Source organism: Streptomyces sp. NPDC026673 (assembly GCF_040638135.1).
Taxonomy (GTDB): domain Bacteria; phylum Actinomycetota; class Actinomycetes; order Streptomycetales; family Streptomycetaceae; genus Actinacidiphila.
In genome coordinates this window covers 1-57,541 of record NZ_JBEZXR010000027.1, presented here as the reverse complement: position 1 = coordinate 57,541, position 57,541 = coordinate 1, and the positions used below count along the sequence as shown (strand labels likewise).

The following is a 57,541-nucleotide window of genomic DNA, read 5'->3' as shown; positions in this document are numbered from 1 at the left end:
GAACCGCTCCGCCCCGAACACGTGAAACCGCGGCTGCTCGGCCACTGGGGCACCTCGCCCGGTCTGAACCTCGTGCACACCCACCTCAACCGGGTGATCAAGGCCCGCGGGCAGCGGGCGCTGGCCGTCTGGGGCCCGGGACACGGCGGCCCCGCCGTCCTGGCGAACTCGTGGCTGGAGGGCACGTACTCGCGGACCTACCCGGACGTCCCCCGCGACGCCACCGGCATGGCCCGGCTGTTCCGGCAGTTCTCCTTCCCCGGGGGCGTGCCGAGCCATGTCGCCCCGGAGACCCCCGGCTCCATCCACGAGGGCGGGGAGCTGGGCTACTCCCTCTCCCACGCCTACGGGGCCGCCTTCGACCACCCCGAACTCGTCGTCACCTGCGTCATCGGCGACGGCGAGGCCGAGACCGGGCCGCTCGCCGCGTCCTGGCACTCCAACAAGTTCCTCGACCCCGTCCACGACGGTGCCGTCCTGCCCGTGCTCCACCTCAACGGCTACAAGATCGCCAATCCGACGGTGCTCGCCCGCATCCCCGAGAGCGAGCTCGACGAACTGCTGCGGGGCTACGGGCACGAGCCGCTGCACGTCACCGGGGACGACCCGATGGCGGTGCACGCCGCGATGGCCGAGGCGATGGACACCGCCCTCGACCGCATCGCGGGAATCCAGGCCGCCGCGCGGGAGGGAGGGGACCGCGGGCGTCCCCGCTGGCCTGTGATCGTGCTGCGTACGCCCAAGGGGTGGACCGGTCCGGCCGAGGTCGACGGCCTGCCCGTGGAGGGCACCTGGCGCGCCCACCAGGTGCCCCTGGCCGCCGTCCGGGACAACCCCGAGCACCTGCGGCAACTCGAGGAGTGGATGCGCTCGTACCGGCCGCAGGAGCTCTTCGACGAGGACGGCGCCCCCGGCGCGCAGGTGCTGGCCTGCGTGCCCGAGGGCGACCTGCGGCTCGGCGCCACCCCGTACGCCAACGGCGGGCTGCTGCTGCGCGACCTGCCCGTGCCGCCCCTGGAGCGGTACGGGGTCGAGGTCGACAAGCCCGGCGTGACCCTCCACGAGCCCACCCGGATCCTCGGCGGCCTGCTGGAGCGCGTGATGGCGGACACCGCCGACCGCCGCGACTTCCGCCTCGTCGGCCCCGACGAGACCGCCTCCAACCGGCTCCAGGCCGTCTACGAGGCGTCAGGCAAGGCCTGGCAGGCCCAGGTCCTCCCGGTCGACGAGAACCTCGACCGGCACGGCCGCGTCATGGAGATCCTGTCCGAGCACACCTGCCAGGGCTGGCTCGAGGGCTACCTCCTGACCGGCAGGCACGGACTGTTCTCCTGCTACGAGGCCTTCGTCCACATCGTCGACTCCATGGTCAACCAGCACATCAAGTGGCTGCGCACCACCCGCGCGCTGCCCTGGCGCCGGCCCATCGCCTCCCTCAACTACCTCCTCACCTCGCACGTGTGGCGGCAGGACCACAACGGCTTCTCCCACCAGGACCCCGGCTTCATCGACCACATCCTCAACAAGGCACCCGAGGTCGTCCGGGTCTACCTGCCGCCGGACGCCAACACCCTGCTGTCCACCGCCGAGCACGTGCTCCACAGCCGCGACTACGTCAACGTCGTCGTCGCCGGCAAGCAGCCCTGCTTCGACTGGCTCGACCTCGACGCCGCCCGCGCCCACTGCGCCCGCGGCGCCGGCGTCTGGCAGTGGGCGGGCACCGAGGACGGCGCCCGCGAACCCGATGTCGTCCTCGCCTGCGCGGGCGACGTACCGACCCAGGAGGTGCTGGCCGCCGCCTCGCTGATCCGCCGTCACCTGCCGGAGCTGGCCGTGCGGGTGGTCAACGTCGTCGACCTGGCCCGGCTGCTGCCGAACGACGAGCACCCGCACGGCATGGCCGACCCCGCGTACGACGCGCTCTTCACCCGCGACAAGCCCGTCGTCTTCGCCTACCACGGCTATCCGTGGCTGATCCACCGTCTCGCCTACCGCCGTGCCGGGCACGCCAACCTGCATGTGCGCGGCTACAAGGAGATCGGCACCACGACCACCCCCTTCGACATGGTCGTCCGCAACGACCTCGACCGCTACCGGCTGGTCATGGACGTCATCGACCGCGTCCCGGGGCTCGCCGTGCGCGCGGCGCCGGTGCGGCAGTTGATGGAGGACACCCGGCTACGCCACCACGCCTGGATCCGCGAGCACGGAACGGACCTGCCCGAGGTCGTCGACTGGACCTGGCCGGGGCGGTGACGGGCCGGCCCGCCGGCCCCGACCCGTGGAGGCGTGCCGCCCGCGCACTCACGCGGGCGGCGCGTCCTGCTCCGCCTCCCCGAACCGCGCCAGTGCCAGCGCCCCCGCGATCGACAGCGCGAAGCCGAGCACGGCCAGCGGGGCCCGGTCGTGCCGGGTCGAGTCCCCGAGCCACACCACCCCGAAGGCGGCGGGCCACAGCGACTCGGTGATCACCATGGCCGCCGTCGCGGCGGTCACCGAGCCCGCCTGGAGGGCCCCGACGAGGAAGACGAAACCGGTGAGCCCCGAGATCACCACGGCGTACGTCGCCGGATCGGAGAGCAGCTCGCCTACCTCGAAGCCGATCAGCATCCGCACCGCCACCGCCACGGCACCGAAGCTCAGTCCGGCCACGGCACCGAGCACGGCCGCCCGGTTCCGCGTCACCCGGCTCTCCACGATCCGGCCGGCCACCGCCAGCGCCACCGCCGTGCCGAGGATCGCCAGCCGCAGCCGCATGTCCCCCTCCTCCCCGCCGTCCCGGCCCGCTGACACGGCCAGCACCCCGAGCCCGACGCACACCGCCCCGACGGCCGTCCACTCCGCCGCGCGCAGCCGCACCTTCAGCAGCAGGGCCGCCACCACCGCCGTGACCGCCAGCGAGGACGCCAGCGCGGCCTCGACCACGAACAGCGCCACCGAGCGCAGCGCGATCAGCTCCGCCGCGAAACCCAGCATGTCCAAACCGACGCCGACGACGAAGGGCCAGCGGCGCAGCGCCGCCAGCAGCGTTTTTGCCCCCGACCCGGCCGCCTCCGGCGTCGCCGCGGCCGCCTGCCGCGCCCCCAGAGCCTGTATCACCGTCGCCGTCCCCATCAGCACGGCGGCACACAGCGCGAAGGCGATACCCGGTCCCATGCACGGACCGTAACGGCCGGAGGCGGCCGGCCCGTGCGACCGCCACGCGTCATCCCCCACCTGCCCGCCGGCGGGCAGGTCACCCCATCGGAGGATCGGGAATGCCGCCCTTGCGGCGATATGCTCCGCGTGGGGCGATGGTCGACGACGTGCAAGGAGAAGGCAGTGGCGAAGAGTCGGCGCGCGGTGGCGGTCGTCCTGGCCCTCGCGGCAGCGGGGTTCCTGGTGTCCTGCGACGGGGGCGGCGGCGGGGCGCCGGGTGCCGATGTCACCGGCTCCGTCGTCCCCTCGGGGAAGGCGTCACCCGGCGGCGCGACCGACGGGTCCTCCCCGCGGTCCTACGAGATCTCCGGCGCGAAGGCGCTCGACGTGCGCAACGAGAACGGTTCCGTGCGGATCACCGTGGGGAGTGGGCCGATCTCGGTGACGGAGACCCTGGAGTACGGGTCGGTCAAGCCGTCCACCCGTCACCAGGTCGAGAACGGCACCTTGAAACTGGTGGGCTCCGGCTGCGGGGACAGCCGGCCGTGCCGGGTCGACTACCTCATCCGGGTGCCCGCGGAGACAACCGTCACCGTTCGGGTGGACAACGGAGGGGTCGAGGCGGAGGGCGTCACCGGCGCCGTCGACCTGCGCACGGGCAACGGCACCGTCAGCGGCACCGCGCTGGGAGCCCGCCGGGCGTCCCTGAGCAGCGAGAACGGCACGGTCGACGCGGCCTTCGACGTCGCGCCCGACGAGGTCACGACCACGGCGGAGAACGGCGCGGTCACCGTCACGGTGCCGCCCGGAACCGCCTACGACGTGCGGGCCCGGACCGGTGTCGGGATGAAGCAGGTGAGCGTGCCGACCGATCCGTCGTCGCCCCGCAGGATCACCGCGACCACCGACAACGGCATGGTCACGGTGCAGACGGGCTGACCGCCCGCCCGGGGCCGTCCCGGGGCGCCGCGGCGGACCGCCGCGCCCGGCGCCCCGGGAGCCGCGGGCGTCAGCCGCGGACGGCTCCCTCCGTCGCTCCGGCGATGAACCCGCGCGCGAAGAGCGCGAAGACCAGGACCAGCGGGGCGGAGGCGATGAGCACGGCGGCCATGACCACGCTGTAGTCGGTGGAACGGCCGACGTTGAGCTGGGCCAGGGCGACCTGGAGCGTGATGTGCTCGGGGTTGACCAGGGCGATCAGCGGCCAGACGTAGTCGTTCCAGGCGTTGACGAAGGCGTAGATCCCGAGGAACGCCAGCGCCGGCCGGATCATGGGCAGGACCACGTGCCAGTACTGGCGCAGGAAGCCGCAGCCGTCCATGCGGGCGGCGTCGAGGAGTTCGTCGGGGACGCCTCCGCTGATGTACTGGCGCAGCCAGAAGATGCCGAAGGCGTTGGCGAGGGCGGGCGGGATGAGTGCCTTGAGCGTGCCGAGCCAGCCCAGCTGCACCATGATCAGATACTGCGGGATGATCGCCAGTTGCAGCGGCAGCATCATGAAGACGAGCAGCACACCGAAGAGCCACTTGCGCCCGGGGAAGTCGAACTTGGCGAACGCGAAGGCGGCGATCGAGTCGACGAACAGCACCAGCACGGTCGAGACGCAGGCGACGACGAGCGTGTTCAGCATCGAGCCGAAGAAGTCGATGCTGTCGAGCACCTTGTGGACGTTGTCCAGCAGGTGCGGGCCGAAGGAGACCTTGGGCGGCGTGCGGTAGATGTCGCGCGTGGTGTTCGTCGCCATGACGATCGTCCAGTAGAACGGGAAGACCGAGACGAGGACGGCGGCGATCAGCAGGAGATGGGCGGTGAGCCCCTTGGGCCGGCGTGCCCGTGCGGTGCGCATCATGCCTTCCTTCCGCGTTGGACAAGGCGCCAGTTGATCGCGACCAGCACCAGGATGAGCACGAAGAACGCCCAGACGATGGCGGCGCCGTAGCCGAAGTCGTTGTTGGAGAAAGCCGATTGGTAGAAGTAGAGGAGGGTGGTCAGACCGGCCTGGCCCGGGCCGCCGAGATTGGCGTTGGCGGCGTTGCTGCCGAAGAGGACCTGTGGCTCGGTGAAGCTCTGCAGCCCGTTGACGGTGGAGATGATCACTGTGAAGAGGATGATCGGGCGCAGGATCGGGATCGTGATGCGGAAGAACGTCCGCACCGGACCGGCCCCGTCGATCCGGGCCGCCTCGTAGACCTCGCCGGGGATCGACTGCATCCCCGCCAGATAGATGATCATGTTGTAGCCGGTCCACTGCCAGGTCATCAGCAGCGCGATGACCAGCTTGATGGTCCACGGATTGCTCATCCACTGGACCTCGGGCAGGCCCACCATGTGCAGGATCGCGTTGACCAGGCCGAAGTTGTTGCTGAAGACCGCGCCGAAGAAGATGGCGATGGCGACGATCGAGGTGACGTTCGGCAGGAAGAGCGCGATGCGGTAGAAGGACTTGAAGCGCCGCACGGAGTTGAGCAGCGTGGCCAGCACCAGGGCGCCGAAGAGCGTGGGCACGGTCGACAGCACCCAGATCGCCAGGGTGTTGCGGATCGACAGCCAGAAGACCGGGTCGTCCATCAGGAAGCGGAACTGCTGCAACCCGACGAACTGCATCTCGCCGATGCCGTCCCAGCGCTGGAAGGCGAGATAGAGCGAGTAGAACACCGGCCAGAGCATGAAGACGCCGAAGACCAGGTAGAACGGCGAGATCGCCAGGTACTGCGGCCAGAAGGCCCGCAGTCCGCGCCGTCGCCCCTCCGCCGGTCGCGGCGGCCGGTGGTGCGCGGGCGCGGTACGCCGCGGACGGAAGCGCGCGCGCCCCGGCCCGCCGCGGGTGGCGTCCACCGCGACGGAGCCGGGGCCGGCGGTCGGAGGCGCCGCCATCTCAGCGCACGCCCTGCCGCTGCGCGATCTGCTTCGCCTGGCTGACGGCGTCGTTCCACGCGTCGTCCGGCTTCTTGCCCTTGGTCTCGACGTTGGTCAGCTCCGTCTTGAAGGTCGCCATGACCGCCGCGTCCGCCGGGGCCTCGTACGCCGCCGGGATCGCCTTGGCGGCCGGCCCGAAGACGTCGATGGTCTTCTGGCCGCCGAAGTACGGGTCGCCGGAGGTCATCTGCGGCATCGCGTAGGCGGCCGGGGCGGCCGGGAAGATCGCGGCGTCGGCGAAGCCGCGGGCGTCGTTGGCGGGGCTGAGCAGCCAGCTGACGATCTTGAAGGCCTGCTCGGGGTTGCGGCACTGCCGGGGCAGGGCCAGGAACGAGCCGCCGAGGTTGGACGGACCGCCCGGCATGGGGGCCACGCGCCACTTGCCCTTGGAGTCGGGCGCGGCGGAGGAGATGTCCAGGGCGTGCCAGGCGGCGCCCAGTTCGGTCGCCAGGGCGCCCTTGGCGATGGCCGCGTTCCAGCTGTTGTCGTTGATCTTGGCGTCGAGTCCGAGCTCGTACGGCCGTACCGCCAGGTCCCAGGCCGCGCGGATGTGGTCCTGGTCGCCGATGAAGCGGTTGTCCTTGTCGATGAAGCGCTGCGTGCCCTGGCCGACGGCTATGTCGAAGACCGCGCTCGCGCTGTTGATCAGGGACGCGGACGGCACCGCCTTGCGCAGTTCGCGGCCCGCCGCGAACCAGTCGTCCCAGGTCTTGATCTGCGCCGCGACCTGGTCGGGTTCGGTGGGCAGTCCGGCCTTCTCGAAGAAGTCCCGGCGGTAGAACATCGCGGTGGGGCCGATGTCGATCGGGAAGCCGATCTGCCGGCCGTCCTCGCTCCGCGCCAGATCCGTCTTCCAGCCCAGGTACTGGGAGGCGATCTCCTTGAAGCCCAGGTCGTTGAGGTCGAGGAAGCGGTTGGCGTTGGGCAGGAAGGACGCCATGTCCTCGCCCTTGATGCCGGTGATGTCGGGCACGGACTGGCCGCCGGTCAGCGTGGTGAGCAGCTTCTGCTTGAAGTCGCCGCCTATCTGCGCGGACTTCAGCGTCACCGTGGTGAAGTGCGCCTCGGCGTCCTTGACAACCTTGTCGCTCAGTCCGCCGCCCCAGTACCAGAGGGTGAGGTTCTTGCCGTTCTTGGTGCCGCCCGCCCCGGCGCCGCCGCCGCACGCGGCGGTGGCACCGGCGGCCGCGGCGGTGAGCACGGCCGCCTGCAGGAATCGTCTGCGGGAAAGGTCCACGGGGTTCTCCTACTGCTCGGGCTGATCGGGGTGGTGCGGGCCGGCGGCGGTCGTCGCGGCGGCCGGGATGTCGTGGTCGAGGAAGGCGTACGCGGAGCGCAGGTCGCCGTTCCCGGGGGTGTCGCGTACCGTCCGCCACCAGCGGGCGACGGCGGCCCGGTCCGGCGCGGCGGCGGCGCCGCCGATCCGCCGGACGGACAGCGCGGCGACGAGGTTGGCGAAGCGCAGCCGGTCGGCGAGCGGCCGGCCGGCGAGGGTGGCGGCGACCAGGCCGGCGCCGAAGACGTCGCCGGCACCGGTGGTGTCGACCGCGTCGACCCGCAGGCCGGACACCGACGCCGTCTCGCCCGTCGTGGAGTCGACCGCCAGGGCGCCCCCAGCGCCGTCGGTGACGACGGCGAGCGGCACCAGGTCGGCCAGCCGCGACAGCGCGGCCCGCGGCGAGTCGGTGCGGGTGTAGGCCATCGCCTCCTCGGCGTTGGGCATGAAGGCGTGGCAGAGCGCGAGCTGGTCCAGCACTGCCGGGCTCCAGCGCTCCGAGGGGTCCCAGCCGACGTCGGCGAAGACCAGGGTGCCCGCGGCGTGCGCGCGCCCCACCCACTCCAGCGGCTCGGCGCCGATGTGCGCGATCGCGGCCCTGCTGGGCGGCGGTTCGCCGATCATCTCGTCCGGGCTCAGCGGCGGCTCCTGGCCGTGGGTGACCAGTGCCCGGTCGCCGTCGTACGCGAGCGAGACGGTCACCGGGGTCGGCCAGTCGGCGAACCGCCGGGAGCGGGAGAGGTCGACGCCCTCGGTGACGGACAGCTCGCGCCACAGGTGCGTGCCGTGCAGGTCGTCGCCGAAGGCCGCGGACAGCGACGTGCGCAATCCCAGCCTGCTCAGCGCGACCGCGAAGTTGGCGATCCCCCCGGGGGAGGTCCCCATCCCCTTGGTCCACACCTCGGCGCCCGGGACGGGAGCCGAGGGGAGCCCGGTGAAACCCAAGTCGTAGAAGAGCAGCCCTGACAGGAAGACATCGGCTGCCTCCTCCCGGGTGCTGCCGGCGTGTGTCGACCGCGGCATTGCGACCTACCTCTCCAGGGGCACCGGCGCTGTGTGCTCGGTGCTCTGTGGTCCCCCCGGTCCAGGCCCGGACGGGGGGAGGCCCAGGCCTGAAGTAGCCAAGAGCTTGCATGCTGTGCAGTGGTTTGACAAGGGTCAATCACGAACGTGCATGACTTTGATTGACTTTGCAGAAGGTGGGGGTAGTGTTCGGGGCATGCTCCCCGACCGACGACATGAGCTGATCCTCCGCGCGCTGCGGTCGGACGGCCCCACCTCGGTGACCGCGCTGGCCGAGCAGATCGGCGCCAGCCAGGCCACGATCCGCCGCGACCTCATCCAGCTCGAGGACGAGGGCCTGCTGAAGCGGGTCTACGGCGGCGCGATCCCGCTGATCGGCGAGGACGACCCCTTCCCGGACGTCGCCGCCGTCCGCGTCGAGGCCAAGGACGCCATCGCCGCGCGCTGCGCCGAGATCATCAAGGACGGTGAGACCGTCCTGCTGGACATCGGGACCACCGCCCTGCGGGTCGCCCGCCGGCTGCGCGGCCGCTCGCTCACCGTGATCACCAGCAATCTCGCGGTCTACGAGGAACTCCAGGACGAGAAGGAGATCCAGCTCGTCCTGCTCGGCGGCGTCGTCCGGCGCGAGTACCGCTCCCTGGTCGGCTTCCTCACCGAGGACAACCTGCGCCAGGTCCGGGCCGACCGGCTGATCCTCGGCACCAGCGGCATCCGCCCCAACGGGCAGATACTGGACACGACCGCGGTGGAGGTGCCGGTCAAGCGCGCCATGATCGCCGCGAGCGACCAGGTGGTGCTCGTGGCGGACGCCGGCAAGTTCCCCGGCACCGGCATGGCCCGGGTGTGCGGGCCCGAGGACATCGACGTCGTGGTGACCAACGCCCCGGCGGACGCGACGACCCGGACCTCGCTGCGCGAGGCGGGGGTGGAGGTGGTCGAGGCATGAAGCTCACGATTCTCGGCGGCGGCGGCTTCCGCGTCCCGCTGGTCTACCGCGCGCTGCTGGAGGACCGCGCGCAGGGCCGCGTCACCCACGTCACCCTCCACGACCTGGACCCCGCCCGGCTGGACGCCATCGTCCGGGTGCTGCGGCAGCAGGCGGAGGGGTACTCCGACGCGCCCGGGGTCACCGTCACCACCGACCTGGACGAGGCCGTCACCGGTGCCGACTTCGTCTTCTCGGCGATCCGCGTCGGCGGACTTGCCGGACGCGTCGTCGACGAGCGGGTCGCCCTCGACGAAGGGGTACTCGGCCAGGAGACGGTCGGCCCGGGCGGCATCGCGTACGGGCTGCGCACCATCCCCGTCGCCGTCGACATCGCCCGCCGCATCGCCCGCCTCGCCCCCGACGCGTGGGTCATCAACTTCACCAACCCCGCCGGCATGGTCACCGAGGCCATGTCCCACCACCTCGGCGACCGCGTCATCGGCATCTGCGACTCGCCCGTTGGCCTCGGCAGGCGCGTCGCGCGAGCGCTCGGCATCGACCCGGAACGCGCCTGGTTCGACTACGCGGGCCTCAACCACCTCGGCTGGCTGCGGGCGGTCCGCGTCGACGGCGTCGACCTGCTGCCCCGGCTGCTCGCCGACGAGACCGCGCTGACCTCCTTCGAGGAGGGCAAGCTCTTCGGCGCCGACTGGCTGCGCACGATCGGCTCGGTGCCCAACGAGTACCTGAACTACTACTACTTCAACCGTGAGGCCGTCGCCGCCGCCCGCGACGCCGAGCACACCCGAGGCGCCTTCCTCCTCGACCAGCAGCAGCGCTTCTACGAGAAGATGCGCGCCCCGGGCACCGAGCCCTTCGCCGCCTGGGACGCCACCCGCCTGGAGCGCGAGACCACCTACGGCGCGGACGTCCGCGAGGCCGCGGGCGCGGGCGAACGCGACTCGTGCGACCTGGAGTCCGGCGGCTACGAGAAGGTCGCCCTCGCCCTGATGCGGGCCATCGCCCTCGACGAGCGGACGACCCTGATCCTCAACGTCCGCAACCGGCGCGCGATCGAGCCGCTGGACGCCGAGGCGGTCGTCGAGGTGCCCTGCCACGTGGACGCCAACGGCGCCCGCCCGATCGTCGGCGACCCGCTGCCCGGTCACGCCGTGGGCCTGGTCACGGCCGTCAAGGCCGTGGAACGCGACGTCATCACCGCCGCCACCACCGGCGACCGCGCCGCCGCGCTGCGCGCCTTCGCGCTGCACCCGCTCGTCGACTCCGTCGCCGTCGCCCAGCGTCTGCTCGACGGCTATCGCAAGCACGTACCCGACCTCGCCTACCTCCGGGACTGAGGGGACCAGCACCCATGCACGACGACCGCAAGCAGGTCGAGGCGCGCCTCGACCGCGTCCTGGAACAGCGCATCCGCCCGGCGGTGTACGCCGCGTCGGTGCCGCTGACGCTCACCGCGTGGCACGTGGCGGGCGAACCGGTGCCGGTGGGCGAGGCGCTGGCCGCCGCGTACGAGCCCTTCGCGACCGGCGACCGCTGGGGCACCCCCTGGTCGACCAGTTGGATACGCGCCCGGGGCACCGTCCCGGCCGAGTGGGCCGGCCGGCGCGTGGAGGCCGTCTTCGACCTCGGCTTCATCGGCGACTGGCCCGGCGGTCAGGCCGAGGCGCTGGTCCACGACGCCTCCGGCATCCCGGTCAAGGGCATCGAGCCGCGCAACCAGTACGTGCCCGTCGCGAACCCCGCGGCCGGCGGCGAACCGGTGGAACTACTGCTGGAGGCCGCCGCCAATCCCGACATCCTGGCCAAGGGCTTCCTGCCGACCCCGCTTGGCGACCGGCTCACCGCCCCCGCCGATCCGCTCTACACGATGGCCCGCGCGGACCTCGCCGTACTCGACGAGGACGTGTGGCACCTGGTCCTCGACATCGAGGTCGCGGCCGAGCTGATGCGCGAGCTGTCCACCGCCGAGCCGCGCCGCCACGAACTGCTGCGCGCCCTGGAGCGGATGCTCGACGCCCTCGACGTCGCCGACGTCGCCGGTACCGCCGCCGCGGCCCGTGCCGAACTCGCCGAAGCGCTGTCCCGGCCCGCCCACGCCAGCGCCCACACGCTGTCCGCGGTCGGCCACGCCCACATCGACAGCGCCTGGCTCTGGCCGCTGCGCGAGACCAAGCGCAAGACCGCCCGCACCTTCTCCAACGTCACCGCGCTCGCCGCCGACTACCCGGAGTTCGTCTTCGCCTGCTCGCAGGCCCAGCAGTACGCCTGGGTCAAGGAGCGCAACCCAGAGGTCTACCGCCGCATGCAGGACGCCGCGAAGGCCGGCAACTGGGTGCCGGTCGGCGGCATGTGGGTGGAGGCCGACGGGAACCTGCCCGGCGGTGAGGCCATGGCCCGCCAGCTGATCCACGGCAAGCGCTTCTTCGCCGAGGAGTTCGGCGTCGAGTGCCGGGGGGTGTGGCTGCCCGACTCCTTCGGCTACACCGGCGCCTACCCGCAGATCGCCCGGCTGGCCGGGATGGAGTGGTTCCTCACCCAGAAGATCTCGTGGAACCAGACGAACAAGATGCCGCACCACACCTTCTGGTGGGAGGGCATCGACGGCACCCGCATCTTCACGCACTTCCCGCCCGTCGACACCTACAACGCGGTGTTCTCCGGCGAGGAGATGGCCCACGCCGTGCGCAACTACGCCGACAAGGGCGGCGGCACGCGCTCCCTGGTCCCCTTCGGCCACGGCGACGGCGGGGGCGGCCCCACCCGCGAGATGATGGAGAAGGCCCGGCGCCTGCGGGACCTGGAGGGCTCGGCCAAGGTCGTCGTCCAGGACCCGGACACCTTCTTCCGCGAGGCCCGGGCGGAGTACGAGGACGCCCCGGTGTGGTCCGGCGAGCTCTACCTCGAGTTGCACCGCGCCACCTACACCAGCCAGGCCCGCACCAAGTCCGGCAACCGGCGCGGCGAGCACCTGCTGCGCGAGGCCGAACTGTGGGCCGCCACGGCCGCGCTGCGCGACCCCTCGTACCCGTACCCGTACGAGGACCTCGACCGGCTGTGGAAGACCGTCCTGCTCCACCAGTTCCACGACATCCTGCCGGGCTCGTCCATCGCCTGGGTGCACCGCGAGGCCGAGGCGACCTACGCCCGCGTCAGGGAGGAGCTGGAGACGATCATCGCGGCCGCGACCGCGGTGGTGGCGGGCGGTTCCGGCGCCGAGCCGTCCGCGCCGTGGGTGTTCAACACCGCGCCGCGGCCCCGCGCGGAGGTCGTCGCCGTGCCGGCCGGTCTGGCCGAGGGCACGGGGCAGCCGCTCGCCGACGGCCGGGTGGCCGTCTTCGCCGAGCTCCCGGCCTCCGGCGCGGGTCCGCTCACGGCGGCCGATCCCGCCGGCAAGGTGACCGTGACGGACCGCGTCCTCGACAACGGGCTGGTCCGGGTCGAACTCGACGAGGACGGGCTGCTCACCTCCGTGCTCGACCTGACGGCGGGCCGCGAGGTGCTGGCGCCCGGTGAGCGCGGCAACCTGCTGCGGCTCCACACCGACCTGCCCAACCAGTGGGACGCCTGGGACATCGACCGGCACTACCGGCGGCAGTACACCGACCTGACGGCCGTGGACGCGATCACCGTGGTCGAGGAGGGCCCGCTCGTCGGCGCGATCCGCGTCGAGCGGTCCTTCGGCGGCTCCCGCCTCGCGCAGACCGTACGGCTGCGGGCGGGCAGCCCGCGGATCGACTTCGAGACGGAGATCGACTGGCACGAGAGCGAGAAGATCCTCAAGGCGGCCTTCCCGCTGGACGTGCACGCCGACCGCAGCGCGGCCGAGATCCAGTTCGGGCACGTGTACCGGCCCACGCACACCAACACCAGCTGGGACGCGGCCCGCTTCGAGGTCTTCTGCCACCGCTGGGTGCACGTCGGCGAGCCCGGCTACGGGGTGGCCGTGCTGAACGACTCGACCTACGGCCACGATGTCGGCCGCACCTCCCGCGAGGACGGCGGCACCACCACGACGCTGCGGCTCAGCCTCGTCCGGGCGCCCCGCGTCCCCGACCCGAACGCCGACCAGGGCACGCACCGCATGACGTACTCGCTGCTGCCCGGCGCCGCCGTAGAGGACGCCGTCGCGGGCGGCTACGAGCTCAACCTGCCGCTGCGTGTCGTGCCCGGGGCCACGGGCGCCGGTCCGGCCGCGCCGCTGGTGACGCTCGACGGGACGCGGGCCGCGATCGAGGCGGTCAAGCTGGCCGACGACCGGTCCGGCGACGTGATCGTCCGGCTCTACGAGTCGCTGGGCGGCCGCGCCACCACGACCCTGCGGGCGTCGTTCCCCGTCGAACGGGTGCGGGTGACCGACCTGCTGGAACGCCCGTTGGAGGGGGAGAACGCGGAACTCGGGGCCGACGGGGGCGTCCGGGTGGCCCTGCGGCCGTTCCAGATCCTCACCCTGCGCCTGACCCCGTGCGCATAGCCGGGCGCGCCCGCCGGTACGGGCCCGGCCGCCGGCCGGACCTGTACCGGCCGGACCTGTACCGGCCGGACCTGTACCGGCCGGACGTGTACCGGCCGGACGTGTTCGGACCGGACCCGGCCGGGCGGGCCGCGCCCGCCCGGGACATCCCGGCCCCCGGGCACACCGTCCGTGCCCACCGTGCCCACGCGCTGCCCGGCCGTCACCCCGTGCCGGCGCGGCGGACCCTCCTCCTCCCCGGCGCCGACCGCGCCGAACCGCGGGCCCTGCCCCGCGTCCGCCGGGACACCCCCGGCGACGCCCTTCCGGCCCCCGCCGGCCGCCCGGCGAGGCGGCCGACCGCAGGCGTACCCCGCCCCGGGCCGCCCCGCCTCCGCCCCGTGACGACCGGCGGATCCGGCGCCCGGGCAGGGCACCCCTTCGCCACCGGCCGGGCGGAACCTCCGGCGGTGACCCGGAGGGACGCCTTGGCGCACGGCTGCGCCGGGGCACCCGGCACCACCGCCACGGCCACCGCCGCCGCCGGCGGATCCGGCGCCCGGGCAGGGCACCCCTTCGCCACCGGCCGGGCGGAACCCCCGGCGGTGACCCGGACGGGCGCCTTGGCGCACGGCTGCGCCGGGGCACCCGACACCGCCACCACCGCCACCACCGCCACCGCCGGCGGACCCGGCGCCCGGCTGCGACGGGGCACCCGGCACCACCGCCACCGCCACGGCCACAGCCGCCGCCGGGCGCGGCGTCCGCCCCCCGCGCCGCTACGGCGCGGTCGGCGCGTGTCGCCCCCCGGCACCGGCGGACCCGCGCCCCACCGCGAACTGACCACTCCCGGGAGGGAACCCCCATGCAGGACCGACGTCCCGAGGCAGCCGACCCCGTCCTTCCGCTCGACCCGTGGGACGCGCCCGAGCTGACCGGATGGCGCAGGCTGCCGATGCACGCCGTCGTCCGCCCCGACGCGCCGCGCGTACCGCTGGACGGGCGCTGGCGCTTCCAACTGCTGCCCACCCCGAGGACACCGCTCGCCGAGCGGTGGGCGGAGACGGACGTGCCCGGCTGCTGGACCGTCCAGGACTTCGACGACCTCCACGGGGTCGGCGACCTGCCGCAGTACACCAATGTGACGATGCCCTTCCCCGACCTTCCGCCCTCCCCGCCGGAAGGGCGCAACCCGACCGGGGTGTACGAGCGGGAGGCCGAGATCCCCGCGGACTGGGCGGGCCGGCGGATCGTGCTCCATGTCGGGGCCGCCGAGAGCGTGCTGATCGCGCATGTCAACGGCACCGCCGTCGGGGTGGGCAAGGACTCCCACCTCGCCTCGGAGTTCGACGTCTCGCACGCGGTGCGCCCGGGGGAGCGCAACACCGTGCGCCTGACCGTCGTCAAATGGTCCGACGCGACCTTCCTGGAGGACCAGGACCAGTGGTGGCACGGCGGCATCACCCGCTCCGTCCACCTGTACGCCACCGACCCGCTCCACCTGGCCGACGTCGGGATCACCGCCGTACCCGGCGGCACCCTCGACATCGCGGTCCGGGTCCGGGGCGGCACGGGTGTCCTTCCCGCCGGGTGGAGCGTCTCCGGCCTGCTGTGCACCCCGGACGGCGTCCTGCGGCTCCCCGCCGACGAGGCGTTCGCCGAGGCCAACATCGCGAGCGAGCGCGTCTCGGACTTCCTCGGCGAGGCCCGCATCCGCGCCACCGTGCCCGGCGTGCGCCCCTGGAGCGCCGAGACACCGCACCTGTACGACCTCACCGTGCGGCTGCACCGTGCGGACGGCGGCGTCGCCGACGAGTCGCGGCACCGCGTCGGCTTCCGCCGCGTGGAGGTCTCCGGGGCCGACCTGCTGATCAACGGCGTCCGCGTGTACCTGCGCGGCGTGAACCGGCACGACTTCCACCCGCTGACCGGGCGGGTGGTCGACGCCGAGGACATACGGGCCGACCTGTGCCTGCTCAAGCGCCACGGCTTCAACGCGGTCCGCACCGCGCACTACCCGCCCGATCCCGCGCTGCTCGCCCTCGCCGACGAACTCGGCCTGTACGTCGTGGACGAGGCCGACATCGAGACCCACGACCACGCCCACGAGATCGCCGACGACCCGCGCTATCTCGGTGCCTTCACCGACCGCGTGGCGCGCATGGTGCTCCGCGACCGCAACCATCCCAGCGTGATCGTCTGGTCGCTGGGCAACGAGAGCGACTACGGCGCCAACCACGACGCCGCCGCGGGGTGGTTGCGGCGCACGGACCCGACCCGGCCCGTCCAGTACGAGGGCGCGATCAAGGACGCCTGGGACTCCGCGCAGACCGCGAGCGACATCATCTGCCCGATGTACGCCTCCATCGAGGAGATCACGGCCGGCCCGCACGCCAAGCCGCTGATCCTGTGCGAGTACTCGCACGCCATGGGCAACAGCAACGGCTCCCTCGCGGACTACTGGCGGGCCATCGAGTCCACCCCCGGTCTGCAGGGCGGCTTCATCTGGGAGTTCCGGGACCACGGCATCCTGCAGCGGCTCACCGGCGAGCGGGCCGGCCGTCCGGCCGGGCCCGACGCCCCCGCGTCCGCGTTCGACGCGGGGGTGACCGCGCCGGGCTACCGCTGGGCGTACGGCGGCGACTTCGGCGACACGCCCCACGACGGCGCGTTCTGCGCCGACGGCCTGGTGCTGCCCGACCGGACGCCCAAGCCCGCGATGGCCGAGCACCGCGAGATCGCCGCCCCGCTGCGGCTGGAGCTCACCCCCGACCGCCGCGAGGCCCGGATCACCAACCGGCAGCACTTCACCGGTCTGGGGTGGCTCGGCGCGCGGTGGCACATCGGAGAGTCCCGGACCGCTCCCGCCAGGCTCCCGGACCTCGCCCCGGGGGAGAGCGCGGTGGTGCCGCTGCCCACCACCCTGCTGCCGGGCGACTCGCACCTGACACTGCGCGTCACCACGGCCGACGACCTGCCGTGGGCACCGCGCGGCACGCTGGTGTGCGCCCCGCAGGTCGTGCTCGCCGACGACCACCGGGACCTGCTCACCCGGGCGGGTGCCGTGCTGGCCGCGGGCGGACCGGTGGAGCTCGACGACGCGGGGCTGCTCCGGCACCCGCTGCTCACCGCCCCGCCCGTGCTCACGCTGTGGCGCGCCCCCACCGACAACGACGTGTGGGGCGGAATCGCGGCACGTTGGCGCGACTGGGGTCTGCACGCCCTGGAGCGCAGGCTGGTGGCGGTCGGCCGGGAGGGCGCGAGTGTGGTGGTGCGGTCGGCGTACGCGACCGGAGGCGCCGGCACCGTCACCCATGAGCAGGTGTTCACGCCGCTGTCGGGCGGCGGGCTGCTCGTCGACGAGACCGCCGTGCTGCCGGCGGGGCTCACCGATGTGCCGCGGGTGGGCACCGTCTTCGAGACCGCGGCGGGACTCGACACCCTGGAGTGGTTCGGGCGGGGGCCCGGCGAGAGCTATCCCGACCGGTGCGCCGGTGCGATCGTGGGGCTCTACCGGGCGGATGTGGACTTGCTGTTCACGCCCTACCTGCGGCCGCAGGAGAGCGGCGGGCGGCACGACGTGCGCCGCTTCACGCTCAGCGGGGCGGCGGCCGCGCCGGGGATCGCCGTCCACCTGGACGCGCCGCGCCAGGTGAGCGTCACCCGCCATCGCGCGGGGGAGCTCACGGCCGCCGCCCACCACGACGAACTCGTGCCCCGCGCCGAGTGCGTGGTCCACCTGGACGCCGCCCACCGCGGGGTCGGCACCGCCTCCTGCGGCCCCGACACCCTGCCCGCGTACCGCGTCGGCCCGGGCACCCACCGCTGGTCCTGGACACTGCAGCCGCTCTGACGGGCGGTCATCAGGCCGCGGGGAGCGGGGACTTCCGTATTGGTGCAGACCATTGACCCCATTGGTCTAGTCCTTCTAGGGTGTCCCCGCACCTTCGCGCGCTCACGACCGCTTCCTCACCAGAGGTGACTCCATGCCCAGACAGCAGGGATCACGGTTCCGCAGAGCCCTGGTCGGCCTCGTCGCCGCCGGCACGGCGCTGCTCACCGCGAGCCTGGTCGCCGGCCCCGCCGCGGCCCAGCCGGCCCCGGCGGTGGCCTCCCACGGCCACCACGCCCCGGGAGCCACGTCGAAAGTCATCGGCTACTTCATCGACTGGGGTGTCTACGCCCGCGATTACCACGTCAAGAACATCGTCACCTCGGGTGCCGCCGCACGGCTCACCCACATCAACTACGCCTTCGGAAACGTCACGGACGGCAAGTGCGCCGTCGGCGACGCGTGGGCCGACTACCAGAAGCCCTATGACGCGGCGGGCAGCGTCGACGGTGTCGCCGACGGCACCGCGGAAGACGCGCTGCACGGCAACTTCAACCAGTTGCGCAAGCTGAAGAAGAAGTACCCGAACATCAAGATCCTGTGGAGCTTCGGCGGCTGGAGCTGGTCATCCGGCTTCACCCAGGCCGCGGCCGATCCGGAGGCGTTCGCCGACTCCTGCCACGACCTCGTCGAGGACCCGCGCTGGGCCGACGTCTTCGACGGCATCGACATCGACTGGGAGTACCCCAACGCCTGCGGTATGACCTGCGACAGCAGCGGTCCGTCCGCCTACACGGACCTGATGAGCGCGTTGCGCCACCGCTTCGGGAAGAAATACCTGGTCACCGCGGCCATCACCGCCGACGCCTCGGACGGCGGCAAGATCGATGCCGCGGACTACGCGGGCGCGGCCCAGTACGTGGACTGGTACAACCCGATGACCTACGACTACTTCGGCACCTGGTCCGCCACCGGCCCGACCGCCCCGCACGCGCCGCTGACCTCCTACCGGGGCATCCCGGAGCGGAGCTCCAACGCCGCCGCCACGATCCGCAAGCTGCGCGGCCTCGGCATCCCCGCCCGCAAGCTCCTGCTCGGCCTCGGCTTCTACGGCCGCGGCTGGACCGGGGTGACGCGGACGGCACCCGGCGGCGACGCCACCGGTCCCGCCCCCGGCACCTGGGAGGCGGGCAGCGAGGACTACAAGGTGCTCAAGACCCGCTGCCCCGCCACGCGCGTGGTCGCCGGCACCGCGTACGCCCGCTGCGGCGACGAGTGGTGGAGCTACGACACCCCGCTCACCCTGCGCGGCAAGGCGGCGTGGGCGAAGTCGCAGGGGCTCGGCGGCGCCTTCTTCTGGGAGCTGAGCGGTGACACCGCCGACGGTGAGCTGATCCACGCGCTCGGCCGCGGTCTGCGCTGACCGCGGTTGAACGGACGCCGGGAGGCCCGGCCGCCACGGGGGCGGCCGGTCCTCCCGGCGTACTCGTTCAGCGCGCGGCGCCGAAGTCCTGCGTCCAGTAGTTCCCGGGCTGCGCGAGTCCGATCCCTATCTCCTTGAAGGAGCAGTCCAGTATGTTCCGCTTGTGATCCGGGCTCGCCATCCAGGCGTTCATCACGCTGGAGGCGGAGGCGTACCCGTAGGCCACGTTCTCTCCGTAGCGGCTCCAGTTGTAGCCGGCCGAGGAGATGCGGTCGGCGGGGGAGGAGCCGTTTGAACCGGTGTGCGACATGTTCTTGTGCGAGGCCATGTCCTTGCTGTGGTCCACCGCGGCGGTGGTCAGTTTCGCGTTGACCTTCAGAGCCGAGCAGCCGGCCTTGGCGCGCTCCTGGTTCACCAGGCCCAGTACCGTGGCCGCGGCTCCGGTCAGCGTGGACCCGGAACCGGCCGCGGGGGAGCTCGGCGCCGCGGAGGGCGCCGACGACGGTGCGGTGGCCGGGGCCGACGGTGCGGAGGAGGGGGCCGAGGACGGGCTCCCGCCCCAGTTGCCGGGCTTCCCGCCCCAGTGGCCGCGGCCCTGGGAGTCCTGAGACCCCTGAGATCCCTGAGACCAGTTCCCGTTCCAGGACCCGTCCCACGACGCGTGCTGCCAACGACCCTGGGACTCGTTCGACGGGCCCTGCTGACCGCCGACACAGGCCATGGCCACCGAGGGCACACCCACGGCGGCGACGGCGAGGGCGGCGACGGTGATCTTCCGGAAGCGCTTCGTCCGGCGGTGCTTCGTCATTGCGTGACCTCACTCGAGGGATCGGCGTCCGTGTTCACAACCCGCCTGAGCTGCCGTGACGGCATGCGGGCCCGGTCATTGTGTGGACCGTCCCGAACATCGGGCAATGAAAGATCGGTACTACGCGGACTCGTAGCCACGACGCCTCTTGCGCCCGGCCGGAGAGCGTGCCGCGTCACCGAACTCAAGATCCGGAAGGGACGTGATGGGCCGTCAGAACGCAATCCCCGTCCCGGGAGCGGCCCGCGGCACCGTACGGATCGGATACCGTCGCCCCCCTGTGCGAATAATGTCCCATTCCATTCCGGATAGAGGCTATATGCCGTGCGGGCGTCGGCTACTAAGTCGCACCGTAACCACCCAATCCAGCGTGAGGGACGTCACAGGCCGTCCCGGGAACAGTTGCCGCGATGGCCGTCACGGGCACACCGCAGGGCACAATCACCGCATGCGACACATCCTCGTCATCGGCATCGGCGCGGGCGATCCCGAACACCTCACCCTTCAGGCGGTCAAAGCCATCGGCCGTACGGACGTCTTCTTCGTCCTCGGCAAACCGGAGGAACGCCAGGACCTGATCCGCCTGCGCCGGCACATGCTGGACGAGCACGCCCGTCCCGGCCACCGGCTCGTCGAGGTCCCCGACGCCGAACGCGACCGCACCGCCGCCGGCTACGCGGAAGCCGTCGACGACTGGCGCCGCCGCCGCGCCGACCTGGTGGCGGAACTCCTCGCCGCCCACCTCGGCCCCGCCGAGACGGGCGCCTTCCTGGTCTGGGGCGACCCCTCCCTGTACGACAGCGTGATCGCCGTGGTCGACGAGGTCCTCGCCCGCGCCCCCGGGTCCTTCACCCACGAGGTCGTTCCCGGCATCAGCAGCGTCGCCGCCCTCGCGGCCCGCCACCGCCTCACCCTCACCCGGGTCGGGCGCCCCCTGCAGATCACCACCGGCCGCCGCCTCGCCGAGGGTTTCCCCGGCGACGCCGACGACGTGGTCGTCATGCTCGACGGCCGCGCCGCCTTCGCCGCCCTCGACCCCGAGGGCCTGGACATCCACTACGGCGCCTACCTCGGCACCGAGGACGAGATCCTGATCTCCGGCCCGCTCGCCGAGACTTCGGCGCGCATCCTGCGGGCGCGCGCCGAAGCCCGCGAACGCAAGGGCTGGATCATGGACACCTACCTGTTGCGCCGCCAACCCGACGGATCGGCTTGAGAGGCCGCCCGGCCTGTCCGCGCGGCCTCCACGCCGCGCGATGCGCGCCGGGCTCCTCCGTCGAGACGGGACGAACACCCCGTACTGTGACATCCGGTACGCCGTGAGACCGGGTACCGGCGTCGGGTGTACGGGATGAGGTCGAGGACGTGCCGTTCGCGGAGACGGCCGGCGGAGGCGGGCCCGCACCCGCCGCCGGGCCGGGCCCGGATGCCGGGCGATGGCCCCGGGCGCCGCTGTTCGCGGTGTGCGCCGGATACTTCATGGTCATCCTGGACGTGACCGTCATCAACGTCGCCGTGCCCGTGGTGGGCCGCGAACTGCCGGCCTCGCTCACCGGGATCCAGTGGATCACCGACGGCTACACGATGGTGTTCGCCGGGCTGCTGCTGACCGGAGGCGCGCTGGGCGACAGGCTGGGGAACCGCCGGATCTTCTGCACCGGGGTGGCCGTGTTCACCGCCTCCTCGGCCGCCTGCGCCCTCGCGCGGGACGCCCCGGCCCTGGTGGCCGCCCGGCTGGCGGAGGGAGTCGGCGCCGCGCTGATCGTGCCCGGCTCGCTCGCACTGCTCCAGCAGGCCTACCCGGCTTCCGCCGCGCGATCGCGGGCCGTCGGGCTGTGGGGCTCGATGGCGGGCATCGCGGCCTCCGCCGGCCCGCTGCTCGGCGGGCTGCTCGTCTCCACGGTGGGCTGGCGCTGGGTGTTCCTCGTCAACCTGCCGGTGGGCATCGCCTGCCTGGCGCTCACGCTGCGGCATGTGGCCCCCTCGCCACGGCGCGCCGACCGGGCCCTGGACTGGCCGGCGCAGTGCGCGGTCGTGGCCGCGGTCGCCCTGCTCACCGCCGTACTCAACGAGGCGGGCCGCCGGGGGTGGTCCGATCCCGCGGTCCTCGCGGGGGCCGGTCTGGCCGTGCTCGCGGCGGCCGCCTTCGCCCTGCGCGAGCGGCTGGCCCGGTCGCCCGCGATCCCGCCCGGCATGCTGCGCTCGCGGGCGATCGGCGGCGGCTCCCTCATCGGACTGCTCTTCAACTTCGCCTTCTACGGCATGGTGTTCACGGCCAGCCTGTACTTCCAGCACCAGCGCGGCTTCAGTGCCCTCGGCACCGGGCTCGCGCTCTTCCCGGCGGTGGCGATGACCATGTTCGCCTCCGTCCTGTCCGGGCGGCTGGCCCGCAGGACCGGCGACCGCCCGCTGGTGATCGGCGGAATGCTGCTCGCCGCCCTCGGGCTGGCCGGCTGGGCCGCGGCGGGAACCGATCCCGCCTACCCACTGCTCGTCGCCCCCATGATGGCCGCCGGGTTCGGCACCTCCTTCGCCCTCACCGGCGCGACCACCACCGTGCTGGAGGCCGCGCCCCCGGGCTACTCGGGGACTGCGTCGGCCCTGTTCAACACGGCCCGCCAGATCGGCAGCGCCAGCGGCGTGGCACTCGGCGGCACCCTGCTCGCCACCGCCGCCGACTACGGGACGGGGCTGCGCGTCGCCATGACCGGCGGCGCGCTCGCCTACCTGGCGGCCGCGGGCCTGGCCGTGACGTGCGTGCCCCCGAGGGCCGCGGGCCGGTGAACCCGCCGCGTGGGCACGGCAGGGCGGTGTCGCGACCTCCGCCATGCCGGCCGGCCGCGAACCCGCCCAGCGCGCACGGCAGGGCACTGCCTAGGCTGTCGCCGTGCTGCTGACCCACGGCGGGGAGACCGCCCCCGACGCGCCCGTCCTCCGTACCGGCGGAGTCCCGCTCGTCCCCGAGGGCTTCGTCTGGCCGACCTGCCGGAACTGCGACGGGGCCCTGCAGTTCCTCGCGCACCTGCCCGTCGACGGCGGTGCGGTCGCCGTCTTCTTCTGCCAGAACGACCCGGGCATGTGCGACGACTGGGACGCCGGCTCGGGCGGCAACCGCGCCTACCTGTTCAGCGCCCCGCTCACCCCGGCCGAGGTCCCCGCCGAGGGCGAGACGCTCCTCGGAGCCGTCACCGCGCTGCGCCCGCGTCCCGACGACACCGCCACGGCGGCCCCCGTCCTCGGACGGCTCGGCGGCGAGCCGGACTGGCTGCAGAACGACGAGACCCCGTCCTGCCCCTCCTGCGCCGCGCCCATGGCGTTCACGGCGGAACTGGAGGAGGGCCACGACCACACCACCTCCGCGAACTTCGGCGGCGGGGGCCTGGGTTACATCTTCGTCTGCCGGCCCTGCGAGCGGGCCGCGTTCCTCTGGCAGCGCTGACCGCCGGCCCCGCCGCCGGGTGGTCGACCTCGCCGCCCCGACGAGGCCCCCGGCGGTGCCGCGGCCGGCTGCGGCGGGCGGATCCCGCCGCGCGACCGCGGGCAGGGCTACTCCGCCGCGACGGCGCACCGCGTCACGACGCTCATCGGCGCCGGCTGACGCGGCGTCGGCCCGGGCCCGGTCGCGGACGGCTCGGGTCCCAGCCGCGACCAGCTCCGGTCGTCGCCCCACACCGAGAGCGGATCCACGTAGGGGCGCAGCAGACCGGTCAGCACCGGGTCGCCGCGGCCCGCGAGTTCGTCCGAGGCCAGCTTCCGCGCCACCCCGGCGAGGAAATCGGCGAGCTGGATCCGCGGGTCGTGGCGCGACTCGGCCAGCCGCAGCCCCGCCAGGCGGCGGCCCGGGGGCAGTGACGCCCCGAGCCGTGCGATCCGTTCCTCGGTGAGCGTGTTCTGCCGGTCGTGCACGACGTGCACCGGCGCCCCGCCCTCGCCCCAACGCGCCACCGTACGCTCCAGCGCGGGGAAGAGCGGATCCAGTGGCTCGACCGCCCCCGGCTCCGCCGCGAGCCGCGCCCGGAACGCCTCCGCCCGGGGTCTGGCCCGCCGCAGCATGTCGAGGACCCCGGATGGGTCGCCGTCCCCGCCGGGTTCCGGACGCAGCGCCTCCAGTGCCCGGTAGAACGCGTCGACCGGCGCCTCCCCGTCCTCGTGGTTCCTCCTGCGCACCAGGTCGTTGGCGGCCCGCAGGAACGCCTGCCACCCCGACGGCTCGGCCGTGCCCCGCCCCTCGCGGTACAGCACCGCCGCCGTGGCCGCCGCGGCCGGCCCCCCGGCCAGCACGTCGAGGACCGCCGTGAGCACGAAGTACGCCTTGTCGGTGAGGTGTACGGACGCGTGACCGTGCAACGGGCCCGCGGGTCCGAGCAACCACTCCAGCACCGCGCGGTGCTTCTCCCGCAGCAGGTGGTTGGCCTTGTACTCCTCGGCGGGCGACCGGATCCGCTCCCGTATCTCCCGCAGCGCCCCGGCGGCGGCGTCCTCCGCGACGCACACGCCCGCGTGGGCGAAGACATCCGTGTTCCCGCCGATCAGGTTCTCGCCGTCCGAGCCCGACTCGTCGCAGGCGACCTCCAGGAACGTCACGCGCCCATCATTGCGCCCACTCCCCGCCGCCACCACGCATTTTGCGGCCCCTCCCGACCCCATCGCGATCACGGGGGGACGTTGTCCGCGAGCGGGGCCCCGGGGAGCCGGCAGCACCGCACCGGCATCGACCGTCCGTTCCGCGGGCGCACTCCCTCCGCCCGACGGCCCCCCGATTAAGCGGTGGCTCCGCGGGTTGCGGCGCTCCTACAGTGATCGCGCACCACATCGTCACGGGGGAATCCGGCACCATGCGCACGCACTATCCACGCACTCCGCACCTGCCCTGGTCGCCCGGGGCCACGCCGGACGACATCCGAGCCGCGGACCCCGGCGCGCTCCGGGGCCGCGAGGTCGTCGTGACCGAGAAGCTCGACGGCGAGAACACCACGCTCTACCGGGACGGGATGCACGCCCGCTCCCTCGACTCGGCGCACCATCCCTCCCGCGCGTGGGTCAAGGCGCTCCAGGGCCGGATCGGCCCCCGTCTCCCGCCCGGGTGGCGGGTGTGCGGGGAGAATCTGCACGCCCGCCACTCCCTCGCGTACGAGGACCTCGACAGCTGGTTCCACGGCTTCTCCGTGTGGGACGGCGACCACTGCCTGGACTGGGACCGCACGGTCCGCTTCCTGCGGCGACTCGGCATCCCGGTGCCGCCCGTGCTGTGGCGCGGCGCGTACGACGAGCGCGCGCTGCGCGCCCTGCGCCTGGACACCGCGCGGCAGGAGGGATACGTCGTCCGCACCGTCGAGGGCTTCCGGTACGAGGAGTTCGGCCGCCACGTGGCCAAGTGGGTACGCGGCGGCCATGTGACGACCGGCACGCACTGGATGCACGCCGCCGTCGTCGAGAACGGGCTCGGCCCGGCCGCCCCGCTGTGGTCGGTGCGCTCCGGCGCGGCCCCCGACGCCGCGGCGCTCACCGCCGCCGTGGGCGCCGGCGCTCCCGGCCCCGGAGCGGCCGCACGCGCGGCCGACGTCTCCGCCCGGCTGGACGTCCTGGGACGCACCGGGGACGCCCGGCTGGCCGGGGTCCTCGCCGCCCTGCTCCACGACACGCCGCGCGCCCGTCTCGCGGCCCGCCTCGCCGGACCGCTCGGCATGGCGCAGGCCCGCCGCATCGCCGACCTGGGCGGACTGCACGCGGCGCTGCACCGCCCGTACCCCGACGAGGACCGCGCGGCAGGCCTGGCCCGCATGGCGTTCGCCGCCGACCTGGGCGTGCTCCACGCCGTGGCGGCCGCCGCCGCGCCCGATGCCGGGGCCCGCGAGCAGACCGAGTGGTCGGCACTGCACGCGGAGGAGGCCGGTCTCCTCGGCCCCGACCCGCTGCGGCCCCTGCGGTCCGGACTGCGCGAGGCCCTCGCCGGCCTCGACACGGACGCCGCCGACCGCTGCTGGGCGGAGGCACGTGCCGCGTACGCCGCCGGGCGGATCGGCGGCGTGGAGGAGGCCGTGGCCGCCACCTGGCGGTGGCGTTCCGGGGAGTTCCCCCGCCTGATCCACCTGACCGGGCCCGCGGGCAGCGGCAAGAGCACCTTCGCCGGGGCGCTGCCCGGCACCGCCGTCCGCATCGGCCTGGACGACCTGCGCTCGGCCCGCGGCTCCCGCGCCGACCAGCGCGGCAACGCCGACGTCCTGCGCGAGGGACTGCGCAGGCTCGACACCGCGCTGGCCGGGCGTGCGACGGTGGTGTGGGACGCGACATCCCTCAACCCGCACCAGCGCTCCCTGGTGCACGCGGTGGCCCGCCGCCGCGACGCCCTGATCACCCATGTGGTGACCCTGGTCGACGAGGAGGAACTGGCTCGGCGCAACGCCGGCCGCGCCCACCCGGTGCCGCCCGCCGTGCTGACCGCGCAGAGCCGCCGGTTCACCCCGCCGTACCCCGGTGAGGCCCATCGCACCTGGTACGTCGGCGCGGGCGGCACCGTCGAGGACACCGACGGCTCGCTCGGCGGCGCCGCGGCCGGACAGGAGGCGTGACATGCGTACCAGCGAGGAGATCTACCACCGGGTCCGCTGGGACGCCCGGTTCGACCCGGCCCGCTTCGTCCTCGGCGTGCACCAGCGCGGCGCCGCGCCCAAGCGGATCCCGCTGCCCGCCTTCGTGCCCGGCGGCGACATCCCCTGGCACCGCGTGCTGTTCGTGGAGGCGGACGGCGAGCTCGTCTGGGACCGCGCCACCGGCACCGACCGCATCGACGCCACCGACGCCGGACGCGTACACGACCCGCTCCTGCTGCGCCCGCCGTTCTTCACGGCCCGCGTCCCGCACGCCTACGACGCCGAGCGGGGCTGGCGGCCCGTCGAGCACGCGCCCGGCCGGGCGGCGGCACCGCACGGCACGCTGCGCGTCCTGACCTGGAACACCCTGTGGGACCGGTACGACAGCCACCGCATCGACACCGAGCGCCGCCGCCCCCTCCTCCTGCGCGCCCTGGAGGAGGCGGACGCGGACGTCATCGCCCTGCAGGAGGTGGAGCCCGCGCTGCTCGACATGCTGCTGCGGGCCCCCTGGGTGCGTTCCCGCTACACCCTCGGCACCGACCCCGACGGGAGGGACACCGACGACAGCGGGGTGCTGCTGCTGAGCCGGCTGCCCGTACGGGAGGCCGCCCTGCACGCCCTCGGCCCCCACAAGGCCGTCGCCGCGATCACCGTCGAGACGGCCGCCGGGCCGCTCGTGGTCGCCGCCACCCACCTCACCAGCGACCACTCCGACGACGGCCCGGCGCGGCGCCGGGCCGAACTCGCCCGCCTCGCCGAGGGACTTGCCGCAGTGGAGGGCGGTCTGCTCCTGCTCGGCGACTTCAACGACGGCGGCGACACACCGGCGCTCACCCTGGGCCTGCGCGACGCCTGGACGGAGGCGCACGGGCCGGACGACGGCACGCCCACCTTCGATCCGTCGGCCAATCCCCTGGCGGCCGTCTCCTCCCTGAGCGGACGCGCCTCACGGCTCGACCGCGTGCTGCTGAGCGAGCGCGGACCGCGCGTCACCGGGGCCGCGCTGCGGGGCGACACCCCCACGGCCGAGGGGCTGTTCGTCTCCGACCACTACGGCGTGGAGGTCACCCTGGCCCTCGCCGCCGAGGGCGAGGACGAGGGCACCGACGTCCTCGATCTGCCGCCCACCGCGCGCACCGCCGTGGCCTGGCTGCCGCCGCCGGAGCTGTGGCCGGCCATCCAGGCCGTCCGCCGCGACCACGATCCGCAGATCCACCGCTGGCCCCCGCATGTGAACCTGCTCTTCGGCTTCGTGCCGGAGTCCGCGTTCGAGCGCGCCGCGCCCCTACTCTCCGCGGCCGCGGCCACCGTCCGCCCCTTCACCGCGCGTCTCGACGGGGTGCACACCTTCGGGCACCGCGAGGACGCCACCGTCTGGCTCGACCCGGCGGCCGGCGACGGCACCTCCTGGGCGGACCTCCGGCACGCGCTCGCCCGCCGCTTCCCGCGCTGCCGCGGCCGCGCGGAGGGCTTCACCCCGCATCTGTCGCTCGGCCGCACCCACGACCCGCTGCGGGTCGCCGCCGACTGCGCCGGCCGCCTGGGCGGGACGACGGCGCGGGTCGGCGAACTCGTCCTGCTCTCGCGGCGCGGAGACGAGCCGATGCGGGTCCGGGCCACGGTCGAGCTGGGCACGGGGGAGGTGCGCTGGGTGCCCGACACCGCGACGGGCCCCGAGACGGGGGCCGGCACCGCGTCGGGCACTGCGTCGGGCCTCGCCTCGGGCACCGCGTCGGGCCCCGCGGACGAGGCCGGTGGCGGCGGCCCACCCGATGACGTCCCGCACGCCCGGCGGACCGCACGGCGTGTCGCGCGGGCCCTGACCGGCGGCGTGGTCCACGTCGCCGGCTCCCGCCGCATGGGCTGCGCGCTCCCCGGCGCCGACCTCGACCTCGTCGCGGCACTGCCGGGCACCGCCGACATGGCGGAGGTCCGGGCCAAGGTGACCGCCGCGCTGCCGGAGGCGACGCGCGTCCGGCTGGTGACGGGCGCACGCGTCCCCGGGCTCCGTTTCCGCGTCGGCGACCTGGACGTCGACCTCGTCGTCGTCGCCACCGGGGACCTCGACCCCGAGGAGGCCGTGGCCCGCCGCGCCGAGCTGGGCGATGCCGCCGCCGTGGCGCTCAGCGCGGTCAGCGACGCCGACGCCGTCCTCGAACTCGCCCGTGGCCACGAACGCTTCGCGGACCTCGCCCGCGAGGTCAAGGCCTGGGCCGGGGCACGCGGCCTGGACTCCGCTCCCTTCGGCGGCCTGCCCGGTCTGGCCTGGGCGCTGCTCGCCGCCCGCACCGTGCGCGATGCCCCCGGCGTGCCCGACGGCGAACTGCTCCGGCACTTCTTCGCCACCTGGGCCGCCTGGGACTGGCGTCAACCCGTGGGCGCCGCAAGGGAACCGGGGCCCGCGGTGTCCATCGCCACCCCGACCGAGCCGGTCCGCCTCTGCACGGCGCAGGTCGGCCCGGACGGCCGTGACCTGCTCGCCCAGGAGCTCTACCGGGCGTGGGAACTGCTGGAGTCCGCCGCCGGCACGGGCGCCGGGCCCCGGCCCGGACCCGCCGACCCGCCCCCGCTGCACCGCCGCCACGCGGCGTGGGCCGTACTGGCCGTCCACGGGGCGACGGAGGCGGAGTTCGAGGACACCCTCGGACGGTTCCGGGGCCGTGTCCGCGCGCTCCTCACCGCGCTGGAGGACGCCGGCACCCCCGCCGTCCACGCCTGGCCCCGCCCCTACCGCGCCACCGCGCGCTCCGCCCATTACGCCGTCGGGCTCGGGCCCGCCCCGCCCGGCGCCGGGGAACTCGCCGCGATCGCCGCCGCCTGGTCCCGGGGCCTGACCGGCGTCGAGGTGACGTGGGCGGAGGGCGGCTCGGTGCCGACGCTGCGCTGACGAATCATGCCCCCCCGGGCCGACGCCCGCCCGGGGTGCGGCGGGGTGCCGCGCACCGCCTCGGGTCCCGGCGGCGCCGCCACGTGCGCGGTCGCGCATCGCCTGCCGCGCCGGCCGCCGGGGCCGCGGGTGACACGGGGACGGAACGGCGGTCCCGGGTCCGGGGCGCCCCTGGCCTCGGGCGGTGACGGCGCGAGCACGTCTCCGGCGCCCGCCGCCCGCCGCCCGCCGTCTGCCGCCTTGCCGCCCGGGGGCCGGGGCGGCAAGGGCGCGCTCAGGCGGCCGTGAACTCGACGATCCCGATGTCGCCGGCGGTGCGCACCGCCGACACCCGCAGCCCGGCGTCCGCGCCGAGCGCGGTCAGCGCGGCGACCCCGCGCTCCCGGCCGCCGAAGTACACGAGCATGCGCAGGTCCATCGCGGGCACCGTCGACTCGTGATCGGCGCCGACCTTCTCCACGACGATCACCCGGCCGTGCTCTCCGGCGGCCTCCGCGCAGCGGCGCAGCACGGCCCGTGCCGAGTCGTCGTCCCAGTCGTGGAGGATCGCGCAGAGCAGATAGCCGCCGGCCCCCTTGGGCAGCGCGTCGAAGAAGCTGCCCTCGACCGCGTCGCCGCGGCCCGCGAGTCCGGCCGCCTCCAGCGTCCCGCGTGCCGCCGCGGCCGTGGCGGGCTGGTCGAGCACGGTACCGCGCAACCCGGGGAAGGCGGTGAGCAGCGCGGCCAGCAGTGTCCCGTTGCCGCCGCCCACGTCGACCACGTGCCCCAGCGCGGCCCAGTCGTACGCGGGGATCAGCGCGGCCGCCCACTCGGCGACGTCGACCCCCATCGCGCGGTCGAACGAGCGGGTCCGCTCCGGGTCGGCCGCCAGGTCCTCCCAGAAGCCGCGGCCGTACTGGAGCGGGAAGGCGGCGGTGCCCGTGCGCACGCCGTGCGGCAGGTGCACGAAGGACAGTTCCGCACGGCCGAGGCCGCCCTCGGTGTCCAGCCAGTCCCGCAGCCCGCCCGGGTGGTCCGACCGCAGCTCCGCTCCCCGGGCCGTCAGCGCGTACCGTCCGCCCGCGTCCCGGCCGAACACACCGATCCCGGTGAGATACCGCAGCAACCGGTCCAGCGCCCCCGAGTCGGCCCCGGTGGCCTGGGCCAGTTCGGTCGCCGTACGGGGGCCGTCCGCCAGGTGGTCCGCCACGTTGAGCGTCGCCGCGGTGCGCAGCGCCATCGGGGTCACCAGGTCCGCCAACCGCCACAGGGACACGTCCTGCTGCTCCTCTTGTTCCTCGTCCGCCATCCGCGGCTCCCCTCCTCATGTCCGGCCGACCGGCCAGCCTCGCCCCGACGGGCGGGCCCCGCAAGCGATTTAGCGGCGGCGCGGGCTCTTACGCCGGTCAGGTCGCGCTCCGGGCACGAATCGGTTGCAGGGGACACCATTCGCGGCGGCCCGGACACGGGTGCGGCAACATGAGCCGGCATGGACCGAGACCGTTACGTCGACTTCCTGCGGGCCCTGGCGATCTGCCTGGTGGTCCTCGGCCACTGGCTGATCACCGCCCTGGTTCGCGAGCCGGGCGGGGGGATCGTCGCGCCGGAGCTCCTGGCGGAGATCCCCTGGACGCAGTGGCTGACCCTGGGCTTCCAGATCATGCCGCTGTTCTTCCTGGCCGGAGGCCACGCGGCGGGCGGCTCCTGGTCGCGCACCCGCGCGGCGGGCGGCGCGGCCGCGCCATGGGTGGCCCGGCGGGCGCTGCGGCTGCTGCTGCCGACGGCCGCCTACTGCGGGCTGGTGCTCCTCGCCGTCGCCGTCTGTTCGGCGTCCGGCGTGGACCGGCCGACGCTGCAGCTGGCGGGGTGGGCGATGGCGATGCAGTTCTGGTTCCTGCCGGTGTATCTGCTGCTCAGCGCCCTGACACCGCTACTGCACCGGGCGCACCGCCGCTGGGGGTTGCGGGTCCCCGTGGTGATGGGCGCGGTCGCGGTGGCGGCGGACGCGCTGGTGCTGTGGGCGGGCGCCCCCGCGTATACGGGGCTGCTCAACTACCTGCTGGTCTGGGGCATGGCGTATCAGCTCGGGTTCTGCTGGCGGGACGGGCAGCTGACGCGGCGCCGCGGACTGCCGTCCCGGGCGACTCCGGCCGCGATGGCGCTCGGTGGCGCGTTCGCGTTCACGGCGCTGATCACCTTCGGGCCGTATCCGGTGAGTCTGATCCGGGTCACCGGGGAGACCGTCGGCAACACCGACCCGCCCTCGGCGGCCATGCTCGCCTGGGTGGTCGCCCAGGTCGGCGCGTGCCTGCTGGCCGCGCCGGTCGTCCGGCGAGCGCTGGAACGCGAGAGGGTGTGGCGGGCGGTCCGGTTCCTGGGCGGTGCGAGCATGACCTTCTACCTCTGGCACATGCTGCCCGTGCTGCTCGCCGCCGTGTTCTATCTCGTCGGCCTCGCGCCCGACACCGCCTTCGGGACGCCGGCCTGGTGGGCGCTGCGCGCGCCGTGGCTGGTGCTGCTCGCGGTGTTCCTGGGCGGCGTCATGATCCTGCTACGGCCGCTGGAGCGCGCGCTGACGCGCCTGCTCCGGGCCGTCGACCCCGCGGCCGGCGGCCTCCCCCGCCGCTCCGAGCCGCTGTGGCTCGGCCTGGCCTGCGGCACGGTCGCCCTCGCCTTCTGGGCGGTGTACGGCTTCGCCCCCGACGGCCGGTTCCCCGTACTGCCCGCCCTCGGCTTCGCCGTCGGCGTGGCACTGGTGGCCCTGCCCCGCGACCGGGCGGCGGGCGCGCCCCGGCCCGGGGAAGGGCGGAAGGCCGCGGAAGAGGCGGCCTGAAACGTCGTCCACCGGGCGGCGGACCGGCGGCGGACGGGCGCGGACCGGCGCGCCGTGGACTGCCGCGACGTCGCCGGCGCCCGTGCACCCGTACGCGCGGCCGCCTCCCCTCTGCGGCGCCTCCGCCCACCGGGAGCACCGACTACCCCCTGCGCTCGGCGAGTTCCGCCAGCCGGTCGAAGGTGCGGGCGATGACCTCGCGCCGTTCGACGCGGTACTCCGCCGAGGGGGCCAGGCCGTCGACCGCGCCGTCCCAGACGGCGAGGTAGGCCGCCTTCCACTCCCGGACCGTCGCGGCCCCGGGGAGCACGGTGCCGGCCCAGCCCTGCGCGGCGATCAGGTGCAGCAGCTCCACGTTGCAGGGCACGGCCACGCCCCAGTACTCGTCGGGCTCCAGCGCCTCGGGGGCGCCGGCCATCGCCTCCGTGACCTCCCGGACCAACCTGCCAGTGTGCAGGGACAGATGGTCCGCCGCCGTGTCCTCGTCGAAGTTGCCGCTGCCCCAGCCACCCATCGCGCCTCCGCTCATGGTTCGATCAGGCCGGCCCGGATCGCGTACCGGGTGAGTTCCAGACGGTCGCGCAGGCCCAGTTTCTGCAGGATGTTGGCACGGTGCCGCTCGACGGTCTTGGCGCTGATGAAGAGGATGTCGCCGATCTCCTTGGAGGTGTGGCCCTCCGCGACCAGCTTCAGGATCTCCTCCTCACGGTCGGTGACGGCGCGCGCGGGCAGCGGCTCGCCCTGCCGCGCGCGGTCCAGGAGATTGCGCACGAGCGCGGTGAGCGCGCCCGGGTAGATGAACGGCTCGTCGCGCATGGCGGCGCGGCAGGCCTCCACGAGGTCGCGGTCGGCGACGGACTTCGGGACGTAGCCGCTCGCCCCGGCGCGCAGTGCCTCGAAGAAGAACTGCTCGTTGTCGTGCATCGTCAGCATGAGGATCCGCAGTCCGGGCCGGAGCCGGGAGAGTTCACGGGCCGCCTGGAGCCCGGTGAGGCGGGGCATGGCGATGTCGAGGACGGCGAGGTCGAGTTCGTGGGTGCGGGCCTGCTCGACGGCTTCGGCCCCGTCTCCGGCCTCCGCGACGACGACCAGGTCCGGTTCGTCGTCGAGGATCATCCGTACGCCGCGGCGCACCAGCGCGTGGTCGTCGGCGAGCAGGATCCGGGTCTTCGCCGCTTCGGGCACGGTCAGTGCTCCTCCTCGTGCGCGGGATGCGCGGGACGCGCGGGAACCTCGAGCCGCACCTCGGTGCCGCCCTCCGGCCCCGGGCCGAGTGCGAGCCGGGCGCCGATCAGCAGGGCGCGCTCGCGCATGCCCCGGATCCCGGCGCCCTCCGGGGCGGCGCCGAGGCCCTTGCCGTCGTCGCGGACGATCAGGCGGGCCCCGTCGGCAGCGCGTTCCAGCACGAGGTCCACACGGTGGGCGCCAGCGTGACGGGCGGTGTTGGTCAGGCCCTCCTGGGCGACCCGGTAGAGGACCAGCTCGGTCTGCTCGTCCAGGACCGGCAGATCGGGGGCGAGACGGTGCACCACCGTCAGCCCCGGCGAGGTGAACTCGGTGGTCAGCGCCCGCAGCGCGCTGGGCAGGCCCAGTTCCTCCAGGACGCCGGGCCGCAGCCGCCGGGCGATGCGGCGGATCTCCTCGAGGCTCGCGCGGGTCGTCTCGCGCACCTGGTGCAGCTCCTCGCGCAGCGGGCCGGGGGCGAGTTCCGAGACGTGCTTGAGCTGGAGCAGCACCGCGGTGAGGGTCTGCCCGACCTCGTCGTGGAGCTCCTGGGCGATGCGCCGCCGCTCGGCCTCCTGGCCGGACAGCACGCGGGCGCTGCCCGCGGCGCGTTCGCTCTCCAGCCGGTCGAGCATCGTGTTGAACGTGGTGATGAGTTCGGCGATCTCCCCGTGCCCGGCGACCGCCGGCCGGCTCCCGGGCCGGAGCAGGTCCGCCGCCGTCATGGCCCGGGTCAGCCGGCGCAGCGGCGCGAGCCCGAGCCGGAGCAGCACGGCGTTGGCGACCAGCATGACGACCAGACCCGCCACGACCACCGCCGCCTCGGCGGGCAGGACAGGGGAGGAGACCGTGACCGGCCCCAGCAGCAGGATCGTGGCCACCACCAGTACGGCGGCGTCGAGCAGGAAGATCCGCCAGAACAGCGACACGGCCGGGGCCTCCTCTCGGTCGTCGGCGGGTCCGTGCGGCGCGAGGGCGCGCGGTCAGTCCCCGGGGACGGGGGCCGGAGTCCGCTCCGGCTCCGCGTCGTTCTTGCGCGCCGGCACGCGGCGCCGGGTCAGAGCGCGCGCCAGCGGCTCGGTGTAGCGGGCCGTCAGCGGGCCGAAGACCACGAGCAGCAGCACGTACGCCGTGGCCAGCGGGCCCAGCGCGGGCTCGATGCCCGCCGTGACCCCCAGGCCCGCGATGACGATGGAGAACTCGCCACGCGCCACGAGCGCCCCGCCCGCCCGCCACCTGCCGCGCACCGCGACCCCGGCGCGGCGCGCCGCCCAGTAGCCGGTGGCGATCTTGGTGAGCGCGGTGACGACCGCCAGCGCCAGCGCCGGCAGCAGGACCGGCGGGATGCTGGCCGGGTCGGTGTGCAGACCGAAGAAGACGAAGAACACGGCCGCGAACAGATCGCGCAGCGGACTCAGCAGGGTGTGCGCGCCCTCCGCGACCTCCCCGGACAGCGCGATGCCGACCAGGAACGCGCCCACCGCCGCCGACACCTGCAGCTGCTGGGCGATGCCCGCCACCAGCAGCGTCAGCCCCAGGACCACGAGCAGCAGCTTCTCCGGGTCGTCGCTGGAGACGAACCGCGAGATGACCCGCCCGAAGCGGACCGCGAGCAGCAGCACCAGGCCGGCGGCGCCCAGCGCCACCGCCAGCGTCACACTGCCGGCCGCCCAGCCGACCCCGGCCAGCAGGGCGGTGAGGATCGGCAGGTACACCGCCATCGCCAGGTCCTCCAGGACCAGGATGCTCAGGATGACCGGCGTCTCGCGGTTGCCGAGCCGTCCCAGGTCGCCCAGCACCTTGGCGATGACCCCGGACGAGGAGATCCACGTCACACCCGCCAGCACCACCGCGGCCACCGGGCCCCAGCCGAGCAGCAGCGCCGCCGCCGCGCCGGGCAGGGCGTTGAGCGCGAGGTCGACCAGGCCCGACGGATACTGCGTCTTCAGGTTCCCGATCAGATCGCTCGCGGTGTATTCCAGGCCGAGCATCAACAGCAGCAGGATGACGCCGATCTCGGCGCCGATCGCCACGAACTCCTCGCTGGTGCCCAGCGGAAGGATGCCGCCCTCGCCGAAGGCGAGACCGGCCAGCAGATACAGGGGGATGGGGGAGAAGCGCAATCGGCCGGCGAATCTGCCGAGCAGGCCGAGGCCCAGGATGATGGCGCCGAATTCGATGAGGAAGACCGCGGAGTGCAAGGGCTCACTCCCGCCCGAGTATCGCCGCGGCGGCCTCGATACCCTCACGGGTGCCGATGACGATCAGCGTGTCGCCGCCGGCCAGGCGGTAGTCCGGCGCGGGGGAGGGGATCGCGTCCGCGCGGCGCAGCACGGCGACGATGGAGGCCCCGGTGTCCGTGCGCATGCGGGTCTCTCCGAGCAGACGACCGTTCCAGTGCGAGGTCGCGGACAGTTCGATCCGCTCCGCGACCAGGCCGAGGTCGGTGGTGTGCAGCAGGTTCGGGCTGTGGTGCGTCGGCATCAGCGCGTCGATGAGCGACATGGCCTCGGCCCCGTTCAACCGCAGGGACTGCGCGCACGCGTCCGGGTCGTCGGCGCGGTACACGTTCACCGTACGCGTCCCGTCGCGATGCGCGACCACCGACAGATGACGCCGGTCCCGCGTCGTGAGGTCGTACCGGACGCCGATGCCCGGCAATGGTGTCGTGCTCATCCGCGGAGCAGGCACAGCTCGATTCCCTTCACGGTCGTTGGATTCATGTCCGTTTCGCCCCCCATGGATCCTCATCCTTTCATCCGGGCGAACCGGGCCGATATGGGTGCTGACACCCATCGGACGCCACTGTGACGATTCCCACACCGCGACCCGAACTGGCCCCGTGCACCGCCCTCCTACCTGAGCGTTTCCTTATGTGTTCCTGAAGATCCGCTCCGGAGCGGGGAGTTCTCCGCCCGGGGCGCCTAGGGTCGCAGTGCCCGGCACGCCACTCCCGGATGTGCCCGGCGAAGTTCGCGTCGTCCGGAGGTACCCCGAGCATGAGTTCCCACAGGAAACGGCACCGCGCCCGCCGCGGCCCCTCGGCGCGGTCCTGGCCGCTGGCCGCGGCGGTGGCGACGGTCGCCGCGGGCGCCCTGGTCGGTACCGGGGCGCAGTTCGGGAACGGGCCCGGCGGCAAGGACTCCGCCTCGCTCGCGGTCGGCGACCAGGAGACGAACGACCCGGTGGCGTCCGACGCGCGCCCCGAGACCGCGAGCCCGACGGCGACGCCCGAGAGCCCCAGCGCCTCCCCCACCCCGGAGCGGAGCAAGCCGACCTCACGGCACTCCCGCACGGCGAAGCCCACCGCCACACCCACCCGGACGAAGACCCCGTCGCCGGCCTCGACGACCGTCGCCGCGCAGCCGCCGCGGTCGGACGCGGAGGATTCCGTCGTCGCGGAGATCGTCCGGCTCGTCAACATCGAGCGCGCCTCCGCCGGATGCCGCCCGGTGACCCTGGAGGACCGGCTGACCGAGGCCGCCCAGGACTACACGGACGTGATGGCCCGCGCCGGCGTCCTCTCCCACACCGGCCCCGACGGGTCCACCATGGCCGGGCGCGTGGATGCGGCCGGCTACCAGTGGTCCAGGCTCGGCGAGAACATAGCGGTGGGCCAGCGGACCGCCGCCGCCGTGATGGACGCCTGGATGAACAGCGAGGGCCACCGGGCGAACATCCTCAACTGCGACTTCGAGCAGATCGGAGTCGGCGTCAACACCTCGTCCAACGGACCTTGGTGGACCCAGGACTTCGGTACGCCCCGCTGAACCGCCGACCGGCCGGTCAGCTGGGGCGGCCGGTCGGCCTCAGGCCGGGTGCGGGTGGCGCCTGGAGCGTCGGGCCGCTTTCCTTCCCCCCACAGGCGGCCCGCCGGCGAGCCCCAGCGTCACCCGCACCCTCGTGCCGCCCAGCGGCCCCCGGGCGATCTCCATCGTGCCGTCCGCGGCGTGCGCCGCCCGCTGCACGATGTCCAGGCCCAGCCCCGTGGAGCCGCCCACGCTCACCCCGCGGGCCCGCGCGGTGTCCGGGTCGCTGATCCCGGGCCCCGCGTCGTCCACGGTGAGCACCACCGCCTGGCCGGTCCGCTCCACCGTCACCGCGAGCGCCGCGCCCTGGGGGGTGTGCCGGAACACATTGCCGATCAGCGCGTCGACGACCGCCGCCAGCTCGTCCTCCCCGAGCGGGACCGCCGTCGCCTCGGCCGTCGCCTCCAGCACGCACTCCCGTGCCTGCTGCGCCGCCAGGACGGACCAGAACTCGACCCGGCCGCGCACCACGGCCGACGCCTCGCACTCCCGCGCACGGTCGGGACGCCCGGACGGCGCCGACAACGGCGTGCGGGCCGCGTCGATGATCGAGTCGATCTCGCTCTCCAGATGCGCGATCGCCGCCTCCAGATCCTCGCCCCGGTAACCGGGGACCTGCGCGGCGATCCGCTCGGCCTCCAACTGCAGCCGGGTCAGCGGGGTCCGCAGCCGGTGCGAGAGATCGGCGACCAGCTCCCGTTCCGTGGCGAGCAGTTCGACGACCCGGTCGGCCATCGTGTTGAAGGCCGCCCCCGCCTCCTGCAGTTCCGGCGGCCCGGCGGGCTCGACGCGGATGCCGAGCTCTCCGGCGCCCAGCGCGCGCGAGGCCCGGGACAGTCCCCTGGAGGCCCGCACCACCCGCGCGCCCAGCCGGTCCGCGACCAGCACCGACCCCGCCACCAGGCCCAGCGCCAGCACGGCCATCATCGCCCAGGACGCCTTCACCCCCCGGTCCAGGTCCGCGCGGGGGACGAAGGCCTCCACCACGGCCACCCGGTCCCGGGCGAGGATCACCGGCTGCAGGTAGACCCAGCCCGCGGAGGTGTCGGCGGCCACGGTCCTGCGCCCCTCGGCCGCCCGGTCGACGGCCTCCCCGGACGCGTGCACCGTCCCGACCACCTGCCCGTCCGGCAGCCGCACGCTCAGGTGGTCCCCCGAGTCCAGCCCCGCCACCGCCTGCTGGACGTCCTCCGGCCGCGTGGTGAGGGCGAGCACCGGCGCCAGTGCCGCGGCCCGCTGCTCGGCCACCGTCGTCGCCCGGGACCGGGCCTCGGACTGCACCAGCAGCGCGAGCGGGATCAGGAAGGACAGCGCCACCATCGAGGTCACCGCCAGCGCGACCCCGGCCAGGGCCCGTCTCATCGCGGCGTCACCAGCTTGATGCCGACCCCGCGGACCGTGTGCAGATAGCGCGGCTGCGACGCCCGCTCGCCCAGCTTCCGGCGCAGCGCCGACAGATGGACGTCGACCGTCTGGTCCTCCACGTACGTCTGCTGCCACACGTCCGCGAGGATGCGGCTGCGCGGCACCACCCGGTCCGCGTGCTCGGCCAGATAGGCGAGCATGTCGAACTCCCGCCGCGTCAGCCGCAGTTCCATGCCGTCGTGGTACGCCACCCGGGCCGGGACGTCGATCAGCAGCCCGCCCACCCGGATCGATCCGGACGCGCCCGCCGGAGCCGCTGCCGGCCGCTGCGCCGGCGCCATCGCCGAGCGGCGCAGCACCGCGGCGAGGCGGGCCGCCAACTGGCCGCCGGAGAAAGGCTTGACGAGGTAGTCGTCGGCGCCCGCGTTCAGCAGCCGGATCACCTCGTCGTCATCGTCGCGCGCCGTCGCGACGAGCACCGGGACCCGCGAGATGCCGCGCAGCATCCGCAGCACGTCCACCCCGTCCAGGTCCGGCAGGCCGAGGTCGAGCACCACGGCGTCCGGGGGGCGCTGCGCCGCCTGGCGCAGCGCCTCGAAGCCGTGCGCCGAGCTGTGCACCGTGTGGCCGTGTGCGGTCAGCACCTCGACCAGCCTCGCGCGTATCGCGGGGTCGTCCTCGACCAGGAGTACGGATGCCATGTGGAGGGACAGTAGCCGGTCGGGAAAGATGGCGGGGTGCCCCGGTACCTGCGCTACGTCGTCATATGGCTGTCGTGCACCGCGGTCAGCGTGACGGCGGTCATGCTCACCGTGGGCTTCGTGGTGGGCTCGACACGCCCGACCCCGCCGGTCGCGCGGGACGTCCCGGAGAGCGCGCTCGCCGCGAGCAGCCCGTCCGCCGCGAAGCCCGGCCCCTCCCGCTCCGCCACGGCGTCCCCCGCCGCGAAGCGCACCCCGAGCCCCACCATGCGCCGGCCCACCCGGACCCCGGTCCGGCCGGCCACCACCGCGCCGCCCACCCCCACCGTCCGCCCGTCCGCCACGCCCGTCGACTGCGGCACCGGCGGCGCCGGAGTCCACACCCTGCAGTCCCAGGGCGGGCAGGCCTCCGTGCGCTTCGGCGAGAACGCCGTCTGCCTGGTCTCCGCCGTCCCCGCCAGCGGGTTCACCGTCTCCACCCGGCGCGACGGGGCGCAGCAGCTCACGGTCACCTTCTCCGGGGACCGGCACCGCTCCGAGATCGTCGCCACCACCACCCCGCAGAGCAAGGCGACCATCCGCGAGGTGTCCTGGTGACCGGGAGCCGACGGCGACCGGGATACTGGGCGCCATGCGTATCGACTTCGATCCCGACGCCATGGGCCGGACCCCGTTCTACAAGCTTCTGACCTCGGTGGTCGTCCCGCGCCCCATCGCCTGGGTCTCGACGCTCAGCGAGGCGGGGACGGCCAACCTCGCACCGCACTCCTTCTTCACCGTCGCGTGCGTCAGCCCGCCGATCGTGCAGTTCACCTCGGTGGGGCGGAAGGACTCGCTGCGCAACATCGAGGAGACCCGGCAGTTCGTGGTGAACCTCGCACCCGAGCACCTCTTCGAGCAGATCAACGCCACCGGCACCGACTTCCCGCGCGGCGTCAGCGAGTTCGACGCGGTCGGCATCGCACGCGAACCCAGCCACGCCGTGAAACCGCCCCGCGTGGCGGCCTCGCCGGTCGCCCTGGAGTGCGAACTGCACAGCACGGTCACCCTCGGCGACTCGACCGTGGTCTTCGGGCGCGTGGTCCACGCCGCCGTGTCCGAGGCCGCGATGGCCGAGGGCCACCCCGACGTGCGCAGGCTCCGCCCGCTGGCCCGCCTCGGCAAGGACGAGTGGGGCACGACCGGCGAGGTGCTGGAGATCTCCCGCATCCGCTACGCCGACTGGCCGGGCGTCACCCAGGGGTAAGGCGCGGCGCAGGCGCGCTCGGCGGGTGCGACGGTCAGATGTCGGTTCCGGCGGTGCCGGTGCCGGTGCCGGTGTGGGTGTTGGTGCCGGTGTTCGTGCCGGGCCCGGTGTTCGGCTGTCCCGCCGTCTCGCTCCCTTCGGTCGCAAAGCGGCCGGCTGCGGATGGGAGGGTGGGGGCCCGGGCCTCGTCGGCGGTGTGCGGGTGGGTACGTGGCGGGTGTTCAGGCTCCGGAGCGGGTGGCCTTTCCGGTGGCCCGGGTCTCGTTGCCGTCCGCGCGTAGAGATGGCCGCTTCCACGCCTACCGTTCGTGGGTGGCGCGCCCGCCGTGACCTGCGTCTGCGGGTGATTCCCCGGCAGGTGGCGCGTTCGGCGGGTGGCTTTCCGAGATCGGGCTCTGCTCCGCCGACATAGTCGGCGAAAGCGGGCCCGATCTTCCCTGGCTCAAAGATCGGGCTCTGTTCCGCCGAACATGTCGGCGAAAGCGAGCCCGATGTCCCGCCCACCCGTCGTCAGCACCCCGAATCAGCCGCAGTCGCCGGTTACGGCGGGCGCGCCCACCACCGGGAGTGGGCGTGGCAACCAGCCATCTCTACCCGCGGACGGCGACGAGACCGGCACCCCGCGAACAACCGGCCCCGCTCCGGAGCCTGAACCCCCGCCGTCCACCGACCCGCACACCGCCGACGAGGCATGGCCCCCACCCTCCCATCCGCAGCCCGCCGCTTTGCGACCGAAGGGAGCGAGACGGCGCGAGAGCCCAACCACCCACCCGCACCAGCACGCACCCACCGGCCCAAGGGCCTGTCCCCGGGGTCAGACGAGGCCCGCCCGGTACACCACCAGGGCGATCTGGACCCGGTTGTTCAGATCCAGCTTGGTGAGGATGTGGGACACGTGCGCCTTGACCGTGGGGACGCTCATGTAGAGCGCGGCCGAGATCTCGGCGTTGGTCTTGCCCTGCGCCACGGCGAGGGCCACCTCCCGTTCGCGCTCTCCCAGGAGCGCGACGAGCCGGGCCGCCTCGGACCGGTCGTCGTGCCGTGCGGGCGCGGTCTCGTTCCCGCCGCCGGTGACGGCGCTGATCAGTTGCTTGACGGCGGCCGGCGAGAGAACCGGTTCACCGGCGACCACATTCCGGATCGCGGCGATGATCTGGGCGGGTGGCGTGTGCTTGAGGACGTAGCCCGCCGCACCGGCTCGCAGCGCCTCCAGGACGTAGCCGTCGGTCGTGAACGTGGTCAGGATCAGCACCTCGGGCGGCCGGGGCAAGCGGCGGAGTTCGGCGGTCGCCGTCAGGCCGTCCGTCCGGGGCATCCGGATGTCCATGAGGACCAGGTCGGGATGGTGCTCGTCGACGAGCGGCAGCACCTCCGCCCCGTCAGCCGCCTCGGCGACCACCTCGATCTCCTCCGCGCCCGACAGCATCAGCCGCAGGCCGGAGCGCACCAGCGGGTCGTCGTCCACGATGAGGACGCGGGTCACCTGGTCCATGGCAGCCAGACCTCGAGGGAGAACTCGGTGGGGGTGAGGACGCGGCGCATGCTGCCGCCGCTGAGGGCCGCTCGTTCGTTCATCCCGATCAGCCCCTGACCCGCTCCCGCGGGCTGCGCACCGCGCTCCGGCCGCACCGGGTTGCGGGCGGTGATGGTCAGTCCCTCGTGGGCGCCGCCGGACAGCGACAGGCTCAGCGGGCCCTGCGGCGCGTGCTTGCGATGGTTGGTGAGGGCTTCCTGGAGAATCCGGTACGCGGCGCGGCTCGTGGTGGGGTCCATGGTGGTCAGGTCCTCGGTGTCCCGGTGCACCTCCACGGCGGCCCCGGCGGCGCGTGTCTCCTCGATCAGCCGGTCCATGTCGCCCAAGGCGGGTTGCGGGGGCTCGGCGTGCGGGCTGACGGTGGGGGCGCGCAGCACACGGAGCACGTCCTGCAGATCCTCCAGCGCCTGGCCGGCACTCTGCCGGATCACAGCGGCGGCCTCGGCCACTTGCGCCGGCGAGGCGGTGGGGTGGAATTCCAGTGCCCCGGCGTGCACGCTGAGCAGCGTCAGCCGGTGCGCCAGTACGTCGTGCATCTCCCGCGCGATCTCCTCCCGGGCGTGCTGCCGGGCCTGCTCCGCGCGCAGATCGGCCTCCTGTTCCGCCCGCGCCGCCCGCTCCCGCACACCCGAGACGTACAGACCCCAGCCGACCGCTCCCGCGACGACGGCGGCGGCGGACACGGCCGTGGCCACGGTGAGCGGTCCCTTGTACGGGGCCAGGGCGAGATACCCCGCGACGGGGAGCAGGGCCGCGCCGGTGACCCGGAGCGTGGTGCGCGTGGAGCGGGTGCCGGCCACGGTGAAGAGTGCCACCAGCAGCGGGACCACCACGGGCCAGACCACCGTCAGCGCCACGAGGACCAGCGCCAGCGCGACCGGCCACCGCCTGCGCCAGTAGAGGGCCACGCAGGCCAGCAGGGGAACCGCGCTCCCTCGGACCGGGAAGCCGGCGGGCAGCAGCCAGACGAGGTCGGCGCCGCTGGACACCTGCGGGTACACGGACACGCCGGACTGCCGGACCCGCATCACGAACACCGTCAACCCGGCCGCCGCGACGACCACGCCCGCGTCCACGAGCCGCGGCCGTTCGTGCAGGGCCCGTCTCACATCGATCACGCACGCAACCGTAAGCGGCGTTCCGGCGCGCATCAAAACATGCGGGGGATCCTTCGAAGACTCCTATACCAAAGTATCGGGAGGGGCCCGGCGGCATCGTTCTTCGGAACAGGAACCGCGCATACCCATGGCCGAATTCCGGCGGCCCCCGCGAGCCGTACCGGCAAAGTCGTGGATCTCGAGCGATTCCCCGGATGTATCGCCCGGACCGGAATTCCGGCGGCCCGGCGAGCCGTCGCCGGAATACCGCTCAGGTCACTCGCCGCGGCGCCGATCCCGGGTCGCGCGCGGGCGCAAACGCAAACGCGAACGCGAACGGAAGCAGAAGCGGAAACGGAAAAGGGACGGAAGGACGGGCCCGGGCACGCGGACGCCTATCCGCAGACACGGATCGCGTGCAGCATGAGCAGCGCGGCCGCCATGTTGGCGGCCGGTACCTCGCCCTGGGCGACCATGTCGGGCACGGCCTTCAGGGGGACCCACTCACGCCGGTCGGACTCGAAGTCGTCCTCGGGGCGACCGGTGTAGACCGCCTCCTCGGCCCAGTAGACGTGGTGGGTCGCGTCGGTCAGGCCGTTGGACGGCTCCAGCGTCAGCAGGTGCCGCAGGGGCCCGGGCCGCCAGCCGGTCTCCTCCAGCATCTCGCGGGCGGCGGCCGCCCGGATCGACTCCCCGTCCTCCACCACCCCGGCCGCCAGCTCCCAGCCCCAGCTGTCGGTGATGAACCGGTGCCGCCACAGCAGCAGCACCTCGTCGTCCGCGTTGACGGCGGTCGCCACGGCGACCGGGCGGAGCCGGATCACGTAGTGGTCGAGTCGGCGCCCGTCGGGCAGTTCCACGTCGGCGAGGTTCACCCGGAACCATCTGTTCTCGTACACCGTGTGCTCCCCGAGGTTCGTCCACTCCACGATGCCGCCGCCTCCCGCCGTGTCGGTGCCGGCTCCATCGCAGCACGGCGCGGGTCACAGCGGCACGCGCAGCGCGTCGTCCAGCAACTCGACGGCCCGTACGGACTCCGCGCCGTCACAGGCGGCCAGATGCCGGCGCACCTCCCGGAAACGGTCCCGCAGCCGGAGGGACTCCATCCCCCGTCCCTCTTCGACCATCGCCGCGGCCAGCGCCGCCGCCTCGTCCGCCCGGCCCCTGCGCAACTCCACATGGGCCAGCACTGCCAGCCGGTGCACCCGTCCGCGCGGATGCGCCGGGAGCGCGGCCGCCCGCGCGGCGTGCGCACGGGCCGGGCCGAGGGCGCCCAGGCCGAGGTGCGCCTCCGCCAACTGCACGTCCACCAGGCCCGGCTGCACGTAGCCGGTCTCCGCCGGCTCCTCCGCGGCGAGGATCCGGCTCTCCGCGGCCTCCGCCAGCCGGGCGCAGCGCGTCACGCCCGCCGGGTCGCCCAACCGCCCGTACGCCTTGGCCTGCATCGCGTAGAGGTCCGCGGCGAGGGCCGGCGTGATGGCCGGGCCCGCGCTGCGCAGGGCGGCCTCGGCGAAGGCGACGGCCTGGCGGAAGTCCCGCAGCCACAGCGACTGGTAGACCAGCATCCCCACGACGCAGGCCCCCAGGCGGCGGTCGCCCGAGGCCTTCGCCAGGCGCAGCGCCTGGTGGAAGTAGCGCTGCGCGAGTCCGTAGGCGTCGGCGTCGTAGGCGCAGATGCCCGCGATGCCGACCAGGCCCGCGACGGCGTGGTGCAACCGGCGCCCCACGGCGTCGCTGTACGCACCGCGCAGCATGGGGGCGGCCTCGGCGGTGAGGAAGCCGGTGATCCGCTCGCGCGTGGCCACGCCGCCCGCGCTGCGGTACAGCCCCTCGAAGTGCGAGCGCGCTGCGCGCAGCATCGCCACGTCCGCCATGCCGACGTGGTCCCGGCCGCCACGGGAGACATCCCGGTCCTCCGGCGGGTTCTCCCACTCCCACACCGGGATGACCGCCTCCGTGCCGGTGAGGGGTACGGCGTTGCGGACGGCCGGGCGGCGGCGCTCGTCGGACCGCCACAGCGCGGTGGCGGTGTCCACGAACGCGGGGAGCGGGGCCGTGGCGCGGCCGTGCGCGGCGCGGGGCGGCATCCCGATGTCGCCGAGGGCGAGGGGGCGGCGGACCTCGCGGCACAGCACCCGCCGGATCAGGTCGGGAACGTCGCCGCGGGGGCGCTGACCGCCGATCCAGCGGGTCACGGCGGTGCGGTCGTAACGCAGTGCCAGGCCGGACGCCCGGCCCGCCGCGTTCACGCGTGCCGCCAGGCCCGCGTGCGACAGCCCCGCTTCGGAGAGCAACGCGTCGAGCAGGATGTTCGGTTCGACCATGACCGCCCCCAATGTGGCCCGGTGCGGGCATGGTAGCGCCGGACCGTTCACACGGGGTGTGAAGCGCACGCCCAACGCCGAAGGCCGCACACGCTTCCCGGGCCCGGCGGGCAGGGGGTTGACTGGGCCTGCCGCGGGGCGGTCCGGCGGGACCCGAGACCGCCGTCCCGGCCGGCCGCCCGACCCGCCTTCCCCCCTCGATCCGGGCGCCCGACCGGGAGCCGCCCCGCGGTGCGGGGCCCGTGGCGGGACGGTGCCGACGGGCGGACGGGAACGTCCTGCGCGCTCACCCCGGCCGGCGAACACCACGTCCGGCAGGCGACCTCGCCGCCCGGAGTTCCGGGAACGGCCGTACCTCGTCCATCGCCCGCAGCAGTCGCCGCGCGGCTTCGGCCTCGTCCGGCCGGATCGACCCGGCGACGACTTCGACGACCGGCCGGCCCGCGTTCACCGCGGCCCGCGACGCGACCTCCCACAGGGGTTGCTGCCGGAAGGCGCCGTGCTCGGGGCGGCCTGCCGCCGCGGCCGAGGCGTGCCAGGTATCGGTCCGCAGGATCCTCTCCAGCAGTTCCAGCACCTCCGCCGTGCACGACTGGTGCGGGGCCGCGATCAGCTCCAGGAGGAACGGGACGGTAGGGGCCGTCGCCTCGCCGACGACGAACCCCAGGGCGCAGACGGCGTCGCCCAGCTCGTCGACGGCCGCGCGACCGGTGCCGGCGTCCCCGTACGCGATGCGGGAGAGCAACGGCGGGACGCTTCCGGCGGGAGCCCCCAGCGCGTCGCGCAGTGCGCCCCAGCGGATCCGGGAGACCCCGGTCAGCAGGCTTCCCACCGGCTGCCTCCCCTCCCGTACGCGTACCCGCTCGTGCCCCGGCCGGCCGGTGCCGCGTGCCGGAACCCCCGCGGGGTCACCGCTTGCGGCGGGTGCGGGCGGCGAGGACGACGGCGGCGAGGCCGGTGAGGGCGATGAAGCCCATCGCGATGAGGAAGACCGGGGAGGTGGGCGTCGCGGCGCGGCTGCCCGCGATGACGTACGCCGCCGTGTTCGGCACGCTGCCCAGCGCCGTGGCCAGCAGGAACGGCGCGAGACGCATCTGTGAGACCGCCGCGCTGTAGTTGGCCGCCGCGAACGGCACACCGGGGAAGAGCCGCATCGCCAGCATGGTGCGGAACCCGTGCTCGCTGAGCTGGCGGTCCGCCGCGAGCAGTACCCGGCCGCGCAGCAGTGGACGGAGCGCGTCCCGTCCGAGGAGGCGGCCCAGGACGAAGGCGAGGCCGGCGCCGAGGACCGTGCCGGCGAGGGCCGCGGGGAGCCCGGCCTGGGCCCCGAAGAGCGCTCCGGCGCCCACGTTGAGCAGGGGCCGCGGCACGAAGGCGAGGGCGCAGAGCCCGTAGCCCGCGGCGAAGAGCACCACGGCGGCCGCTCCCGTGAGTTGCGCGGGCCAGCCGTGCGCGAGCAGCCGCTGGGGGTCCCAGACCATCACCGAGGTCGCGGCCCCGGACAGCAGGGCGACCAGCAGCGCCAGCCGGGCCCACGACGCCAGGCGCGAGCGAGGGTGGGACAGGACCGTGACCTCGGACATCCCGCGAGCCTAGCCGAGGAGGGTGTCGCTCCGGTGCGGCCGCGTACCGTATGGCCATGGCCCCTCCCGCCCCGGTCGTGCCGGACAGTGCCCTCGCCGATCTCGTACTGCCGCGCCTGACCTCGGCGTACGGCGCCGCCGCGGACCCGGTGCGGGCCGCCTCGGCGGCGGCGTACATGCGGGGGGCGTTCCCGTTCCTCGGCATCGCGACGCCCGCCCGGCGTACCCTGTCCCGCGCCGTGCTGGCGGGCATCCCGCGCCCGGACGAGGCCGACTGCGCGGCCGTGGCGCTGCGCTGCTGGGCCCTGCCGGAACGCGAGTACCGCTACTTCGCCGTCGACTACCTGCGCCGTCATGTGGGCCGCTGCTCCTCGGACTTCCTCGGCACGGCCCGCCACCTGATCTCTGCGGACCCGTGGTGGGACACCGTCGACCTGCTCGCCGCCCATGTCGTCGGACGGCTCGTCGCCGCCGACCCCGCGCTGGTGGACACGATGGACGAGTGGATCACCGGCGAGGACCTCTGGCTCGCCCGCACCGCGCTGCTGCACCAGCTGACGTACAAGGCCGACACCGACGCCGGGCGGCTCTTCCGCTACTGCCTGCGGCAGGCGGAGCACCGGGACTTCTTCATCCGCAAGGCGATCGGCTGGGCGCTGCGCGAGTACGCCCGCACCGACCCGGCGGCCGTGCGGGCGTTCCTCGCCGAAGCCGGGGAACGGCTGTCGCCGCTCTCGGTACGAGAGGCGGCGAAGCACCTGTGAGCGGGACCGGCGACCGCGGCCGGGTACGCCGCAGCTACGACACCGTGGCCGGGGAGTACCGGGACCGCCTCTGGGGCGAACTCGAGCACAAGCCGCTGGACCGGGCCCTGCTGGCCGCCCTCGCGGAGCAGACGGCGGACGGCGCGCCCGTCGCGGACCTCGGCTGCGGCCCCGGCCACGTCACGGCGTGGCTGACCGGACGCGGGCTGCGGTCGGTCGGCGTGGACCTCTCGCCGGGGATGGTCGCGCTCGCGCGCCGCGCCTGCCCGGAGGCGGAGTTCCGCGAGGGCGACCTGCTGCGTCTGCCCGCGGCGGACGGGGAGTTCGGCGCGGCCGTCGCGCTGTACTCGGTGATCCATCTGCCGCCGGGCGAACTGCGTCCGGCCTTCGGCGAGATGCGACGCGTGCTGCGGCCCTCCGGCCGGCTCCTGGCGGCCTTCCACGTCGGGACGGAGACCAGGCGCCTGACGCAGTGGTGGGGGCACGAGGTCGACGTCGACTTCCATTTCCACGCCCCGGGAACGGTCGTGCGGGCGCTGGCCGGCGCCGGGTTCGAGGTGGAGGCGAGGCTGGAGCGCGCTCCCTACCCGCAGGAGGCGCAGACGCGGCGCTGCTACGTCCTCGCCCGCGCCGCCGGGGCATGACGCGCCCCGGAGTGCCCTCTCGCGCAGTGGCGCGTCGCGGGCGCCGTCGTCCGACAGGCACCCCCGGGCGTCCCTGATCACCCCCCCGGCCGTCGCCGCGGAGGGGGACGACGATCGTCCCGGGGGCCGCGGGATCGATGCGCGCCGCCTGTCGTCCTCCGGCGGCCCGTTGCCGGAGGGACGCCCAACGCGCCCTCGACCGGCACCACATGGGACGGGGTCGCCGCCGCGCCGCCGGACGGGTTCCGGATCCCCTCACCGCCCTTGTCGCGGTGCCGGCCGCCGGGCCGCGGGCCGGCAGGACGGGCTCGCCGCGAAAACCGCTGGACCGGCGGGCCCGGACTCACCGATCATCGACGACATGTTCCGGTACGCCTTCAGCGCAGATACGTCCGCAGTCGCGGACGCGCTGCAGGCTGCCCCGGCCCAGGCTTTCTCGGCCAACGCGTTCGGCGGCGCCCGAATCTGACCCTTCCCGGACAGTCCCGCGGACCCCGCAGGGGGAGGGTCGGCGCGGTCCAGGGGTCCCGTACGCATAGCGATGAATCGACTTACCGAGGAAGCACCATGCCCAAGCAGGCATACCAGCGCACCAAGCCGCATCTGAACATCGGGACGATGGGCCACGTCGACCACGGCAAGACCACGCTGACCGCCGCCATCACCAAGGTGCTCAGCGCCCGCGGCTCCGCCGCCTTCGTGCCGTTCGACCGGATCGACAAGGCCCCGGAGGAGGCCGCGCGGGGGATCACCATCACCATCGCGCACGTCGAGTACGAGACCGACACCCGGCACTACGCGCACGTCGACATGCCCGGTCACGCCGACTACGTGAAGAACATGATCACGGGCGCGGCCCAGCTCGACGGGGCGATCCTGGTCGTCTCCGCGCTCGACGGAGTGATGCCGCAGACCGCCGAGCACGTGCTGCTCGCCCGCCAGGTCGGCGTCGAGCACATCGTCGTGGCGCTCAACAAGGCCGACGCGGGCGACCCCGAGCTGACCGACCTGGTCGAGCTGGAGGTGCGCGAGCTGCTGTCCGCCCAGGGCTACCCGGGCGACACGCTGCCCGTCGTACGGGTGTCGGGCCTGCGGGCACTGGAGGGCGACCCGCGGTGGACGGCGGCGATCGAGGCGCTGCTCGACGCGGTCGACACCCATGTGCCGATGCCCCACCGCTACACCGACGCCCCCTTCCTGCTGCCGGTGGAGAACGTGCTGACCATCACCGGGCGCGGCACGGTCGTCACCGGCGCCGTGGAGCGGGGCACGATCCGGGTCGGCGACCGCGTCGAGGTGCTCGGCGCGGAGACGACGAGCGTGGTGACCGGCCTGGAGACCTTCGGCAAGCCGATGGACGAGGCACAGGCCGGCGACAACGTGGCGCTGCTGCTGCGCGGTGTGGCCCGCGACGTGGTCCGCAGGGGCCACGTGGTGGCCGCGCCGGGCAGCGTCACGCCGAGCCGCCGGTTCCGCGCGCGGGTCCACCTGCTGCCGGCCGCCGAGGGCGGGCGGCGCACCGGGATCGCCAGCGGCTACCGCCCGCAGTTCCACGTCCGTACCGCGGACGTCGTCGGCGGCGTGGACCTGGGCGAGACGGGCGCGGCCCTGCCGGGGGCGACCGTCGACATGACGGTCGAGCTGGGCAGGCCGGTGCCGCTGGAGCCCGGGCTCGGCTTCGCCATCCGCGAGGGCGGCCGCACCGTCGGCGCGGGCACCGTCACGGCGCTCGCCGAGTGAGGGAGGGGTCCGGGGGTTCCGCCCCCGGACCCCTCCGTGTGCTGGGACAATTGCCGCGTGGAGGACGACGAACGCATACCCGTGGCGCAGGACGTGGACTTCGGCGCGGCCCGGCTGATGCCGGACGTGGACCGGCCCGCGGGCTGGCTGCTCACGGTCGACGGGGCCCCGCAGTCGTATGTGGACCTCGACGATCCGACGTACCTGGAGTTCGAGTACGCGCGACGCCTGGCCTGCGTGCTGGACGCGGCCGCCCCCGAGGGCGAACCGCTGGACATCGTGCATCTGGGCGGCGGCGCGCTGACCCTGCCCCGCTACGCCGCCGCGACCCGGCCCGGGTCGCGGCAGCGGGTGGTGGAGGCCGACCGGGCGCTCGCGGCGCTGGTCGCCACCCGGCTCCCCCTGGGGCGCGCCGGGGACGGGGTGGCGGTCGCGACGGACGACGCCCGCGTCTGGCTCGAGGGCGCCCCGGACGCCTCGGCGGACGTCGTCGTGGCGGACGTCTTCGGCGGCTCGCGGGTGCCCGCGCACCTGACCTCGTACGAGTTCGTCACCGAGGCGGCCCGGGTGCTGCGCCCCGGCGGGCTGTACCTGGCGAACCTGGCCGACTCCGCTCCCTTCGACTTCCTGCGGCCGCAGATCGCGGGCCTGCGCGAGGTCTTCGGCGAGGTGTGCCTGATCGCCGAGCCGGGCGTGCTGCGGGGCCGCCGCTTCGGCAACACCGTGCTGGCCGCGAGCCGCGCCGAGTTGCCGGTGGACCGCATCGCGCGGCGCACCGCCGCGGACGCCTTCCCCGCCCGCGTGGTGGACGGCGACGCGCTGGAGGTGTTCGGGCGGGGGGCCCGGCCGGTCTACGACAAGGACGCGGTGCCCTCGCCGATCCCTCCCGACGGCTCCTTCGGCGTCGGCTGACCGCCTGTCGGCCGACCATCCGACGGCTGGCGACCCGACGGCTGACCGTCAGACGGTTGACCGCCGCGCGCGACGGTCCGCCCGGCCTCGGGGTCGTCCTGGCGCCGCAGCCGCCGCACCTCGGGCAGGGTGAGCACGGCTCCGGTGAGCAGCACCGTCAGGCCCGCGCAGCCCCACAGCGCCCCGTAGAGTCCGAAGGCGCCCGCGGCCGGGCCGGCCAGGGCCGTGCCGATCGGCATCATGGAGACCGAGCCGAACCAGTCGTAGGCCGCGACGCGGGAGAGCTTGTCCTCCGGGATCTCCTGGTGCAGCGCCATCATCCAGTTGACGCCGAACACCTCGATGGAGACGCCCGCGAGCAGCATCGCGCAGGCCAGCAACGGCACCGGGAGCGCGAGGGCCAGCGCGGCGGCGGGCAGCGAGAACGGGAAGACGCACAGCACACCGGCGAGCAGGATGCGGCGCGGCCGCCAGCGCAGCATCAGCAGCCCGCCCAGCAGATTCCCCACGCCGAACGCGGCGAGCGCCGCGCCCCACGGCCCGGCCCCGCCGAGGTTCTCCCGGGCGACGAGCGGGCCGTACACCGCCTCGGAGGCCGTGATCACGGCGTTGACCACGGAGAACTGCACGACGATGCCCCACAGCCAGCGTCGCGAGGCGAACTCCCGCCAGCCGTCGCGCAGATCGCGCAGCAGACCGCCGCCGTGCCGCCCGGCCGTGTCGCGCAGCGCCGCCGGGGACACCCGCAGCAGCGAGCGGAGCCCGGCCGCGACCGCGAAGCAGGCGGCGTCCAGCGCCAGCACCCAGCCCGGCCCCGCGAGGGCGACCAACGCACCGGCGAGCGCCGCACCGCCGACGTTCGCGCCGTTGACCCCGAGCCGGAACACCGCGAAGGCGCGCCCCGCGTGGGCGGAGTCGACGGTCGACAGCAGCATCCCCTCGTTGGCGGGGGCGAAGAAGGCCTGCCCGGTGCCGCCCAGCGCGGACAGCACCGCCATGTGCCAGATCTCGGCCCGGCCCGTCAGCACCAGTGCCGCGAACAGGCCCTGCGAGATGGCGTTGAGGCAGTTGGCCGCGACCATGACCCGGTGCCGCGGCAGCCGGTCCGCGACCGCGCCGCCGATGAGCAGGAAGACGACGAGGGGAACCGTCCGCGCGGCCGCGACCAGGCCGATGTCCGTACCGCTGCCACCGACGTGGAGCACCGCGAACGCCGATGCCACGACGGCGCCCGACGCGCCGAGCCCCGTCACGAAGGCGGAGGCGGCGAGCAGCCGGAAGTTGCGGCCTGCCCAGGGCGGGAAGCGCAGCCGGGGGGAAATGTCGCGGTTCACCCGGGGACTATCGTCGCTGGGCCGGTCTTTGGCAAACCGGTTTCCGGTCGACCGGCTCGACCGGGCTCGACCGTCCCGACAGGCCGCCTCAGCCGACGAGCCGGACGCTGTCGCGGATCTTGTCGACCGTCCTCGTGTCGGGCGCGCCCGCGTAACCGCGGTCCACGATCAGGAGCCAGGAGCGGACCTCCTTGCCCTTGTCGAGGAAGGTGAAGCTGTACGAGGTGCCGTCGGCGGCGCACTTGCCCTTCATGCCGGTCGCCCGCGTGGAGGCGGTCCAGCCGCTCACCCCCTGGGCGTTGGTGTACGCGCGGGGCGCGGTCTCGGTGAGCTTGGCGTCTCCGGCCTTGTTGTACTTGGCGTACGCCCAGTTGTAGGCATCGTTCGCCGCCGCGGTCTTGAGGCTCTTGGCGCCCTTGCCGCCCTTCACCCCCGCGAGGCCGCGTTCGTCGGTGCCGCACCACTTCTCGTCGAGGAGGGCCGCGCCGCCGGTGGCCACGCGGTTGCCGTCCCACTCGTAGCCGATGAGCAGGCCGGTCGGCTTCACCGTCCAGCCCTTGGGGACGTCGTAGGCGACGCCCATGTCACTGCGCACGACGGTCTGCCAGCCGGCCACGACGGGCTTGATGGTGTCCTCGCCCGGGTTGCCGCGGGCGTCGTCCGGGCCCGGGCCCGCCTCGCTCTCCGACACGGAGGGCGTGGGGGCGGGGGAGTCCGAGGCGGTCGCGGTGGCGAGCGGGGAGCCGCTCGCGGACGGTCCGGCCTGGGGCTGCTTCCCGTCGTCCCCGGTGAGCTTCACGGCGACGAGCACACCGGCGGCGATCACCGCGACGGCCGCCACGACCGAGACCGCGATCACCGCGCCCCGGCGTCCCCCGGGCGGGGTCGGCCCACCGTGCGGCGGCTGCGGACCCCACATCTGCGGGGGCTGCTGGTAGGCCGGGTGCTGGTGCGGCTGGTAAGGGGAGGGCGGCTGGTGCTGCCATGGAGGCTGGTTCTGTGGGGGCTGCTGCGGATGCTGCGGTCCCCCCGGCTGCTGCTGTCCTGGCCACATGGCTGGAAACACTAGGGGTTGAGCGCCCGCGGTGCCATGGAAGCGTTCATTACTTGCTGGTAACATCCGGCCATGTCCGAGAACCAGCCCCAGATAGGCGAGCTGATGGCGGCCACCGTGCCGATGGCCGCCACCCTCAGCATCGAGTTCCTGGAGACCACCGCGGAGCGCGCCGTGGTCCGCCTCCCCGACCAGCCCGCATATCACAACCACGTCGGCGGCCCCCACGCCGGCGCGATGTTCACCCTCGCCGAGACCGCGAGCGGTGCCATCGTCCTGGCCGCCTTCGCCGACCAGCTCTCCCGCGCCGTCCCGCTGGCCGTCCGGGCGGAGATCGGCTACAAGAAGCTCGCGATGGGCCCGGTCACCGCCACGGCCGAGCTCGGCCGTCCGGCCGCCGACGTGGTCGCCGAACTCGACAAGGGCGAGCGCCCCGAGTTCCCCGTCACCGTGGCGATCCGCCGCGAGGACGGCGCCGTCACGGGCGAGATGAACATCGTCTGGACCCTCCGCCCCAACTCCTGAGCGGCGCCGGGCAGTAGCTCCCCGGTGACCCGTCCGGGCCCGCGGGGCGGGCGGGGCCGTTCCCGTGCCGCCGCCAGCGCGCGCAACATCCTGGAGCCGTGGGAACCGGCCCCGTCCGGCGGGAAGCGGCCCCGGGCCCGGCGGAACCCACGGGACGCGGGGGAGGAGTTCGGACCCGCGCCGGTCGAATTCCCCGGGCGCGCGCACGATTCCGCGGACGTGACGCCGGTCGCCCCGTGCGCGCGCGGGGCACGACGTTGTCGCCGCCCGTGACCTCCGCCACGTGCCGGCCTCCCCTGCCCGGTGCCCGCCGCGGTGACCGGGCTCGAGCGGCACGGGGACGGGGCCGGGTCGGCTACGCTGCAACGACGTGCGCGCACCGGCGCGCCGACCGACATCCGACCGCCCTAGGGGGAGGAAGCGGCCTTGCACGTCCAGGAGTGGCTCGGCACGATCCCGCCGGTCAGCGTCTACCTGCTGGTGGGCCTCGTCATCGGCCTGGAGAGCCTGGGCATCCCGCTGCCGGGCGAGATCATCCTCGTCAGCTCGGCCCTGCTGGCCTCCCAGGGGCACGTCGACCCCTGGATCGTCGGTGTCTGCGCCTCCGCGGGCGCGATCATCGGCGACTCCATCGGCTACGCCATCGGCCGCCGCGGCGGCCGGCCGATGCTGGAGAGGCTCGGCCGGCGTTTCCCCAAGCACTTCTCGCCGGCGCACATCGCGACCGCCGAGGCGTCGTTCACACGCTGGGGCATGTGGGCGGTGTTCTTCGGGCGCTTCGTGGCGCTGCTGCGGATCTTCGCCGGCCCGCTGTCGGGCGTGCTGAAGATGCCGTACTGGAAGTTTCTCGTCGCCAACGTCCTCGGCGGCATCGTCTGGGCGGGCGGCACCACGGCCGTCATCTACTACGTCGGCATCGTCGCCGAGCCGTGGCTCAAGCGGTTCTCCTGGCTCGGTCTGGCGGCCGCCGTGCTGATCGGCCTCGGCTCGTTCCTCGTCGTACGCCGCCGGGCGAAGGCCGCCGCCGAGGCCCACGCGGCCGCGCCCGAGGCGGAGGCCGTGGCGGCGGCCGCGGACTGAAGCGAGGCGTCAGTCCCGCGCGAAGGCGGCCCGGTGGGCCTCCGCGAGCTGCACGTAGTGCTCGGCGTTGATCCGCACCATCTCCCGCTCCTCGGTGGTCAGCTCACGGCGCACCTTCGCCGGCACGCCCGCCACCAGTGAGCCCGGCGGCACCCGCATGCCCTGCGGGACGAGCGCGCCCGCCGCGATCAGCGAGCCGGTACCGATGTGCGCGCCGTTGAGGACCGTCGCGCCCATGCCGACCAGGACGTCGTCCTCGACGACGCACCCGTGCAGGACCGCGTTGTGCCCCACCGTCACGCCCGCGCCGATCACCGCCGGGAACCCGGGGTCGGCGTGCACCGTGGAGTTGTCCTGGATGTTGCTGCCCGCGCCCACGGCGATCGACTCGCAGTCGCCGCGCAGCACCGCGTGGTACCAGACGCTCGCGCCGGCGGCCAGCGTCACGTCGCCGAGGACCACCGAGGTCGGCGCGGCGAAGGCGGCGGGATCAAGGCGGGGCGTGCGCCCCGCGACGTCCGCGATCAAGGCTCTCTCCGTCATGGGGGCCACCGTAGTCCGGTGATTGCGCCGATCGCGGGGCGGGTAGCGCGTAGAGCGTGCTGAAGTTCTCCGATGACGTGATCATCGCGCTGGAAACGGGTGCCCCGATCGTCGCCCTCGAGTCGACGATCATCTCCCACGGCCTGCCGCGCCCCCGCAACCACGCGGTCGCGCTGGAACTCGAGGCCGCCGTGCGCGAGGCCGGCGCCGTTCCCGCGACGATCGCGGTGCTGGACGGGGTGCCCCGCATCGGGCTCGACGAGAAGGGCCTGGAGCGCATCGCCGACGACGAGGGGATGCGCAAGCTCGGCCACCGCGACCTCCCCGTCGCCGTCGCCACCGGCGCGAGCGGCGCCACCACCGTCTCCGCCACCGCCTACCTGGCCGCCCGCGCCGGGCTGCGGGTCTTCGCCACCGGCGGACTGGGCGGCGTCCACCGCGGCTGGACCGACGAGCAGGACGAGTCCGCCGACCTGCGGCTGCTCGCCGGGACCCGGATCACCGTCGTCTGCGCCGGGGTGAAGTCGATCCTCGACGTGCCCGCCACCCTGCAGCGCCTGGAGACCCTCGGGGTCACCGTCGTGGGCTACCGGACGGCGGAGTTCCCCGGCTTCTACCTCAGCCGCTCCGGGCAGCCCGTCGACTGGACGGTCACCACACCCGACGAGGCCGCGTGCGTCATGGCCGCCCAGGACGACCTCGAGGGCCCGCCCTCCGCGATGATCCTCGCCAACCCCGTGCCGGAGGACGAGCAACTGGACCCGGCCCTCCACGACCGCGTCCTCGCCGAGGCGCTCGCCGCCGCCGAACGCGAGGGCGTCACCGGGCAGGCCGTCACCCCGTTCCTGCTGGGGCACCTCGTCGACCGCACCGGCGGCGCCAGTCTGGAGGCCAACCTCGCCGCCGTGCGCGGCAATGTACGGCTCGCCGCGCGGGTCGCCGTCGCCTGGACCCGACGCGGCGCACATCACACCTGATCGTCCGGCCGCGCGCCCGCGCCCTCGGTACGGTGAGCGGGTGCCGAAAAACGAGAACCTGTTCTCCTCCGCGGCGGCCTGGCGCCGCCGCGCCGTCTCGCGTCTGGTGCACCGCGGCTGGCGATGGGTCCAGAACGCCGGCGCGGTGTCCGCCGACCGCCCCGGGCCGCTGCGCTTCGGCCGGATCGGCGCGGGAACCCGGCTGGCGTTCCCGCAGGGGACGATCTTCGGCGAGCGGTGGATCCACCTCGGCGAGTGCTGCATCATCGGCGAACAGGTCACCCTCACGGCCGGGATGATGCCCGGCCTCGACCTCGGCCCCGACCCCGTCGTCCGGCTCGGCAACGGCGTCGTGCTGGGCCGCGGCAGCCATGTCATCGCCTCACGGCCGGTCGTCTTCGGCGACGACGTCTACTGCGGCCCGTATGTGTACGTCACGAGCGACAACCACTCCTACGACGACCCGCACGAGCCCATCGGCCGCCAGTGGCCGCGCTCCGCGCCGGTCGAGATCGGGTCGGGGAGCTGGCTGGGCGCCGGCGCGGTGATCCTGCCGGGGGCGCGGATCGGGCGGAACGTGGTCGTCGCGGCGGGGGCGATCGTGCGGGGCGAGGTCCCCGACCACTCCGTGGTGGCGGGCGCCCCGGCCCGGGTCGTCCGGCGCTGGACGCCCGAGCGGGGGTGGGAGCCGCCGTTGCGGACACCGGCGCCGCGACCGGTTCCCGCGGGGGCGACGCATCAGCAACTGGCCGCGCTCGCGGGGTTGGAGCCGGGGCTTGTGGCGGGGCTGGAGGGGAAGTTGGGGGGCGAGGGGTGACGCTCCGCTGAGGTTTCGCGGGGGGTGCGGTTTGCTGGTGCCCGGTGTTCGTGTGCGGGTCGTTTGCGCCTGCGGCGGGCGGTTTCCCCGCCCTCCCGCCCGATTGCCCGGCGCGGTCAGGCACCGCGCCGCTGCGTGTGGGGTGGGCCGGGGTCGGG

Annotated in this window: 48 protein-coding genes (1 of these 48 cut by a window edge); 24 read left to right on the top strand and 24 right to left on the bottom strand. The window is 74.2% G+C overall.

Annotation, left to right across the window (positions count from 1 at the left end):
- Nucleotides 1–2,256: the 3' portion of a phosphoketolase family protein gene (locus AB0F62_RS19970; RefSeq protein ID WP_361800365.1), read on the top strand. It extends 150 nt beyond the left edge of the window; only the last 2,256 of its 2,406 coding nucleotides appear in the window; its start codon lies beyond the left edge, outside the window; the stop codon is at nt 2,254–2,256.
- A gap of 48 nt (nt 2,257–2,304) precedes the next feature.
- Here AB0F62_RS19970 and AB0F62_RS19965 read toward each other — a convergent pair whose 3' ends face one another.
- Nucleotides 2,305–3,156, bottom strand: a complete 852-nt coding sequence (locus AB0F62_RS19965) for a DMT family transporter (RefSeq protein WP_361800362.1) — start codon at nt 3,154–3,156, stop codon at nt 2,305–2,307.
- 165 nt (nt 3,157–3,321) lie between these two features.
- Between AB0F62_RS19965 and AB0F62_RS19960 the strand changes: the two genes are divergently transcribed.
- On the top strand, nt 3,322–4,077 hold the full coding sequence (locus AB0F62_RS19960) for a hypothetical protein (protein WP_361800359.1): 756 nt from the start codon (nt 3,322–3,324) through the stop codon (nt 4,075–4,077).
- A gap of 70 nt (nt 4,078–4,147) precedes the next feature.
- On the opposite strand, the gene AB0F62_RS19955 is transcribed toward AB0F62_RS19960, so the two are convergent.
- The 4 genes from AB0F62_RS19955 to AB0F62_RS19940 form a co-directional block, all read right to left on the bottom strand.
- Nucleotides 4,148–4,984, bottom strand: coding sequence for a carbohydrate ABC transporter permease (locus AB0F62_RS19955; RefSeq protein ID WP_361800356.1), 837 nt, complete (start codon nt 4,982–4,984; stop codon nt 4,148–4,150).
- Complete coding sequence (locus tag AB0F62_RS19950; RefSeq protein WP_361800484.1) at nt 4,984–5,868, bottom strand: sugar ABC transporter permease; 885 nt, start codon at nt 5,866–5,868, stop codon at nt 4,984–4,986. Before AB0F62_RS19950 ends, AB0F62_RS19955 begins: the two co-directional genes overlap by 1 nt.
- A gap of 145 nt (nt 5,869–6,013) precedes the next feature.
- A complete protein-coding gene (locus tag AB0F62_RS19945; RefSeq protein WP_361800353.1) occupies nt 6,014–7,291 on the bottom strand; it encodes an extracellular solute-binding protein in 1,278 nt (425 codons plus the stop codon).
- 9 nt (nt 7,292–7,300) lie between these two features.
- Nucleotides 7,301–8,353, bottom strand: a complete 1,053-nt coding sequence (locus AB0F62_RS19940; RefSeq protein WP_361800350.1) for a carbohydrate kinase family protein — start codon at nt 8,351–8,353, stop codon at nt 7,301–7,303.
- Between the two features lie 196 nt (nt 8,354–8,549).
- Between AB0F62_RS19940 and AB0F62_RS19935 the strand changes: the two genes are divergently transcribed.
- From AB0F62_RS19935 to AB0F62_RS19915, 5 genes are all read left to right on the top strand, one after another.
- Nucleotides 8,550–9,302 carry a DeoR/GlpR family DNA-binding transcription regulator gene (locus AB0F62_RS19935; RefSeq protein WP_361800347.1) on the top strand — a complete coding sequence of 251 codons (753 nt, stop codon included), beginning with the start codon at nt 8,550–8,552 and terminating at the stop codon, nt 9,300–9,302.
- A complete protein-coding gene (locus tag AB0F62_RS19930) occupies nt 9,299–10,642 on the top strand; it encodes a 6-phospho-beta-glucosidase (RefSeq protein ID WP_361800344.1) in 1,344 nt (447 codons plus the stop codon). Before AB0F62_RS19935 ends, AB0F62_RS19930 begins: the two co-directional genes overlap by 4 nt.
- 14 nt (nt 10,643–10,656) lie before the next feature.
- Entirely contained in the window at nt 10,657–13,776 is a 3,120-nt protein-coding gene (locus AB0F62_RS19925; protein WP_361800341.1) for a glycoside hydrolase family 38 C-terminal domain-containing protein, read from the top strand.
- An 844-nt stretch (nt 13,777–14,620) separates the two neighbouring features.
- Complete coding sequence (locus AB0F62_RS19920) at nt 14,621–17,608, top strand: glycoside hydrolase family 2 TIM barrel-domain containing protein (protein WP_361800338.1); 2,988 nt, start codon at nt 14,621–14,623, stop codon at nt 17,606–17,608.
- Between the two features lie 133 nt (nt 17,609–17,741).
- Nucleotides 17,742–19,010, top strand: coding sequence for a glycoside hydrolase family 18 protein (locus tag AB0F62_RS19915; protein WP_361800335.1), 1,269 nt, complete (start codon nt 17,742–17,744; stop codon nt 19,008–19,010).
- A gap of 67 nt (nt 19,011–19,077) precedes the next feature.
- On the opposite strand, the gene AB0F62_RS19910 is transcribed toward AB0F62_RS19915, so the two are convergent.
- Entirely contained in the window at nt 19,078–19,818 is a 741-nt protein-coding gene (locus AB0F62_RS19910; protein ID WP_361800332.1) for a CAP domain-containing protein, read from the bottom strand.
- Between the two features lie 448 nt (nt 19,819–20,266).
- Here AB0F62_RS19910 and cobF point away from each other — a divergent pair, with 448 nt between their 5' ends.
- The 3 genes from cobF (at nt 20,267) to AB0F62_RS19895 (ending at nt 23,257) form a co-directional block, all read left to right on the top strand.
- Nucleotides 20,267–21,034, top strand: coding sequence for a precorrin-6A synthase (deacetylating) (gene cobF / locus AB0F62_RS19905; RefSeq protein WP_361800329.1), 768 nt, complete (start codon nt 20,267–20,269; stop codon nt 21,032–21,034).
- A 149-nt stretch (nt 21,035–21,183) separates the two neighbouring features.
- Entirely contained in the window at nt 21,184–22,602 is a 1,419-nt protein-coding gene (locus tag AB0F62_RS19900) for an MFS transporter (protein ID WP_361800326.1), read from the top strand.
- Between the two features lie 103 nt (nt 22,603–22,705).
- On the top strand, nt 22,706–23,257 hold the full coding sequence (locus AB0F62_RS19895; RefSeq protein ID WP_361800323.1) for a hypothetical protein: 552 nt from the start codon (nt 22,706–22,708) through the stop codon (nt 23,255–23,257).
- Between the two features lie 107 nt (nt 23,258–23,364).
- Here the strand turns inward: AB0F62_RS19895 and AB0F62_RS19890 are convergent, their stop codons facing one another.
- Entirely contained in the window at nt 23,365–24,402 is a 1,038-nt protein-coding gene (locus AB0F62_RS19890; protein WP_361800320.1) for a DUF3800 domain-containing protein, read from the bottom strand.
- 251 nt (nt 24,403–24,653) lie between these two features.
- On the opposite strand from AB0F62_RS19890, the gene AB0F62_RS19885 reads away from it, so the two are divergent.
- Complete coding sequence (locus AB0F62_RS19885) at nt 24,654–26,387, top strand: RNA ligase family protein (protein ID WP_361800317.1); 1,734 nt, start codon at nt 24,654–24,656, stop codon at nt 26,385–26,387.
- A 1-nt stretch (nt 26,388) separates the two neighbouring features.
- Nucleotides 26,389–29,298 carry a poly(A) polymerase gene (locus tag AB0F62_RS19880; RefSeq protein ID WP_361800314.1) on the top strand — a complete coding sequence of 970 codons (2,910 nt, stop codon included), beginning with the start codon at nt 26,389–26,391 and terminating at the stop codon, nt 29,296–29,298.
- A 274-nt stretch (nt 29,299–29,572) separates the two neighbouring features.
- Here AB0F62_RS19880 and AB0F62_RS19875 read toward each other — a convergent pair whose 3' ends face one another.
- Complete coding sequence (locus tag AB0F62_RS19875; RefSeq protein ID WP_361800311.1) at nt 29,573–30,586, bottom strand: methyltransferase; 1,014 nt, start codon at nt 30,584–30,586, stop codon at nt 29,573–29,575.
- A 180-nt stretch (nt 30,587–30,766) separates the two neighbouring features.
- Here AB0F62_RS19875 and AB0F62_RS19870 point away from each other — a divergent pair, with 180 nt between their 5' ends.
- Entirely contained in the window at nt 30,767–32,110 is a 1,344-nt protein-coding gene (locus AB0F62_RS19870; protein WP_361800308.1) for an acyltransferase, read from the top strand.
- A gap of 142 nt (nt 32,111–32,252) precedes the next feature.
- Here AB0F62_RS19870 and AB0F62_RS19865 read toward each other — a convergent pair whose 3' ends face one another.
- The 5 genes from AB0F62_RS19865 to AB0F62_RS19845 are packed head-to-tail and all read right to left on the bottom strand — an operon-like array spanning nt 32,253 to nt 36,010.
- Nucleotides 32,253–32,639 carry a DUF4259 domain-containing protein gene (locus tag AB0F62_RS19865; RefSeq protein WP_361800305.1) on the bottom strand — a complete coding sequence of 129 codons (387 nt, stop codon included), beginning with the start codon at nt 32,637–32,639 and terminating at the stop codon, nt 32,253–32,255.
- The gene (locus AB0F62_RS19860; protein ID WP_361800302.1) at nt 32,636–33,295 is read right to left on the bottom strand and encodes a response regulator transcription factor; all 660 of its coding nucleotides are present in this window, start codon (nt 33,293–33,295) and stop codon (nt 32,636–32,638) included. Before AB0F62_RS19860 ends, AB0F62_RS19865 begins: the two co-directional genes overlap by 4 nt.
- A gap of 2 nt (nt 33,296–33,297) precedes the next feature.
- Complete coding sequence (locus AB0F62_RS19855) at nt 33,298–34,263, bottom strand: HAMP domain-containing sensor histidine kinase (RefSeq protein ID WP_361800299.1); 966 nt, start codon at nt 34,261–34,263, stop codon at nt 33,298–33,300.
- Nucleotides 34,264–34,317: 54 nt separating this feature from the next.
- Nucleotides 34,318–35,535: a cation:proton antiporter gene (locus tag AB0F62_RS19850; protein WP_361800296.1), complete on the bottom strand. Its 1,218-nt coding sequence runs from the start codon at nt 35,533–35,535 to the stop codon at nt 34,318–34,320.
- 4 nt (nt 35,536–35,539) lie between these two features.
- Nucleotides 35,540–36,010 carry a TrkA C-terminal domain-containing protein gene (locus AB0F62_RS19845; protein ID WP_361800293.1) on the bottom strand — a complete coding sequence of 157 codons (471 nt, stop codon included), beginning with the start codon at nt 36,008–36,010 and terminating at the stop codon, nt 35,540–35,542.
- Between the two features lie 323 nt (nt 36,011–36,333).
- Here AB0F62_RS19845 and AB0F62_RS19840 point away from each other — a divergent pair, with 323 nt between their 5' ends.
- Entirely contained in the window at nt 36,334–37,104 is a 771-nt protein-coding gene (locus AB0F62_RS19840) for a CAP domain-containing protein (protein WP_361800290.1), read from the top strand.
- Between the two features lie 39 nt (nt 37,105–37,143).
- Here AB0F62_RS19840 and AB0F62_RS19835 read toward each other — a convergent pair whose 3' ends face one another.
- Nucleotides 37,144–38,505, bottom strand: coding sequence for a HAMP domain-containing sensor histidine kinase (locus AB0F62_RS19835; protein ID WP_361800287.1), 1,362 nt, complete (start codon nt 38,503–38,505; stop codon nt 37,144–37,146).
- Nucleotides 38,502–39,209 (bottom strand): response regulator transcription factor, encoded by a 708-nt coding sequence (locus AB0F62_RS19830; RefSeq protein WP_361800284.1) that lies wholly within the window; start codon nt 39,207–39,209, stop codon nt 38,502–38,504. The genes AB0F62_RS19835 and AB0F62_RS19830 overlap by 4 nt, the downstream gene beginning before the upstream one ends.
- A 36-nt stretch (nt 39,210–39,245) precedes the next feature.
- Here AB0F62_RS19830 and AB0F62_RS19825 point away from each other — a divergent pair, with 36 nt between their 5' ends.
- Nucleotides 39,246–39,806 (top strand): hypothetical protein, encoded by a 561-nt coding sequence (locus AB0F62_RS19825; RefSeq protein ID WP_361800281.1) that lies wholly within the window; start codon nt 39,246–39,248, stop codon nt 39,804–39,806.
- 34 nt (nt 39,807–39,840) lie between these two features.
- Nucleotides 39,841–40,455, top strand: a complete 615-nt coding sequence (locus AB0F62_RS19820; protein WP_361800278.1) for a flavin reductase family protein — start codon at nt 39,841–39,843, stop codon at nt 40,453–40,455.
- An 814-nt stretch (nt 40,456–41,269) separates the two neighbouring features.
- Here the strand turns inward: AB0F62_RS19820 and AB0F62_RS19815 are convergent.
- From AB0F62_RS19815 to AB0F62_RS19790, 6 genes are all read right to left on the bottom strand, one after another.
- Nucleotides 41,270–41,947, bottom strand: a complete 678-nt coding sequence (locus AB0F62_RS19815; RefSeq protein WP_361800275.1) for a response regulator transcription factor — start codon at nt 41,945–41,947, stop codon at nt 41,270–41,272.
- Nucleotides 41,935–43,107, bottom strand: a complete 1,173-nt coding sequence (locus AB0F62_RS19810; protein WP_361800272.1) for a histidine kinase — start codon at nt 43,105–43,107, stop codon at nt 41,935–41,937. The genes AB0F62_RS19815 and AB0F62_RS19810 overlap by 13 nt, the downstream gene beginning before the upstream one ends.
- A 374-nt stretch (nt 43,108–43,481) precedes the next feature.
- Nucleotides 43,482–44,015: an NUDIX hydrolase gene (locus AB0F62_RS19805; RefSeq protein WP_361800269.1), complete on the bottom strand. Its 534-nt coding sequence runs from the start codon at nt 44,013–44,015 to the stop codon at nt 43,482–43,484.
- 54 nt (nt 44,016–44,069) lie between these two features.
- Complete coding sequence (locus tag AB0F62_RS19800) at nt 44,070–45,410, bottom strand: transcriptional regulator (RefSeq protein WP_361800266.1); 1,341 nt, start codon at nt 45,408–45,410, stop codon at nt 44,070–44,072.
- A gap of 286 nt (nt 45,411–45,696) precedes the next feature.
- The gene (locus tag AB0F62_RS19795; RefSeq protein WP_361800263.1) at nt 45,697–46,242 is read right to left on the bottom strand and encodes a hypothetical protein; all 546 of its coding nucleotides are present in this window, start codon (nt 46,240–46,242) and stop codon (nt 45,697–45,699) included.
- Between the two features lie 76 nt (nt 46,243–46,318).
- Nucleotides 46,319–46,993 carry a TVP38/TMEM64 family protein gene (locus AB0F62_RS19790; protein ID WP_361800260.1) on the bottom strand — a complete coding sequence of 225 codons (675 nt, stop codon included), beginning with the start codon at nt 46,991–46,993 and terminating at the stop codon, nt 46,319–46,321.
- Between the two features lie 50 nt (nt 46,994–47,043).
- Here AB0F62_RS19790 and AB0F62_RS19785 point away from each other — a divergent pair, with 50 nt between their 5' ends.
- The 4 genes from AB0F62_RS19785 to AB0F62_RS19770 all read left to right on the top strand — a co-directional run bounded on the left by AB0F62_RS19785 (nt 47,044) and on the right by AB0F62_RS19770 (nt 51,053).
- A complete protein-coding gene (locus AB0F62_RS19785) occupies nt 47,044–47,757 on the top strand; it encodes a DNA alkylation repair protein (RefSeq protein ID WP_361800257.1) in 714 nt (237 codons plus the stop codon).
- On the top strand, nt 47,754–48,401 hold the full coding sequence (locus tag AB0F62_RS19780; RefSeq protein WP_361800254.1) for a methyltransferase domain-containing protein: 648 nt from the start codon (nt 47,754–47,756) through the stop codon (nt 48,399–48,401). Before AB0F62_RS19785 ends, AB0F62_RS19780 begins: the two co-directional genes overlap by 4 nt.
- A gap of 567 nt (nt 48,402–48,968) precedes the next feature.
- Complete coding sequence (gene tuf / locus AB0F62_RS19775) at nt 48,969–50,141, top strand: elongation factor Tu (RefSeq protein WP_361800251.1); 1,173 nt, start codon at nt 48,969–48,971, stop codon at nt 50,139–50,141.
- Between the two features lie 117 nt (nt 50,142–50,258).
- Complete coding sequence (locus AB0F62_RS19770; protein WP_361800481.1) at nt 50,259–51,053, top strand: fused MFS/spermidine synthase; 795 nt, start codon at nt 50,259–50,261, stop codon at nt 51,051–51,053.
- Here AB0F62_RS19770 and AB0F62_RS19765 read toward each other — a convergent pair.
- Entirely contained in the window at nt 50,993–52,387 is a 1,395-nt protein-coding gene (locus AB0F62_RS19765) for an MFS transporter (RefSeq protein WP_361800248.1), read from the bottom strand. The two genes, AB0F62_RS19770 and AB0F62_RS19765, sit on opposite strands and share 61 nt — an antisense overlap.
- A gap of 88 nt (nt 52,388–52,475) precedes the next feature.
- Nucleotides 52,476–53,441 (bottom strand): hypothetical protein, encoded by a 966-nt coding sequence (locus tag AB0F62_RS19760; RefSeq protein WP_361800245.1) that lies wholly within the window; start codon nt 53,439–53,441, stop codon nt 52,476–52,478.
- A 72-nt stretch (nt 53,442–53,513) separates the two neighbouring features.
- On the opposite strand from AB0F62_RS19760, the gene AB0F62_RS19755 reads away from it, so the two are divergent.
- Complete coding sequence (locus AB0F62_RS19755) at nt 53,514–53,966, top strand: DUF4442 domain-containing protein (RefSeq protein ID WP_361800242.1); 453 nt, start codon at nt 53,514–53,516, stop codon at nt 53,964–53,966.
- 426 nt (nt 53,967–54,392) lie between these two features.
- Nucleotides 54,393–55,046 (top strand): DedA family protein, encoded by a 654-nt coding sequence (locus AB0F62_RS19750; protein ID WP_361800239.1) that lies wholly within the window; start codon nt 54,393–54,395, stop codon nt 55,044–55,046.
- 9 nt (nt 55,047–55,055) lie between these two features.
- Here AB0F62_RS19750 and AB0F62_RS19745 read toward each other — a convergent pair whose 3' ends face one another.
- Nucleotides 55,056–55,589 (bottom strand): gamma carbonic anhydrase family protein, encoded by a 534-nt coding sequence (locus AB0F62_RS19745; protein ID WP_361800236.1) that lies wholly within the window; start codon nt 55,587–55,589, stop codon nt 55,056–55,058.
- A gap of 56 nt (nt 55,590–55,645) precedes the next feature.
- Between AB0F62_RS19745 and AB0F62_RS19740 the strand changes: the two genes are divergently transcribed.
- A complete protein-coding gene (locus tag AB0F62_RS19740; protein ID WP_361800233.1) occupies nt 55,646–56,566 on the top strand; it encodes a pseudouridine-5'-phosphate glycosidase in 921 nt (306 codons plus the stop codon).
- A gap of 40 nt (nt 56,567–56,606) precedes the next feature.
- Nucleotides 56,607–57,383, top strand: coding sequence for an acyltransferase (locus tag AB0F62_RS19735; protein WP_361800230.1), 777 nt, complete (start codon nt 56,607–56,609; stop codon nt 57,381–57,383).
- Nucleotides 57,384–57,541 lie beyond the last annotated feature (158 nt).

Coding starts and splice junctions, on each gene's coding strand:
- AB0F62_RS19965 (WP_361800362.1), bottom strand. CDS start 3,156: ATGGGACCGGGTATCGCCTTCGCGCTGTGTGCCGCCGTGCTGATGGGG.
- AB0F62_RS19955 (WP_361800356.1), bottom strand. CDS start 4,984: ATGCGCACCGCACGGGCACGCCGGCCCAAGGGGCTCACCGCCCATCTC.
- AB0F62_RS19940 (WP_361800350.1), bottom strand. CDS start 8,353: ATGCCGCGGTCGACACACGCCGGCAGCACCCGGGAGGAGGCAGCCGAT.
- AB0F62_RS19935 (WP_361800347.1), top strand. CDS start 8,550: ATGCTCCCCGACCGACGACATGAGCTGATCCTCCGCGCGCTGCGGTCG.
- AB0F62_RS19930 (WP_361800344.1), top strand. CDS start 9,299: ATGAAGCTCACGATTCTCGGCGGCGGCGGCTTCCGCGTCCCGCTGGTC.
- AB0F62_RS19925 (WP_361800341.1), top strand. CDS start 10,657: ATGCACGACGACCGCAAGCAGGTCGAGGCGCGCCTCGACCGCGTCCTG.
- AB0F62_RS19920 (WP_361800338.1), top strand. CDS start 14,621: ATGCAGGACCGACGTCCCGAGGCAGCCGACCCCGTCCTTCCGCTCGAC.
- AB0F62_RS19915 (WP_361800335.1), top strand. CDS start 17,742: ATGCCCAGACAGCAGGGATCACGGTTCCGCAGAGCCCTGGTCGGCCTC.
- AB0F62_RS19910 (WP_361800332.1), bottom strand. CDS start 19,818: ATGACGAAGCACCGCCGGACGAAGCGCTTCCGGAAGATCACCGTCGCC.
- cobF (WP_361800329.1), top strand. CDS start 20,267: ATGCGACACATCCTCGTCATCGGCATCGGCGCGGGCGATCCCGAACAC.
- AB0F62_RS19885 (WP_361800317.1), top strand. CDS start 24,654: ATGCGCACGCACTATCCACGCACTCCGCACCTGCCCTGGTCGCCCGGG.
- AB0F62_RS19880 (WP_361800314.1), top strand. CDS start 26,389: ATGCGTACCAGCGAGGAGATCTACCACCGGGTCCGCTGGGACGCCCGG.
- AB0F62_RS19875 (WP_361800311.1), bottom strand. CDS start 30,586: ATGGCGGACGAGGAACAAGAGGAGCAGCAGGACGTGTCCCTGTGGCGG.
- AB0F62_RS19870 (WP_361800308.1), top strand. CDS start 30,767: ATGGACCGAGACCGTTACGTCGACTTCCTGCGGGCCCTGGCGATCTGC.
- AB0F62_RS19865 (WP_361800305.1), bottom strand. CDS start 32,639: ATGAGCGGAGGCGCGATGGGTGGCTGGGGCAGCGGCAACTTCGACGAG.
- AB0F62_RS19845 (WP_361800293.1), bottom strand. CDS start 36,010: ATGAGCACGACACCATTGCCGGGCATCGGCGTCCGGTACGACCTCACG.
- AB0F62_RS19840 (WP_361800290.1), top strand. CDS start 36,334: ATGAGTTCCCACAGGAAACGGCACCGCGCCCGCCGCGGCCCCTCGGCG.
- AB0F62_RS19835 (WP_361800287.1), bottom strand. CDS start 38,505: ATGAGACGGGCCCTGGCCGGGGTCGCGCTGGCGGTGACCTCGATGGTG.
- AB0F62_RS19830 (WP_361800284.1), bottom strand. CDS start 39,209: ATGGCATCCGTACTCCTGGTCGAGGACGACCCCGCGATACGCGCGAGG.
- AB0F62_RS19820 (WP_361800278.1), top strand. CDS start 39,841: ATGCGTATCGACTTCGATCCCGACGCCATGGGCCGGACCCCGTTCTAC.
- AB0F62_RS19815 (WP_361800275.1), bottom strand. CDS start 41,947: ATGGACCAGGTGACCCGCGTCCTCATCGTGGACGACGACCCGCTGGTG.
- AB0F62_RS19800 (WP_361800266.1), bottom strand. CDS start 45,410: ATGGTCGAACCGAACATCCTGCTCGACGCGTTGCTCTCCGAAGCGGGG.
- AB0F62_RS19790 (WP_361800260.1), bottom strand. CDS start 46,993: ATGTCCGAGGTCACGGTCCTGTCCCACCCTCGCTCGCGCCTGGCGTCG.
- AB0F62_RS19785 (WP_361800257.1), top strand. CDS start 47,044: ATGGCCATGGCCCCTCCCGCCCCGGTCGTGCCGGACAGTGCCCTCGCC.
- tuf (WP_361800251.1), top strand. CDS start 48,969: ATGCCCAAGCAGGCATACCAGCGCACCAAGCCGCATCTGAACATCGGG.
- AB0F62_RS19770 (WP_361800481.1), top strand. CDS start 50,259: ATGCCGGACGTGGACCGGCCCGCGGGCTGGCTGCTCACGGTCGACGGG.
- AB0F62_RS19760 (WP_361800245.1), bottom strand. CDS start 53,441: ATGTGGCCAGGACAGCAGCAGCCGGGGGGACCGCAGCATCCGCAGCAG.
- AB0F62_RS19755 (WP_361800242.1), top strand. CDS start 53,514: ATGTCCGAGAACCAGCCCCAGATAGGCGAGCTGATGGCGGCCACCGTG.
- AB0F62_RS19745 (WP_361800236.1), bottom strand. CDS start 55,589: ATGACGGAGAGAGCCTTGATCGCGGACGTCGCGGGGCGCACGCCCCGC.